At 55.9% G+C, this 57,671-nt stretch carries 50 protein-coding genes (1 of these 50 running past the window's edge); 19 read left to right on the top strand and 31 right to left on the bottom strand.

Features of this window, described 5'->3' with window-relative positions:
* Positions 1-412 (bottom strand): helix-turn-helix domain-containing protein (locus tag A936_RS11195; RefSeq protein ID WP_034808865.1); only part of this gene is annotated, 412 nt, incomplete at its 3' end.
* Between the two features lie 163 nt (positions 413-575).
* On the opposite strand from A936_RS11195, the gene nirC reads away from it, so the two are divergent.
* Positions 576-1,382, top strand: a complete 807-nt coding sequence (gene nirC / locus A936_RS11200) for a nitrite transporter NirC (protein ID WP_008457795.1) — start codon at positions 576-578, stop codon at positions 1,380-1,382.
* A gap of 13 nt (positions 1,383-1,395) precedes the next feature.
* A complete protein-coding gene (cysG, locus tag A936_RS11205) occupies positions 1,396-2,769 on the top strand; it encodes a siroheme synthase CysG (RefSeq protein ID WP_008457796.1) in 1,374 nt (457 codons plus the stop codon).
* A 27-nt stretch (positions 2,770-2,796) separates the two neighbouring features.
* Here cysG and A936_RS11210 read toward each other — a convergent pair whose 3' ends face one another.
* From A936_RS11210 to A936_RS11305, 20 genes are all read right to left on the bottom strand, one after another.
* Complete coding sequence (locus A936_RS11210) at positions 2,797-3,888, bottom strand: PLP-dependent transferase (protein ID WP_008457798.1); 1,092 nt, start codon at positions 3,886-3,888, stop codon at positions 2,797-2,799.
* A gap of 9 nt (positions 3,889-3,897) precedes the next feature.
* Positions 3,898-5,202, bottom strand: coding sequence for a YhfT family protein (locus A936_RS11215; protein WP_008457800.1), 1,305 nt, complete (start codon positions 5,200-5,202; stop codon positions 3,898-3,900).
* A 10-nt stretch (positions 5,203-5,212) separates the two neighbouring features.
* On the bottom strand, positions 5,213-5,566 hold the full coding sequence (locus A936_RS11220; RefSeq protein ID WP_008457802.1) for a DUF2620 domain-containing protein: 354 nt from the start codon (positions 5,564-5,566) through the stop codon (positions 5,213-5,215).
* Between the two features lie 9 nt (positions 5,567-5,575).
* Complete coding sequence (locus A936_RS11225; RefSeq protein WP_008457803.1) at positions 5,576-6,466, bottom strand: phosphotriesterase-related protein; 891 nt, start codon at positions 6,464-6,466, stop codon at positions 5,576-5,578.
* Positions 6,453-7,697 (bottom strand): phosphopentomutase, encoded by a 1,245-nt coding sequence (locus tag A936_RS11230; protein ID WP_008457806.1) that lies wholly within the window; start codon positions 7,695-7,697, stop codon positions 6,453-6,455. Before A936_RS11230 ends, A936_RS11225 begins: the two co-directional genes overlap by 14 nt.
* Positions 7,690-8,862, bottom strand: coding sequence for a YhfX family PLP-dependent enzyme (locus A936_RS11235; RefSeq protein ID WP_008457809.1), 1,173 nt, complete (start codon positions 8,860-8,862; stop codon positions 7,690-7,692). Before A936_RS11235 ends, A936_RS11230 begins: the two co-directional genes overlap by 8 nt.
* Positions 8,863-8,950: 88 nt before the next feature.
* The gene (locus A936_RS11240; protein ID WP_008457820.1) at positions 8,951-9,307 is read right to left on the bottom strand and encodes a hypothetical protein; all 357 of its coding nucleotides are present in this window, start codon (positions 9,305-9,307) and stop codon (positions 8,951-8,953) included.
* A 14-nt stretch (positions 9,308-9,321) separates the two neighbouring features.
* Complete coding sequence (gene yhfZ, locus A936_RS11245; RefSeq protein ID WP_008457822.1) at positions 9,322-10,227, bottom strand: GntR family transcriptional regulator YhfZ; 906 nt, start codon at positions 10,225-10,227, stop codon at positions 9,322-9,324.
* A 136-nt stretch (positions 10,228-10,363) separates the two neighbouring features.
* Positions 10,364-11,368, bottom strand: coding sequence for a tryptophan--tRNA ligase (gene trpS / locus A936_RS11250; RefSeq protein ID WP_008457824.1), 1,005 nt, complete (start codon positions 11,366-11,368; stop codon positions 10,364-10,366).
* Positions 11,361-12,074: a phosphoglycolate phosphatase gene (locus A936_RS11255; protein ID WP_008457827.1), complete on the bottom strand. Its 714-nt coding sequence runs from the start codon at positions 12,072-12,074 to the stop codon at positions 11,361-11,363. Before A936_RS11255 ends, trpS begins: the two co-directional genes overlap by 8 nt.
* Positions 12,067-12,744, bottom strand: coding sequence for a ribulose-phosphate 3-epimerase (gene rpe / locus A936_RS11260; RefSeq protein WP_008457829.1), 678 nt, complete (start codon positions 12,742-12,744; stop codon positions 12,067-12,069). Before rpe ends, A936_RS11255 begins: the two co-directional genes overlap by 8 nt.
* A 46-nt stretch (positions 12,745-12,790) precedes the next feature.
* Positions 12,791-13,615: an adenine-specific DNA-methyltransferase gene (gene dam / locus A936_RS11265; RefSeq protein WP_008457831.1), complete on the bottom strand. Its 825-nt coding sequence runs from the start codon at positions 13,613-13,615 to the stop codon at positions 12,791-12,793.
* A gap of 63 nt (positions 13,616-13,678) precedes the next feature.
* Complete coding sequence (gene damX, locus A936_RS11270) at positions 13,679-14,971, bottom strand: cell division protein DamX (protein ID WP_008457832.1); 1,293 nt, start codon at positions 14,969-14,971, stop codon at positions 13,679-13,681.
* 74 nt (positions 14,972-15,045) lie between these two features.
* Complete coding sequence (aroB, locus tag A936_RS11275; protein WP_008457835.1) at positions 15,046-16,134, bottom strand: 3-dehydroquinate synthase; 1,089 nt, start codon at positions 16,132-16,134, stop codon at positions 15,046-15,048.
* Between the two features lie 58 nt (positions 16,135-16,192).
* Positions 16,193-16,714 carry a shikimate kinase AroK gene (aroK, locus tag A936_RS11280; protein ID WP_008457837.1) on the bottom strand — a complete coding sequence of 174 codons (522 nt, stop codon included), beginning with the start codon at positions 16,712-16,714 and terminating at the stop codon, positions 16,193-16,195.
* A gap of 319 nt (positions 16,715-17,033) precedes the next feature.
* Positions 17,034-18,281 carry a type IV pilus secretin PilQ gene (pilQ, locus tag A936_RS11285; RefSeq protein ID WP_008457838.1) on the bottom strand — a complete coding sequence of 416 codons (1,248 nt, stop codon included), beginning with the start codon at positions 18,279-18,281 and terminating at the stop codon, positions 17,034-17,036.
* Positions 18,220-18,612 carry a HofP DNA utilization family protein gene (locus A936_RS11290; protein WP_008457840.1) on the bottom strand — a complete coding sequence of 131 codons (393 nt, stop codon included), beginning with the start codon at positions 18,610-18,612 and terminating at the stop codon, positions 18,220-18,222. Before A936_RS11290 ends, pilQ begins: the two co-directional genes overlap by 62 nt.
* Positions 18,599-19,069, bottom strand: a complete 471-nt coding sequence (locus tag A936_RS11295) for a HofO family protein (RefSeq protein WP_008457841.1) — start codon at positions 19,067-19,069, stop codon at positions 18,599-18,601. The genes A936_RS11290 and A936_RS11295 overlap by 14 nt, the downstream gene beginning before the upstream one ends.
* Positions 19,059-19,499, bottom strand: coding sequence for a PilN domain-containing protein (locus tag A936_RS11300; RefSeq protein WP_157141408.1), 441 nt, complete (start codon positions 19,497-19,499; stop codon positions 19,059-19,061). Before A936_RS11300 ends, A936_RS11295 begins: the two co-directional genes overlap by 11 nt.
* 107 nt (positions 19,500-19,606) lie before the next feature.
* On the bottom strand, positions 19,607-20,422 hold the full coding sequence (locus A936_RS11305; RefSeq protein ID WP_008457844.1) for a type IV pilus biogenesis protein PilM: 816 nt from the start codon (positions 20,420-20,422) through the stop codon (positions 19,607-19,609).
* A gap of 139 nt (positions 20,423-20,561) precedes the next feature.
* Between A936_RS11305 and mrcA the strand changes: the two genes are divergently transcribed.
* Positions 20,562-23,114, top strand: coding sequence for a peptidoglycan glycosyltransferase/peptidoglycan DD-transpeptidase MrcA (gene mrcA / locus A936_RS11310; RefSeq protein ID WP_008457847.1), 2,553 nt, complete (start codon positions 20,562-20,564; stop codon positions 23,112-23,114).
* Between the two features lie 54 nt (positions 23,115-23,168).
* Here the strand turns inward: mrcA and nudE are convergent, their stop codons facing one another.
* Complete coding sequence (gene nudE / locus A936_RS11315; RefSeq protein ID WP_008457849.1) at positions 23,169-23,735, bottom strand: ADP compounds hydrolase NudE; 567 nt, start codon at positions 23,733-23,735, stop codon at positions 23,169-23,171.
* A gap of 335 nt (positions 23,736-24,070) precedes the next feature.
* Between nudE and A936_RS11320 the strand changes: the two genes are divergently transcribed.
* The 4 genes from A936_RS11320 to hslO all read left to right on the top strand — a co-directional run bounded on the left by A936_RS11320 (position 24,071) and on the right by hslO (position 28,269).
* Positions 24,071-26,206, top strand: a complete 2,136-nt coding sequence (locus A936_RS11320) for an intracellular growth attenuator family protein (RefSeq protein ID WP_008457852.1) — start codon at positions 24,071-24,073, stop codon at positions 26,204-26,206.
* A 74-nt stretch (positions 26,207-26,280) separates the two neighbouring features.
* Positions 26,281-26,952 carry a GMP/IMP nucleotidase gene (gene yrfG / locus A936_RS11325; protein WP_008457854.1) on the top strand — a complete coding sequence of 224 codons (672 nt, stop codon included), beginning with the start codon at positions 26,281-26,283 and terminating at the stop codon, positions 26,950-26,952.
* 9 nt (positions 26,953-26,961) lie between these two features.
* Entirely contained in the window at positions 26,962-27,363 is a 402-nt protein-coding gene (hslR, locus tag A936_RS11330; RefSeq protein WP_008457857.1) for a ribosome-associated heat shock protein Hsp15, read from the top strand.
* Between the two features lie 27 nt (positions 27,364-27,390).
* The gene (gene hslO, locus A936_RS11335) at positions 27,391-28,269 is read left to right on the top strand and encodes an Hsp33 family molecular chaperone HslO (protein ID WP_008457859.1); all 879 of its coding nucleotides are present in this window, start codon (positions 27,391-27,393) and stop codon (positions 28,267-28,269) included.
* 35 nt (positions 28,270-28,304) lie between these two features.
* Here hslO and A936_RS11340 read toward each other — a convergent pair whose 3' ends face one another.
* A complete protein-coding gene (locus A936_RS11340) occupies positions 28,305-30,053 on the bottom strand; it encodes a DUF4153 domain-containing protein (RefSeq protein ID WP_008457861.1) in 1,749 nt (582 codons plus the stop codon).
* 325 nt (positions 30,054-30,378) lie between these two features.
* Between A936_RS11340 and pckA the strand changes: the two genes are divergently transcribed.
* Positions 30,379-31,998, top strand: coding sequence for a phosphoenolpyruvate carboxykinase (ATP) (gene pckA / locus A936_RS11345; protein ID WP_008457863.1), 1,620 nt, complete (start codon positions 30,379-30,381; stop codon positions 31,996-31,998).
* A 66-nt stretch (positions 31,999-32,064) separates the two neighbouring features.
* Here the strand turns inward: pckA and envZ are convergent, their stop codons facing one another.
* Both envZ and ompR read right to left on the bottom strand, forming a co-directional pair.
* The gene (gene envZ, locus A936_RS11350) at positions 32,065-33,414 is read right to left on the bottom strand and encodes a two-component system sensor histidine kinase EnvZ (RefSeq protein ID WP_008457865.1); all 1,350 of its coding nucleotides are present in this window, start codon (positions 33,412-33,414) and stop codon (positions 32,065-32,067) included.
* Positions 33,411-34,130 carry an osmolarity response regulator transcription factor OmpR gene (gene ompR, locus A936_RS11355; RefSeq protein WP_006177890.1) on the bottom strand — a complete coding sequence of 240 codons (720 nt, stop codon included), beginning with the start codon at positions 34,128-34,130 and terminating at the stop codon, positions 33,411-33,413. The genes envZ and ompR overlap by 4 nt, the downstream gene beginning before the upstream one ends.
* A gap of 238 nt (positions 34,131-34,368) precedes the next feature.
* On the opposite strand from ompR, the gene greB reads away from it, so the two are divergent.
* The 5 genes from greB (at position 34,369) to feoC (ending at position 40,590) form a co-directional block, all read left to right on the top strand.
* Entirely contained in the window at positions 34,369-34,848 is a 480-nt protein-coding gene (gene greB / locus A936_RS11360) for a transcription elongation factor GreB (RefSeq protein WP_008457871.1), read from the top strand.
* A 111-nt stretch (positions 34,849-34,959) separates the two neighbouring features.
* A complete protein-coding gene (locus tag A936_RS11365; protein ID WP_008457873.1) occupies positions 34,960-37,296 on the top strand; it encodes a Tex family protein in 2,337 nt (778 codons plus the stop codon).
* Positions 37,297-37,747: 451 nt separating this feature from the next.
* Positions 37,748-37,972: a ferrous iron transporter A gene (gene feoA / locus A936_RS11370; RefSeq protein WP_008457875.1), complete on the top strand. Its 225-nt coding sequence runs from the start codon at positions 37,748-37,750 to the stop codon at positions 37,970-37,972.
* 53 nt (positions 37,973-38,025) lie between these two features.
* Positions 38,026-40,344 carry a Fe(2+) transporter permease subunit FeoB gene (gene feoB / locus A936_RS11375; protein ID WP_008457876.1) on the top strand — a complete coding sequence of 773 codons (2,319 nt, stop codon included), beginning with the start codon at positions 38,026-38,028 and terminating at the stop codon, positions 40,342-40,344.
* Between the two features lie 9 nt (positions 40,345-40,353).
* Positions 40,354-40,590, top strand: a complete 237-nt coding sequence (feoC, locus tag A936_RS11380; protein WP_008457879.1) for a [Fe-S]-dependent transcriptional repressor FeoC — start codon at positions 40,354-40,356, stop codon at positions 40,588-40,590.
* A 44-nt stretch (positions 40,591-40,634) separates the two neighbouring features.
* On the opposite strand, the gene bioH is transcribed toward feoC, so the two are convergent.
* A complete protein-coding gene (gene bioH, locus A936_RS11385; protein ID WP_008457882.1) occupies positions 40,635-41,411 on the bottom strand; it encodes a pimeloyl-ACP methyl ester esterase BioH in 777 nt (258 codons plus the stop codon).
* Between the two features lie 38 nt (positions 41,412-41,449).
* Here bioH and gntX point away from each other — a divergent pair, with 38 nt between their 5' ends.
* Both gntX and nfuA read left to right on the top strand, forming a co-directional pair.
* Positions 41,450-42,133 carry a DNA utilization protein GntX gene (gene gntX, locus A936_RS22805; protein ID WP_071530493.1) on the top strand — a complete coding sequence of 228 codons (684 nt, stop codon included), beginning with the start codon at positions 41,450-41,452 and terminating at the stop codon, positions 42,131-42,133.
* A 58-nt stretch (positions 42,134-42,191) separates the two neighbouring features.
* Positions 42,192-42,767 carry a Fe-S biogenesis protein NfuA gene (gene nfuA, locus A936_RS11390; RefSeq protein WP_008457887.1) on the top strand — a complete coding sequence of 192 codons (576 nt, stop codon included), beginning with the start codon at positions 42,192-42,194 and terminating at the stop codon, positions 42,765-42,767.
* A 66-nt stretch (positions 42,768-42,833) separates the two neighbouring features.
* Here nfuA and malQ read toward each other — a convergent pair whose 3' ends face one another.
* Together malQ and malP are read right to left on the bottom strand one after the other, a co-directional pair.
* Positions 42,834-44,912: a 4-alpha-glucanotransferase gene (gene malQ, locus A936_RS11395; protein WP_008457888.1), complete on the bottom strand. Its 2,079-nt coding sequence runs from the start codon at positions 44,910-44,912 to the stop codon at positions 42,834-42,836.
* A gap of 9 nt (positions 44,913-44,921) precedes the next feature.
* Positions 44,922-47,324 (bottom strand): maltodextrin phosphorylase, encoded by a 2,403-nt coding sequence (gene malP, locus A936_RS11400; RefSeq protein WP_008457889.1) that lies wholly within the window; start codon positions 47,322-47,324, stop codon positions 44,922-44,924.
* 420 nt (positions 47,325-47,744) lie between these two features.
* Between malP and malT the strand changes: the two genes are divergently transcribed.
* The gene (gene malT, locus A936_RS11405; RefSeq protein WP_008457891.1) at positions 47,745-50,450 is read left to right on the top strand and encodes an HTH-type transcriptional regulator MalT; all 2,706 of its coding nucleotides are present in this window, start codon (positions 47,745-47,747) and stop codon (positions 50,448-50,450) included.
* A 128-nt stretch (positions 50,451-50,578) separates the two neighbouring features.
* On the opposite strand, the gene glpD is transcribed toward malT, so the two are convergent.
* A complete protein-coding gene (gene glpD / locus A936_RS11410) occupies positions 50,579-52,087 on the bottom strand; it encodes a glycerol-3-phosphate dehydrogenase (protein WP_008457892.1) in 1,509 nt (502 codons plus the stop codon).
* A gap of 195 nt (positions 52,088-52,282) precedes the next feature.
* Between glpD and glpE the strand changes: the two genes are divergently transcribed.
* The 3 genes from glpE (at position 52,283) to A936_RS11425 (ending at position 54,284) form a co-directional block, all read left to right on the top strand.
* Complete coding sequence (glpE, locus tag A936_RS11415) at positions 52,283-52,609, top strand: thiosulfate sulfurtransferase GlpE (RefSeq protein WP_008457894.1); 327 nt, start codon at positions 52,283-52,285, stop codon at positions 52,607-52,609.
* A gap of 77 nt (positions 52,610-52,686) precedes the next feature.
* Positions 52,687-53,508 carry a rhomboid family intramembrane serine protease GlpG gene (glpG, locus tag A936_RS11420; RefSeq protein ID WP_008457895.1) on the top strand — a complete coding sequence of 274 codons (822 nt, stop codon included), beginning with the start codon at positions 52,687-52,689 and terminating at the stop codon, positions 53,506-53,508.
* 17 nt (positions 53,509-53,525) lie between these two features.
* Positions 53,526-54,284, top strand: coding sequence for a DeoR/GlpR family transcriptional regulator (locus tag A936_RS11425; RefSeq protein WP_008457897.1), 759 nt, complete (start codon positions 53,526-53,528; stop codon positions 54,282-54,284).
* Positions 54,285-54,429: 145 nt separating this feature from the next.
* On the opposite strand, the gene glgP is transcribed toward A936_RS11425, so the two are convergent.
* Together glgP and glgA are read right to left on the bottom strand one after the other, a co-directional pair.
* Entirely contained in the window at positions 54,430-56,877 is a 2,448-nt protein-coding gene (gene glgP, locus A936_RS11430) for a glycogen phosphorylase (protein WP_008457899.1), read from the bottom strand.
* 26 nt (positions 56,878-56,903) lie between these two features.
* Positions 56,904-57,671: the 3' portion of a glycogen synthase GlgA gene (glgA, locus tag A936_RS11435; protein WP_008457900.1), read on the bottom strand. The gene runs 666 nt beyond the window's last position; 768 of the gene's 1,434 nt are visible here — the last part of the coding sequence; its start codon lies beyond the right edge, outside the window; the stop codon is at positions 56,904-56,906.

The raw sequence follows: 57,671 nt of genomic DNA on the forward strand, positions 1-57,671 counted from the left end.
TAGGCGCACTGTGTTCATAGCGGCCGGTAGCCGGGATGCCGGGAGGAACACCGGGCAGCAGACCGTGACGGGCCATCAGCTTATGAACGGTACTGAAGGCGGGCAACTGATGCCCGTGGTCTTCAAGCCAGCCCTTAATCTTGCGGGCACCCCAGCGTGGATGTGTGGCATGTGCCATCCGCAGCAGGTCGGTAATGCTGTCGTCGGTTCTTGCGGGGGAAAAGTGTGGTGCACGTGAACGGTCAGCAAGACCGGCAGTGCCGTCCTGTAACCAGCGATGAAGCCACTTGTAGCCAGTGGCAGGAGAAATGCCATAGCGACGGCACAGAAGACGAATGTTCGCCCCGTCCTGCGAGGCGAGCAGAACAAACTCAGAACGTAATGACATGGTATCTCTCGCATCCCACGGCATAAGCGGCTCCATAAACGGGTTCTTATGCCTTAGTTGTAAGTGTCTACCATGTCCCCGAACAAGTGTTCACGATGTCCCCGGACCGTACACAGGGAGAGGGTTAGGGTGAGGGGAAATCAGTTTTTTTTAATTTTTATTTTTTAACTTCATTGGGATAGCAAAAATGTTCACCGACACCATCAATAAGTGTGCAGCGAATGCCGCGCGCATTAACCGTCTCTCGCAGACAAATCCTCTGGGCTTCTGGGTCAGTTCCGCCATGGCTGGGGCCTACGTTGGCCTTGGTATCATCCTGATTTTCACCCTCGGTAATTTACTCGATCCGGCCATTCGTCCGCTGGTGATGGGGGCGACCTTCGGGATCGCCCTGACGCTGGTGATTATCGCCGGTTCCGAGCTGTTCACCGGGCACACCATGTTCCTGACCTTCGGCGTGAAAGCCGGCACCATCTCTCACGGCCAAATGTGGGCGATTCTGCCGCAAACCTGGCTGGGCAACCTGGTCGGCTCGGTATTTGTCGCGCTGTTGTATAGCTGGGGCGGCGGTAGTCTGCTGCCGGTAGATACCAGTATCGTGCACGCCGTCGCGCTGGCAAAAACCACTGCACCAGCGATGGTGCTGTTCTTTAAAGGGGCGCTGTGTAACTGGCTGGTTTGCCTGGCCATCTGGATGGCAATTCGCACCGAAGGGGCGGCGAAGTTCATCGCAATCTGGTGGTGCCTGCTGGCATTTATTGCCTCCGGCTACGAGCACTCCATCGCCAACATGACGCTGTTTGCCCTGTCCTGGTTTGGCCATCATAGCGAGGCTTACACGCTGTCCGGCATCGGCCATAACCTGCTGTGGGTCACGCTGGGGAACACCCTTTCCGGCGTGGTATTCATGGGTCTGGGTTATTGGTATGCTACGCCGAAAGCCGAACGCCCGCAGCCTGCCGCCGCAGGCGCAGCGGAAACCGCCCGTAATTAATTGAGGATTGACCGTGGATCACCTGCCGATATTTTGTCAGTTACGTGGCCGCGCCTGCCTGCTGGTAGGCGGTGGCGATGTCGCTGAACGCAAAGCGCGTTTATTGCTGGAGGCAGGTGCGCGCATCACCGTTAACGCCCTCGAATTCAGCCCACAGTTTAGGGTGTGGGCTGAGCAAAATATGCTGACGCTGGCCGAAGGGGCGTTCTCTGAAACGCTGCTGGACGAAAGCTGGCTGGCAATTGCCGCCACCGACAACGATGAGGTGAATCAGCAGGTTAGCGACGCCACTGAATCCCGCCGGATCTTCTGCAACGTGGTGGATGCGCCGAAACAGGCGAGCTTCATTATGCCGTCGATTATCGACCGCTCCCCGCTGATGGTCGCCGTCTCTTCCGGCGGCACGTCCCCTGTTCTGGCCCGACTGCTGCGCGAAAAGCTGGAAGCCAGCCTGCCGCTGCATCTGGGTAAAATCGCCGCTTTTGCAGGTACTCTGCGTGGCCGAGTGAAACAAACTTTTGCCACCATGGGCGAGCGTCGCCGCTTCTGGGAGAAGTTTTTCACTAACGATCGCCTGGCGCAGTATCTGGCCAACGAAGACCAGCTTGCCGTTGAAAAAGAGACGGAATCGCTGTTCTCCACCCCGCTCGATCACCGCGGTGAAGTGGTGCTGGTTGGCGCTGGCCCCGGGGATGCTGGCTTGCTGACGCTGAAAGGCCTGCAGCAAATTCAGCAGGCCGATGTTGTAGTTTATGACCGCCTGGTGTCGGACGACATCATGAATCTGGTCCGCCGCGATGCAGACCGCGTGTTTGTCGGCAAGCGGGCGGGCTACCACTGCGTGCCGCAGGAAGAGATTAACCAAATCCTGCTGCGGGAGGCGCAAAAAGGTAAACGCGTGGTTCGCCTGAAAGGCGGCGATCCGTTTATCTTCGGGCGCGGCGGTGAAGAGCTGGAAACGCTGTGCAACGGCGGAATTCCGTTCTCTGTCGTGCCGGGGATCACCGCAGCTTCCGGCTGTTCCGCCTACTCAGGCATTCCGCTTACTCACCGGGATTACGCGCAAAGCGTGCGCCTGGTCACCGGCCATTTGAAAACCGGGGGCGAACTCGACTGGGCTAACCTGGCGGCAGAGAAACAAACGCTGGTGTTTTACATGGGGCTTAATCAGGCCTCGGCTATTCAGCAGCAGCTGATCGCCCACGGGATGGAAGAGAGCATGCCGGTTGCGCTGGTAGAAAACGGCACGGCGGTGAATCAGCGCGTCGTGGACGGCACCCTAAACCAATTAGGCGAGCTGGCCACCCAGGTTGGCAGCCCGGCGCTGATTATTGTAGGCCGAGTGGTGGGCCTTCGTGACAGGCTAAACTGGTTCTCAAACCATTAAATACCAAGGGAGGCACCAGCCTCCCTTTTACTTTTCTGCCTCTGCACAGCTTCCCCGCAAAATTCTTAACACGGTTTCTGCGCCGCTGCGGTTCGGGTTGATGCGGATCATCCGCTTTTCCAGCTCCGGCTCAGACTGTCTAAAGGTCCCGGAAAGCCGATAAAAAAGCGGCGGAATTTCATACTTAGATTCTGCGCCTACCGGATAAGGTAATGCACCCAGCTTTTGTGCGGCCGCCAACACTTTTTCGGCAATAGGTCGATGAAACTCCACCAGCAGCACCTTCGACTGCGCATTGGCGATAAATGCACTTTTAACCTGAGGCACAGCGCCCTGAGACAATAACGCAACCAGCGCATCGTTCACCTGCGCCTGAACGGCATGCATCACCGGGGCGAAGACTAACCCGCGCAGCACCTCCATAGCCTGGAAGCCCTGCACCTGACTGCCGCCGGAGTACATGCTCTGACGCACAGCCTGAACGGCCGATTTATCACCGACCACAACGCCAATGCCCACCGGGCCGAATAGCTTAAAGCAGGAGAAGGTCGACAGCGTGGCTCCACACTCGCAGCCGATGTTGTCGACCTTCATCACCGCATAATTATCGTCGGCCAGCGACGGCAAAGCGTGGCGATTAAAACAGGCCACTACATCAGCCAATGAATAGGCGTCATCCAATGTCTGGCGGGAATGCTGAATCAAAGCTGCAGCCGGACGATGAGCCGCAATAGCGGCTTCCACATCATTTAACGTATTGAAATCTGACCGAATCAGCTCCAGCCCCATCTGTTCGGCGATAACCGCCGTGGTTGGGTACAGCGGAGCCTGATGAATCAGCAGCTTATCGCCAGCATTTAGCAATGCCGCCAGCCCGCTACGAATAGCCCCGGTGCCGGCTCCCTGCACCAGCGCGGCGGCTGGCGCAGAGAAGAAATCAGCCAGAACGGCCTCAACCCGCTGCGTAGTGCTGGGCTGATTCAGACCGGGCACCAGGCCGATATCCCCCAGGCTCAGAAAATCAGCCCCAGGAAAATGCCGGCAGATGATATCCACCAGGGCGAACTGCTTCTGCTGGGCCTGAGCCAGGCTCAGGCTTTGCAATGGCCAGCTTTCCACATACCCCCCTTAGGCCGGGATAAACAGGCCGCAGAAGAACAGAATATTCAACACAATGCCGGTTATCATCACCGCCACAACCGGCGCGGCCATTTTCTGCACCGGGCGACCCAGCGATTCGTTCAGGAAGTACAGCGCTGTCGCAAGGGTGAAGCCGGTATAACCCGCCATTTTGATGGCGGCAAAGATAGAGCCAATCAGCAGCGCCATCTCCATCAGCATGTTCATCGCGTTGCGGATGTTGTCCGAGGCGTTACGCACCGAAGGATAGCGGCCCAGCCATTTCCCGATAGAGCGCAGCAGCAGGACTTCAGCGGAAATCACCAGCGCCCCGACCACAAAAGCGAGTAGCGGATTAGCAATCAGGTAGCCGACGGCGAATACAAAGGTGAACCCGGCCACGGCATAAACGCCGGTCGCCAGCGCCGTCGTGGCAATCATCGGCACAAAGCCCAGGCCACGCATAAACTCAGCCAGTGCGGCCTGATCAATCAGGCTTTGAGACTGGGTCGGATCCAGCCCAACCTTGTAGGCTTTTTCCAGCGTAAAGATGGAGACCTCGCTGCCCGCAAACAGCTTCATGCTGGCAACGGTGGCGATCAGCCCACCAACGATGGCGATATACGGCAAATTCTTGATAATACGGGACGTCCGTTCTTCAAACACCGACTGCCCGTGAGCATCGTGTTCATGTTTATCCCGGGAGCGCAGATCCTGAAAAATCGCAATCGCCAGCAGCATAATCATACCCACGAAAATCTCGATCGACTCCGGGTTCAGCTGCGGGAAGAAACGCACCACCAGCACGCGAGTCAGCAGCACAACCACCGCCGCGAACAGGCTGTTCTTCCAGCCAAACTGGTAGAAAATCGCGACCAACGGGAATAGCGCAAAGGCAGATACTACCGGAGAACTCAGCTCACCCAACGAGCCGAGAACATCTACCGGCAGCGCGGTCAGCAGGTGGTTGACCGGCACCAGGCAGGTCAGGATCAGGATCCCCCAAACGGCACCCAGCCCAAACGCCAGCACGCTGTTGGCCGCCAGCACGCCGAGGATGTCGGTCGGCAGGAACAGCAGCCAGCTGTTAAGCAGCCCGGTTTTCAGGGTGAAGGAGATCCCGACGGAAGCCACAAAGCCGATGCTCAGGCCGAAAGCGATACTCCCCGCCTCGCGGCGGTTCATATTGCCTTCAATAAGCTGCGGCAGAATCGGTCGAATCCCGTCATGGAACACCGCCGCGGAGCGGTGCGCCAGTAAAGCCGTCATCCCGGTCAGCAAGGCAACAACAACAAGGTGAAGGTAGAATTCCATACGGATGCCTTTATTTTAAGTAATTAACGAGCAACGGGATGGCGTGCTCGATATGCTCAACGGAGAGACCAAACGCCACTTTGCCTTCTGAAACCAGGCGGGCAATTTGCTCTTCTTTCGCTTTAATGCCGGGCTTAGCGATGGTGCAGCTGCGGTTGTAGCCAATCACCGCGATGGCGATAGACAATGCCGCACCTGCCCCGGTATTACAGGCCCCAATGTAGTAATCAAGCTGGCCGGATTTCACCTTTAGCGCGGCGTCCATGTCGTTATAGATAAACACTTCGAAGCTGCCCGGCGCGGCGGTTTCGATGGTTTGTTTGATGAGTTCGCGCTGTAGGCCAGCGACACCGATCTTTTTCATGGGAAATCCTTACTTATAAAAGACAGAGGGGTTGTCACGTAACATCAAATCGACGTCTGGCTGGCTGAAACCGGCCTCCAGCAGCATCGGCACAAACGTGGTAAGCAAATAGTTAAAACCTGGCCCGCCGTTCGCTTTCAAATGGGAGCGACGAGTAATGTCCATCGACAGCATGACGTGGTCGAGCAGTCCGCGATCTTTAAGCGCGCTCAGCATCGCAATGCGTTTTTCGTCCGGGTAATAGCTGTTTTTGCCGATGGTATCGAACTGGACGTAGGCGCCCTGATCGATCATCCGCAGGATGTTGTCCAGATTGTCTTTCAGGTCGCAGTGCCCGACGGTGACGCGGGAAAGATCCACGCACCATGACTTCAGAAGCGCCAGTTGCTCAAGGCCCATGGTGCTGAATGACGTATGGGTTGAAATCGGCCTGCCGGTTTCATGATGCGCGATGGCTGCCGCCTGGAAAACTCGCTTCTCCACCGGGGTGATAACGTCCACGCTGGAGCCTATTTCGGCGATGATTCCCGCTTTTAACGCCGTGCCGTCGATGCCAATTTCTATTTCATCGATCATCTCCTGCGCCAGCACTTTAACCGGCGTGGTGGCCACGTGCGGCGGGAAGAAATCGTGCTGGTAGTAACCGGTGCAGGCCATCACGTTCATTCCGGTATCACGGATGATATCCAGCAGGAACTGGGGGTTGCGCCCCATGTAGCGGTTGGTCATTTCAATGATATTGCGCACACCCTGCGCGTAGAGTGACTTCATTTCACCGCAAATCAGCTCGTACTGATCCAGTCGGCAATCGATGTTGTCCTTGAAGCTGGAAAGATCGATATGAAGATGCTCGTGGGCATAGGTATAGCCCGATGGATCGATATGCTTATACCCCGTCATGATTCACTCCACCTGTTGAAGAGACATTCAGCAGCGGCAGGAACGACGTTCCGTTCTGCGGCGCGGCTGCCCTAAAAAAGTCACAAACCGTGGCGCCGACATCAGAAAGCGTAGCGCGTGCGCCCAGATAAGTGCCTGTTATACCGGGCTGCCAAACCAGCAACGGCACGTTTTCACGAGTGTGCTTGCTGTGGCCAATCGTCGGGTCGTTTCCGTGATCCGCCATGACGACCAGGCAATCCCCGACCTGCATATCGGCCATCAGCAGAGCCAGGTTTTTGTCTACCAGCTCAAGCCGCTCGGCGTAGCGCGCAACGTCTTCAGCGTGGCCCGCCAGATCGGTTTCCTGAATGTTGGTACAAATAAAGGCGCTGCCAGGTTTATTCAGCTCATCCCGGGTGATATCAAGAATGCGCTGCGAATCGACCAGATTCTGGTAGCTGATGCCGTGCGGGTTAATCGCAATATCAGCCACTTTACCCACCAGCACGGTTTTAACACCGACCTGATGCAGCTGCTGTGGAGCCTGAACGCTGGCATCCACGCCGTAGCCCATATGCACCACCTGGAACCCACTTTTGTATACCCCGGAACGCGGGGCGTTAATGCCGACATAAAGCCCCTGTTTCTCTTCCGCGGCGTTAATCAACTGCTCGCTGCTCTCAAGCAAGCCACCAAAGGCAATGACCCGACCCACTTTGACGCAGCGGCGCACGACTTCACCAATGGCGCGTACCTGCTCAAACGGTATGGTGCTGAGATTGCCGCTGATGTTAAACACCTGTCCAGGATCGGCCTCAAGGTTATCTCCCACGGCGACAGCCTGATTTACCCACAGAAACTGCAGCTCGCCACCTCTGCGTTCAACCTGCCAGCCAGCGTCAGCCAGTTCACGTTCTACGTCGTCGATCACTGCAGAAAACGGCATACGGAGTGGCGTTTGTGGCCTTGTGCCCAAAATTTCCTGGTGCCCCATAAAAGTGTCCCCGCCTTCATGCTGCAGTGCGGCTGTGCCATACGCGGCATCGGCGTTCGGCAGCATCACATTGGCCGTAAAGCCCAGCGCGTTAATCAGGCCCAGCTTCTCAAGCGTGGGTAAACGCAGGTCGGGAAAGTGCTGCAGGATATGTCCGCAGGTATTCGCGCCGATGTCCTGCGGCCTGACGTCCGGTACATCGTCCATTGCGCCCACGCCGAAGCTGTCTATGACCAGCACCAGAAACTTACTCATGTTGACCTCCCGGAATCGGATGCCCAAGGCTGTCGTACAGCGCCTCGAGCACCGGGTTCCCGCTCTGGATGCCGGACACCAGCGCCACATCGCTGCGGGTGACAAAAATCTGCGTGCGGAAGCACATCACCACCGGGCTGCCAACGGGATAGCCGCCCTCCAGCGCCAGGTGATAATCAATGCTGGTGTTGTCTGGCGGCAGCAATCGCGCCTGCTCGGGCTGCACATCGCGGCTGAACACCAGCGCATTCTGCGCATGCCCGCGACGATAATATCCCCCGCCGAAGCAATAGCTTTTGCCCTGAAACTGATGGGAAACTTCTGTCAGATAGAGCATGGCTATCGCCTCGGGCTGATCGCCATGCTGGTTCGCCGGAATGGTGCCGGTCAGCGCGTGGCCCGGTTCGGCATGAGTTACTCCGTGCTCGGCCAGAATGGAGAAAGTGCTGCAGCTTGAGGCCGACGGCGCGTTGATTTGCTCGATCTCAATCCCCTGTTCGTGCAGCAAGTCCCGCGCCTTCAGCAGCGTCATCAAATTGCGGGTTGGCTGCGTCTGTTGCTGCTCTTCGTTCCAGAGCAGACAGGGGAAATGCGTCAGCCCGGCAAGCCGAATGCCCGGCATTGCGCGAATGGCACGTACCACGCCGTCCAGCTCACCGAGCGGAAAACCAGCTTCCTGGCCCGGGTAAAGTCGGTCGTACTCGGCGAATACCTTCAGCATTACAGCCTGAACACGCCCGCTCGCCAGCGCGGCATCGGACACTTCGCGGGCTTTTTCCAGCGAGAAAAGTGTGATGATTTCCGTCTCGCCGTTCACATTCTCTTCGACCAGGGCCACCGGCACCTGCACCAGATGGCCCACATGTGAGACGGGCACATTGGCTTCACGCAGCGTGCGGGCTTCTTTAAAATCAACGGCCACGGCGCCTTTAAAGCCCAACTCAATCAGCTTGTTGGCAAGCCAGGGATTACGCCCGATTTGCTTGGTCATAAAGTAGAGCGTGATGCCGTGCTTCTGCGCGGCCGCGAGCAGTTTCCGGCCGTTCTCCAGAACCTGATCGACATCGATAATCCAGGTATCGGGAAGTACCGCGCCCTGCCGCCAAAGCGTTCTGGCCGCATCAATCAACGCCGGGTTCTGTGCCTTGAGTGCCTCAATAAACATGCCTTGCCTCGCGACCTGATAAATAAACCTCTTAAATAATCATTTTTTTGAATATTTAAGCTAAGAAAAAACGCTGCAAATAAATCCGTTAGCCCTTATGAATCAGCCACAGGCTGAACAGGTTAGCCAGCAGATACCCTTCTTCGTTCGGATGCAGCTGCACGTTGAACGGCGCCAGCAATGCGTGATGGGCCTGCTCAACATCACCAAAGACGCTGTCGGTTTTAATCTCCGCCAACAGCTCTTCATCCAGTGGGTTCACCTCTTCCCCACGGCGGCTGCGCATCAGCGCGTTAGCCATGTGGGTGATGGCCATTGCCCCCTGATCGTTCTGCAGCGGAATAGCCCAGTGGGTCTCCAGCTGCGTCACAACCACTTTCATGCCATCACAAATATCCCGGTCGATGACGCCTGCCTCGCAGAGCAGATTGAGCCGGTCTTCCATACTGATTACCTCTGTCAATAGCTTGGTTCCTGTTCACCGCTCAGCACGCTTTGCTGATGCGCCAGCAGGGCATTCTTATCCACCACCGTTCTCAGCAATTGCTGAATAGGGATATCTTCACTTCGCGTCAGCACCACCGCTTCCGATGCCGTCAGGAAGCATTTGTCCCCGCTTAACGGGAGGGCAGTCAGCCCCAGCGCCGTCAAATCGGCTTCGTTGCTGACGTTCCAAATCACCGCATCCACGCTGCCCTTCGCGATTCTGTGCAGACACTCGTGGTACGACACATCAAGCAATTCCACATCCTGCCCGGAGAAATACACATCCGTCATGATGCGCTGATCCGCCGAACGAGGATCAATCCCAATACGGCGGATGCTCTCCTGCTGCCCGGCGCGGCAAATCAGCTTGTGCTCGCCCACGTATGTGTGCGGCCCCAGCGCCAGCGCGATAAAAAGATCCGGGTTGCTGAGGTAGCTGTCCGCTGCCAGCCTGGACACGACGGCCAGGTCATAAACGCCATTCAGCAGACATTCCACGCGAACATCCGACCCACGCATATGGGCATAATAAAACGGGATCCCGTCAAACTGCGCCTTCAGACCGCTGGCAAGCCCTTCATAAAGCCGGGTGTACGGCAGCGGCATAGCACACACTACATTGCCGATGTCCGCGAACGCCAATAGGGCTTTGTTATCCATGCTCAGCAGGTAGCTGCCGTTGCGGCCACGGCGCTCAACGCTCACGGCCCCGGCCTTCTCCAGCGTCTTCAACGCGGCCTGCGTCAGGCCAACGGAAAAGCCGCATTCACTAGCTAATTCATCTATGGTTTTCAACCTGTTACCACATTTCTCACCCAGTAAATAACGGGCCAGGCTGGACTGGGCAACGCCCTCTTTTTTAATAAAGCTGCGGCTCATCTGTTATCTTCAATTTATTGAATGAATATATCTTCATAAAATTGAATATAGATGGCAAAGGGGAAAATGACAAAAGGAGAATGCAGTCACAAAAAAGAAATAACCCGCCAGGCGGCGGGTTATTCATAGGGAAAGATTATGGATGAGCGACGAAACCGATCGCTTCGTAGACCTTTTTCAGCGTCTCTCCGGCGCGGGCGCGGGCTTTTTCAGCGCCCTCTTTCATGACCTGCTGCAGGAAAGCTTCGTCGTTACGGTAACGGTGATAGCGCTCCTGAAGCTCGGTCAGCATACCGGACACGGCTTCCGCCACTTCGCCCTTCAGATGACCATACATCTTGCCTTCAAAGCTGGCTTCCAGCTCAGGAATCGCTTTGCCGGTGACGCCGGAAAGAATGTCCAGCAGGTTAGAAACGCCCGCCTTCTCTTTCACGTCGTAGCGCACCACAGGCGGCTCTTCGGAGTCGGTTACCGCGCGCTTGATCTTCTTCACCACGGATTTCGGATCTTCCAGCAGGCCGATGACGTTATTGCGGTTATCGTCAGACTTGGACATCTTTTTGGTCGGCTCCAGCAGGGACATCACGCGGGCACCGGACTTAGGAATAAATGGCTCAGGCACTTTGAAGATGTCGCCGTACAGCGCGTTGAAGCGGCTGGCCACGTCGCGGCTCAGCTCCAGATGCTGTTTCTGGTCTTCACCCACCGGGACCTGGTTGGTCTGATACAGCAGAATGTCTGCGGCCATCAGCACCGGGTAGTCAAACAGGCCGGCGTTGATGTTTTCTTCATAGCGGGCAGATTTGTCCTTGAACTGCGTCATGCGGCTCAGCTCGCCGAAATAGGTGTAGCAGTTCAGCACCCAGCCCAGCTGCGCGTGCTCCGGCACGTGGGACTGAACAAAGATGGTGCTTTTTTTCGGGTCAATGCCACAGGCCAGATACAGCGCCAGAGTGTCCAGCGTCGCTTTGCGCAGCGCGGTCGGGTCCTGACGAACGGTGATCGCATGCTGGTCAACGATGCAGTAAATGCAATGATAATCATCCTGCATGTTTACCCACTGACGCAGCGCACCCATGTAGTTACCGATAGTTAATTCGCCTGACGGCTGGGCGCCGCTAAATACGATGGGCTTACTCATGTTCTGCTTCCTGATTTGCTAAAGGTGGTAGCCCGAAAGCGGGCAATAAGTCTTCGAAACGATCGAACACAACGTCCGGGTTGCTCAGCCCAATCGCTTCGCCATAGTTATAGCCCCAGGTCAGGCCGACGCTTGGGCAGCCGGCCGCCTGTGCAGCCTGAATGTCATTACGGGAATCGCCGACAAAAAGCAGCTCATCCGCCGCCAGCCCCAGGGTTTCCATGACTTTGTACAGCGCTTCCGGGTGTGGCTTTTTCTCTTTCACATCGTCCCCGCCGATGATGGTCTGGAAATAATGGGCAATGCCCAGATCTTCCAGCAGCGGCGTGACAAAAGGCGTGGGTTTGTTGGTGACGACGGCGAGCGGCAGGCCTTTTTCTTTCAGTGCAGCAAGCGTTGCGGCTACGCCCGGGAACAAGAAGCTCCCCTCTTCCACCGTTTCCGCATAGAAGCGATCGAACAGTTTGCGCGCCATATTCAGCTGGGCGAGGTCGGGTTCTTTATCTTTCAGCGACCACTTAAGCGCCCGCTGCATCATGATATCTGCGCCGTTGCCGATCCAGGTGACAACGCGATCTTCGCCGGCCACAGGCAGTTCAAGCGCATAAAGCGCCAGATCAACGGCCTGACTCAGGCCAAGCGCCGTGTCGATGAGCGTGCCGTCGAGATCGAAGGCAACACCCCGAATTTTTTGAAACTTATCCATGACTTACCTTAGCCAGTTCAGAACGCATGCAGTCAACCACCGCTTTATAATCAGGCTGGCCGAAAATAGCGGAACCTGCAACGAACATATCCGCGCCCGCGGCGGCAATTTCCGCAATGTTGTCGGCTTTGACGCCGCCATCCACTTCAAGGCGAATATCATAGCCGGAGGCATCAATACGTTCGCGAACCTGGCGCAGTTTTTCCAGCGTGTGTGGAATAAACGACTGGCCGCCAAAACCAGGGTTGACGGACATCAGCAAAATGACATCCAGTTTGTCCATGACGTGATCCAGCCAGGAAAGCGAGGTCGCCGGGTTCAGCACCAGGCCCGCTTTACAGCCGTGTTCTTTGATCAGTTGCAGAGAGCGATCGACATGTTCAGAGGCTTCAGGATGGAAGGTAATAATGCTGGCACCGGCCGCGGCGAAATCAGGAATGATGCGGTCAACGGGTTTCACCATCAGGTGAACGTCGATAGGCGCAGTGATACCGTAATCGCGCAGCGCCTTAAGCACCATTGGCCCCATCGTCAGATTAGGGACGTAGTGGTTGTCCATAACGTCAAAATGGACGACGTCACCACCTGCGGCAAGTGCTTTAGCCGTATCCTCGCCCAGTCGGGCGAAGTCGGCAGAGAGGATTGAGGGGGCAATCAAATACTGTTTCATCCGCTTCTCCAGGAGTCATTCGTCTTTCGGCGGCGGGCGAAACGGCTCAGGCAACCTTCGCTTTATAAAGGGCCAGAAGTTCGTCCACCTTGTTACGTTTACCACCGTTTCGGCTGATGCTGCGGCGAACCTGCAGCTTATGGAAATCGGTGGCGTTCTGATACCACTGGCGAGTCAGCTCGGTGTCGTGATTCGAAATCAGCACCGGAATACTCTGCTCCCGCAGCCTTTCAGCCAGCTCGGCCAGGTGCTGCTGCTGCACCATACTGAAGCTGTCCGTGTGATAAGCGGTAAAGTTGGCGGTGGCGGAAAGCGGCGCATAGGGCGGATCGCAATACACTACGGAACCCGCAGCAACGTTTACCATGCTGACATCATAAGACTGGCAGACAAAAGTGGCATTTTTAGCCCGTTCGGCAAAGTTGTACAGTTCCTCTTCAGGGAAATAAGGTTTGCTGTAGCGGCCAAACGGCACGTTAAATTCACCGCGCAGATTATAACGGCACAGGCCGTTGTAACAATGGCGGTTGAGGTACAAAAACAACACCGCGCGCCGGAATTTGTCAGTGCATTGGTTAAACTCAGTGCGGCAAGCGTAATAAATCGCTTCCTCGTTTTGCACTTTGGTAAAGAGCAAACGAGACTCCCGCACGTACTCATCTGCGCGGTTTTTGACAATGTCGTAGAGGTTAATCAGATCGCTATTGATATCGGCGAGGACGTAGCGTGAGTAGTCGGTATTAAGAAATACCGACCCCGCGCCAACAAAGGGCTCAATCAGACAGTCGCCTTCCGGCAGATGCTTTTTTATGTCGTCCAGCAGGGGGAATTTCCCCCCTGCCCATTTCAGAAAAGCGCGATTTTTTTTCATGCTGTCTTACTATTTACACCTTATCCAGCTGTGGAAAGGCTCCGACAGCGACTGCGCTTATTTTCACTTGAGGTCAGACTGCACCTGATGAATAGGTTTTGCCCACGGATTCTTAGCCTGAACGTCTGCCGGCAGGCTTGTCACCGCGCGTTTTGCATCGTCTTTCGTGGCATAAACACCGCTCACCAGCACGAACCAAGGCTGACCGTTACGCTGAGTCTGGTAAACCATATAGTGCTGCAGATTCTCTTTTTTCGCCCACGCATTCAGGTTTGCGGAGTTTGAAGAAGAGCTCAGCTGCAGCGTGTAGTGGCTGCCTGGCGCACTCTTAATGGCGCTCGCATCCCCCGTTACCGTGCCGCCAGTGCTGGCCGTCGCTGCAGCTTGCGGTGCTGCTTTTGGCGCAGTAGATGCTGTTGCTTTCGGAGCCGGGGTTGAAGTAGCTGCGCTGGTTGATGGTGCAGTGACCGGAGCAGAAACCGCCGGGGCAGGTTCGCTACGTTTCACCGTTGCCACTGGTTTGCTTTCAGCTTTCACCTGTGGTTTAGGCTCGGCTTTACGCACAGGCTCAATCACCGTTTTCTTGCGCTCAGGACGAGATTCAACGGTGCGGGTTGGCTCCTGGGTGCCGGCCAGCTTACGCGGTTCGGTTTTGCTGCCAGCGATTGGCGCGACGGTAGCGGGTTCAGTTGGCAGCGTGGAATTGCTCACCACGTTGTCAATCTGGCCCTGTTGCTGAGGCTGAGTCAGGGCGTTATTCAGGTTTCCAGGAACCTCAACGCGCTGCTGCCCTTCCGGCTGCGGCTGCGTCTGGGCCTGGGTTGGTGTAGAAGAAATAGGTGGCAGGGAAACATCCTGCGGATTCTGCTGGCCAGCTACTGAGGTATTCCCTGCCTGTGGCTGAGCAGCATTTGCCTGGTCGGCAGGTGCCGCACCGTTCGAACCGGAGAGATCGATGCTCTTCTCCGCGCCTGGTTTTTGCTCGGCAGTATCTGGGGTAGATGAAGGAGCTTTCAGGGCTGAACCGATGCCGATGATAAGCAGCAGCAGGACCAGAATCCCGACGCCCATCATGATGTGCTGGCGAGAAGCAGGTGCTTTCTGTTTTGCTGCCTTTTTACGCCCACGCGCCGGACGAGGCTCTGCGGCCAGGCCGTCATCACCTTCGTACTCTTCCTCAACCTCTTCTTCACGCTCACGGCGTGAACGAGAAGGACGACGATCGTCCGCATCAAGATCGACGTCATCAACGTTGATCTGCGGTTCTTTATCGAACTCGTCAGGTTTGCGGGAACGCCCAGGACGACGATCGCTTGGATCGGGTTTCAGCTCGTCTTCTGGTTTAAACTCATCCATTTAACACCCCACTCAAAGGCGTATGCTCATCTCTGCATCACGCCCGAAGTTAAATACTATAAAAATTCTAGTTGTTAAGCCTGCTGGCAATCAGCAATGGCTGATAGAACGACATCGTGCGGTACTCCACCGCGCACTTCACTCTTCCCTATCGCCAGCGGCAGAATCAAACGCAGCTCGCCGGCTAATACTTTTTTGTCACGCATCATGTGGGGCATATACGCGTCAGGGGACATTTCCTGCGGCCCGTTAACCGGTAACCCGGCTCGCACCAGCAGCGCAATCACGCGCTGAACTTCTGCCTCACTGAATTGACCCAGGCGCTGAGCGGTACGCGCCGCCATCACCATTCCGGCCGCCACGGCTTCGCCATGCAGCCAGTTGCCATAGCCCATTTCAGCTTCAATGGCATGGCCAAACGTATGACCCAGATTCAGTAAAGCACGTAAGCCGCTTTCTCGCTCGTCTGCGGCAACAACTTCGGCTTTCAGCTCACAACAACGACGAATGCAGTACGCCATTGCCTTGCCGTCCAGCTTTAACAATGCGTCGATGTTTTCTTCCAGCCAGTCAAAGAACTCGCCGTCCAGAATGATGCCGTATTTAATGACTTCCGCCAGGCCCGAAGCCAGCTCCCGAGCAGGCAAAGTCGACAGGCAGTCGAGATCCACCACCACCGAAGCGGGCTGGTAAAACGCGCCAATCATGTTTTTGCCGAGGGGATGGTTAACGGCAGTTTTACCGCCAACGGAGGAGTCCACCTGCGAAAGCAGTGTGGTAGGGACCTGGATAAAACGCACCCCGCGCTGATAGCTCGCTGCGGCAAAACCGGTTAAATCGCCCACAACGCCACCGCCTAAAGCAATCAAGGTGGTGTCGCGGCCGTGAGGTTTTTCCAACAGCGCCGTAAAGACGGTATCAAGCACCGCGAGGCTTTTAAACTGCTCGCCATCCGGAAGAATGACGGTATCCACTTTAACGCCTGCCTGTTCCAGAAGACCACGAACCTTGTCCAGATAGAGCGGTGCAAGGGTTTCATTGGTAACCAGCATGGTCTGGTCGCCAGCCTTCAGCGGCCAAAAGGAAGCCGGGTCATTGAATAACCCGGCGGCAATGGTAATAGGGTAACTACGTTCCCCGAGAGTGACTGTCAGCCTCTCCATTACGCGGAGCCCACCTTATTGTTGCTTTGCCCGCAGGCGTTTCTTGATTAAGCCAGAATCAGTTGCTTTCCAGCATATGAATGATCTGGTTTGCGACCACTTTGGCGCTTTGATCATCGGTGCGAATTGTGACATCGGCAATCTCTTCATACAGCGGATTGCGTTCACCTGCCAGCGCTTCCAGAACTTCACGAGGTGGAGTCTCAACCTGCAGCAGCGGACGTTTTTTATCGCGCTGAGTACGTGCAAGCTGTTTCTCAATCGTGGTTTCAAGATAAACCACTACGCCACGGGCGGAAAGACGATTGCGGGTTTCACGAGATTTCACAGAACCGCCACCGGTAGCCAGCACGATGCCCTGTTTTTCAGTGAGTTCGTTGATGATTTTTTCTTCGCGATCGCGGAAGCCTTCTTCGCCTTCAACGTCGAATACCCAGCCCACATCAGCTCCGGTACGTTTCTCAATCTCTTGATCAGAATCGAAAAATTCCATATTGAGTTGCTGAGCTAACTGACGCCCAATAGTGCTTTTGCCGGCACCCATAGGCCCAACCAGAAAGATATTGCGTTTCTCTGCCATTTTTTCGGTACTACTAAGACAATTCGTTGATGATAAACCCGCCCGGTAACAACTTGCTGCGGCGGGACATGAACTGAAACCTCATAAGCGTGAGTTCGAGAATCAGACTAAAAATTATCTCAACACTCAAGGGGGTTTGGCAACCGAATAAATCACCTGGCGCCCAGCTTGGGATGAAAACCGTGCGCCAGCTTTACCGGCCGCAGGCTCTCAATACCCAGCCTCCCGAAACGGTACACCTTGTAAGCTAATTCCTCTCTGCCGTCAAACACCTGGGCGCTGTTTGGCAGAAAAACCCGCAGGCGGAAGAGGAAACACGCTAAGGTAATGCAATCAACCTGGGCGTAATGAACACGACCAATTCCCGACGTTGGTGCTTTTTCCCGTCGTGCCGGAACAATTGGCCGATAAAAGGAATATTTCCCAGTAAAGGAACGCTATCTCTGGTGTGGTTGTTCTGCTGCTGGAAGATTCCGCCTAACGCCAGCGTCTCACCGTCCTTCACCTCGACCTGCGTTTCAATCTCTTGCTTATCAATGGCGAGGGCTTCCCCATCTGCGTGCTGGATGCTGCGTCCTGGCATATTTTGACTGATGCGAAGCTGCAGGCGAATGGTTCCGTGGTGACTTATCGTCGGCATGACTTCCATACCTAACACCGCCTCCTTAAATTCCACCGACGTGGCTTCATTCTTGCCATTAGAGACTTGATACGGAATTTCAGTACCCTGCTTGATGCTGGCAGACTGTTGGTGTGCGACCAGTAAGCGTGGGCTGGCGATGATTTCCAGCTGTTGCTGCTGCTCCAGCGCACTGAGCTCAAGCTCAAGCATACGGCCGTTGATCCGGCCAATATTAAACCCTACCGTTGTGGTTGCCGCGTTTACGGCTAACTCACTTGAGACAGTAGTGGTTTGGTATAACCCGGATGCCGTCTCACCTACCGGGGCGCTCCACTTCACGCCAAGCTCTCGCAGCTTATCCTGGTTGATGGTGACAATATGCGCGGACAGCTCGACCTGCCCCATCGAAACATCCATATCTTTAATCCAGGCCGCAACACGCTTTTGCGCCTGCTGGCTGTCGCGCACCACCAGCCGGTTTGTGCGTTTATCCACGGTAATGCCGCCCCTGGGTCCAAGTAGTTTTTCTTCATTAGCTTTGATCCCCGCGGCAAGGTCGGCAACTTCAGCATATCGCGGCGTATAAACCGCTTGTACCAGCGGCTGCTCAAGCGCTTTTTGCTTACGAGCGGCCTCTTGCTGAGCGCGCCGTTGCGCCGGATCCTGTTTCTGCTGGATTTGAAGAATATTGCCCGTCTTCGACGAAGTCAGGTTTGCTAATCTGAGTACCTGCTGGAAAGCCTGCTCCCACGACACATCGGCCAAACGTAGCGAGAGATTCCCCGTCACCTCAGGCGCAATCATCACGTTAAAGCTTTGCTGCTCGGCCAGCGCCTGCAATACCTGTACGACAGGCGTTTCATCTAGCGTCAGAGTGACGCGATTATTCGTCCACGCCGTCAGGGGCATCAGCATCAGTACGCCTGCCACGATGTGCCTTATCATTGACTCTTCCCTCTATTTTCCAGTGGTAGTAGCGTCCTTCGCAGGCGCCGGTGAGCGAAGCTCTCAGCTGCCGCTCAAGAAGCGTGGTCACCTGCACACCAGGCTCCAGAAACAAACCTTCTTTTACCCTTTGCCAGCGTTTCCCCGAGGATTGCATTAAGGCAAGACTTTCTGCAGAGCCAGTCGGGTAAAACACGCCGCGTAACTGCCAGCCATCAAGCCGCTTAAGCAGCGCTTCACAGGGTGATACGGGTAAAAGAAAAGGATTACGCGGTGACGACTGCAGAGGCGAGCTGAGTGCGGCCAGTAACATCCAACTAGCGGCTTTCATCGATAAACTCCAGAGTGAGCAAAACCCGCACTTTTTCCCCGGCCTCACTCAAGATAAACGCCGGTATCTTCAGGCTTGAATAGCTGGTCAGTTCCTTAAAAAGGGGCGGAACGTTGGGCCAGGGAAGCAGCATTTCCAACACAGAATGTCGCGGTTCAGGCCGCCACATCACCAGTCTCCCGCCGGACCGTTTTGCCGCAGCCATGGCAGAAAACGTCTCCAGCGGCACCGCATCAGGCAGCGGCTCTGGTTTCGGCAAAACGGCAATTTTCCGCTGCTGCGAGAGCACATGCTGCCAGCGCTGCTGGTTGTGCTGTTCCTTCACCTGCAATTCCTGTCGCAGGGGCCAAACCAGCAGCCATAAGCAGGCTAAAGCGGTTAATAACAGACACACCAACAGGCTCAACACCCGATATGCAACATGCCCGTCAATGAGGCGCTCCAGGTTACTGAGCATGCTCGCCATCCGGGGTGTTTAAGATGAAGGTAAAGACCAGACCTTTGTGTTTTTCATCGCGCAACTCACCGGGCTTGACCTTAAACGCCCCGGGTAAATCAGCCAGAACTGCTTCAACCTGCACCAGTTCCCGTGCATCTCCCGCTACGCCAGAGATGGTTGCGCTTTCATTTTGCCAGCTAACACTCTGCAGCCAGCTGTTTTCGGGCAAGCGTGAGGCCAGCATATTCAGCACGTTTTCCCAACGTGAAATGTTGCCTTTCCGCATCCCCTCCGCCTGCAATATCGCCCACCGCTGCTGGTTATCTTTCAACTCTGTTAGCTGACGTGATAACAGCGTCTTCAGGGCGGATTCCTGCACCTCATATTGGGTTGACTGGGCCTGTTGCCAGCGCACTTTCATGGCGAGAAACTGAGTCCAGAGCAGCATCAGCCCCATCATTAAAAGCACGCCACATATGAGAAGGCTGCCCCAAAGTTTTAGCCGATGACGGCGTTTTAACGGCCGCCATGGCAGAAGGTTCATCAGCGGCATCATTAGCGTTCGGCTCCCAGAGCGAGCCCCAAAGCGAGCGTGTAAAGCCCGCCATGACGCGGCAACGGCGGCTGCTGGCGGACAAGGGGTTGCCAGGCATTTAGCCTTTCTGCTTCGGCAGGCCAGGAGCGCCCGGCATCGGCATGGCTAAAGGCAATTTCGTCGGCGCTGGCCTCCAACTGCTGACATAGAGCCGGGAAATCCACTGTCTGCCGTTTATCCAGCCAGCCGGAACGTTTGCGGTTATTGACTGATGCCCACAGCCAGTAGCCCGGCTCTTCATGAACCAGAAAACGACAATGCGCTGGATAACAATTCTGAGGCAAGGCGCTCAGAATTTTGTCTCCCGGCGTTATCGTCCGGGGAAAGAGATTCATGCTGGCAAAAATGGCCTGCAATGCAGCAATATCCGCCTGTTTCGCCGCCGTCACGGAAAATGACGAATCATCCTCCAGGTAGTCGTAGCAAAGTTGTTCCGAGGGCATTTGCAACTGGCGAGCCGTTGCACCCGAGATATACTTCTCTTGAGCCGATTCCTGTAACCGCTGGGGAGGCCTGGGAACCTGGCGTTGCAAAGCCCTCTGTGCAGGAAACCCAACCCGCAGATGATGGCGCACGGGGATTTCTTTACGCCATGCGGCAAGTACCTCGCGCAGTGTGTCCAGTTCGGGTAACATGCCGTCCGCAAGTGTTTGTTTCGGGAAAGGTAAATGCCACCAATGGCGCAACTGCCACCCTTGCCGGTGCCACTGTACGGCTGCGGCACGTATGCCCTCCGCCTGAATATCCAGGCCAATCCGCCAACCAGGAAACATCATGGTTTCGATCTCCTTATCCGGATGATAAACAGCCCTGACCCCGAAACAGTAACGGGTATATCAAAGCTCCTGGCTTGCCTTTATACTACCGCGCGGTTGTTTAGAAACTGCCCAATTGAAACCTGATGGGAAATTTAAGGTGAAGTTCGTAAAGTATTTATTAATCCTTGCAGTCTGTTGCGTTCTGCTGGGAGCTGGCTCGATTTACGGTTTATACAAATACATCGAGCCCCAGCTGCCCGACGTGGCGACATTGAGAGATGTGCGACTGCAGATTCCAATGCAGGTTTACAGCGCTGACGGCGAGCTTATTGCTCAGTACGGCGAAAAACGCCGTATTCCACTGACCCTGAACCAGATCCCTCCGGTGATGGTAAAAGCGTTTATCGCAACAGAAGACAGCCGCTTTTATGAGCACCACGGCGTTGACCCGGTGGGCATCTTCCGTGCTGCAAGCGTAGCGCTGTTCTCAGGCCATGCTTCTCAGGGCGCAAGTACCATTACGCAGCAGTTGGCGCGTAACTTCTTCCTGAGCCCCGAACGCACCCTGATGCGTAAAATTAAGGAAGCGTTTCTTGCGGTTCGCATTGAACAGATGCTGAACAAAGACGAGATCCTTGAACTCTACCTGAACAAAATCTACCTCGGTTACCGCGCCTATGGCGTCGGCGCTGCCGCTCAGGTTTACTTCGGCAAAACGGTCGATCAGCTGACCCTGAGCGAGATGGCGGTGATTGCCGGGCTGCCTAAAGCGCCGTCAACGTTTAACCCGCTGTACTCCATGGATCGTTCAACGGCACGCCGTAACGTGGTGCTGTCGCGCATGCTGAGCGAAGGTTACATCAGCCAAAGCCAGTACGATGAAGCACGTAGTCAGCCGATTGACGCCAGCTATCACACGCCTGAAATCGCCTTCTCCGCGCCATATCTTTCAGAGCTGGTGCGTCAGGACATGGTCGCCCGCTACGGCGATAAAGCCTACGAAGATGGCTACAAGGTTTACACCACGCTGAGCCGTAAAATTCAGCAGGGTGCCCAGGATGCCGTCCGCAACAACGTCATGGCCTACGACATGCGCCATGGCTACCGCGGCCCATCTAATGTGCTGTGGAAAGTGGGAGAAAGCGCCTGGGATAAGAAAAAAATCACCGATTCGCTGAAAAGCCTTCCGGTTTATGGCCCGCTCTTCCCGGCGGTTGTCACCCGCGCCGTACCTGATGAAGCCACGGCCATGCTGGCCGACGGCAGCTCTGTTTCACTGAGTATGGAAGGCATGCGCTGGGCGCGTCCGTATCGTTCCGACACCGCGCAAGGCGCTACGCCACGCAAAGTAACGGACGTGGTACAGGCCGGACAGCAGATTTGGGTACGCAAGGTGGACGATGCCTGGTGGCTTAGCCAGGTGCCCGACGTTAACTCGGCGCTGGTTTCACTCAATCCACACGATGGCGCCGTGCTGGCGCTGGTCGGCGGTTTTGACTTCAACCAAAGCAAGTTCAACCGTGCGACCCAGGCGCTGCGTCAGGTAGGGTCAAACATCAAACCTTTCCTGTATACCGCAGCCATGGACAAAGGCCTGACGCTGGCAAGCATTCTTAATGACGTGCCTATTTCACGCTGGGATGCCGGGGCAGGCTCCGACTGGCGGCCGAAGAACTCTCCGGCCCAATACGCCGGGCCGATTCGTCTGCGTCAGGGGCTGGGCCAGTCCAAGAACGTAGTGATGGTACGTGCGATGCGGGCGATGGGCGTCGATTATGCCGCAGAATATCTGCAGCGCTTTGGCTTCCCTGCAGCAAATATTGTGCATACCGAATCGCTGGCCCTGGGCTCCGCCTCATTTACGCCAATGCAGGTTGCTCGCGGTTACTCCGTCATGGCAAACGGCGGCTTCCTGGTTGACCCTTACTACATCACCAAAATCGTCGACGACGCGGGTAATACCGTGTTTGAGACCAGGCCTAAGGTTGCCTGTGCCAGCTGCGATATTCCGGTCATTTACGGCGATACGCCAAAATCAACGGTACTGGAAAACCAGGACGTAGAAGACGTTGCCGTTTCGCAAACGCCGCAAAACAGCAGCGTACCGATGCCTCAACTGGAGCAAGCTAACCGCGGTCTGGTGGCAAAAGCACAGGGCGAGGAGTATGCGCCACACGTGATCAACACGCCGCTGTCTTTCCTGATCAAAAGTGCGCTTAACAGCAACATTTATGGTGAGCCGGGCTGGCAGGGAACCGGCTGGCGAGCAGGCCGTGATTTGAAGCGTAAGGATATCGGCGGCAAAACCGGAACAACCAACAGTTCGAAAGATGCCTGGTTCTCCGGTTACGGCCCGGGCGTGGTCACGTCAGTCTGGATTGGCTTTGACGACCATCGCCGCGACCTTGGCCGCACCACGGCTTCAGGCGCGATTAAAGATCAGATCTCCGGCTACGAAGGCGGCGCGAAGAGCGCCCAGCCCGCCTGGGATGATTTCATGAAAATCGCGCTGGCGGGTGTGCCAGAAGAGCCGATGACGCCACCACCGGGTATCGTGACTGTCAATATTGATCGCAGTACCGGGCAGTTAGCCAACGGCGGCAACAGTCGTGAAGAGTATTTCATCGAAGGTACGCAGCCTACGCAACAGGCCGTGCATGAAGTAGGCACGACGCTTATCGATAACGGGGAAGAGCACGAGCTGTTCTAATCCAACCCAAAATAGTAAAGGGCCGCTTAGCGGCCCTTTTTCATTCTTTAGCGGTCAGTCTTTCAGCCTGCCCTGCTGCCTTAACCATTCCCGGACAAGGAACAAAGCGCTGACGTTACGCGCCTCGCTGAAATCATCTTCATTGAGCAAATCCATCATGTTCGCCAGCGGCCACCGTACTTGCGGCAGTTCTTCCGGCTCATCCCCTTCCAGGGATTCGGGATACAGATCTTCCGCAATCACAATGTTCATTTTGCTCGAGAAATAGGACGGGGCCATCGTCAGCTTTTTCAGAAACGTTAGCCGGTTCGCGCCAAAGCCCACTTCTTCTTTCAGCTCACGGTTAGCGGCCTCAAATACCGTTTCGCCCGGGTCGATCAGCCCTTTAGAGAACCCAAGTTCATAGGATTCTGTGCCAACCGCGTATTCACGGATTAAGATCAAGTGGCCATCAACAACAGGCACTATCATTACCGCCTCGCGGGAAGACGGTTTCATGCGTTCGTAGACGCGGCGAACGCCATTGCTAAATTCCAGATCCACCGTTTCGACATTAAACAGCCGCGAACGCGCCACGGTTTCGACATTTAAAATCGTTGGTTTTATTAGTGATTTGCTCATGTGGCCGGGTTCAACAGTGAAAGAGGTAAGTTATTGTGCGGTATGCCGCACATATCGTGCAACGAGCATTGGCTATTATTTACATTTTTGTAACGTTTGGCGCGCTAAAACACGTAATTTTACCCGCTGTCAAGGCAGGTACTATTGAATAGGAATTTACTTGTATTTCGGACGAAGTCGCTTTGCTAACATTGTGTTACTGTAAGTCGGTCGCCTTAAAAATAGCTCAAGTTTGCAGCTTTACCTGCCGATAATGACTTCTGACTCCTTAACCATTTGAAAGGCCGATCTTTTGCCGAGTTTGATGAAAAAGACGATTGTTTGATGGGGAAAGCATGAGCACCTTATTATTTCTGTTAGCTGCTATGCTGGCCTGCGCACTGATTGCCGGATGGCTGATTTGGCGAAGCCTGAAGCTACGTGCCCAGGTTTCGCACGATCGTTCCTTCTCCGGTGCCACCACGCGCAAACTAACCCCAGAAGAGCGCGTTGCCGTCGAAAATTACCTCGAGCGTTATTCCCGTTCCCAGGAGCTGATTGGCCCCTCCGGCGCGAGCAATCCACTGCCAAGACTAACGCTCACCGCGCAAAGCAGTACAGTTTTCTCCCTGACCCGGTCGATCACTCGCTACGGCCTCTCTGCCGATGACGCCAATAAATGGCGTTATTACCTTGATTCTGTTGAAGTTCACCTCCCGCCGCTCTGGGAGCAGTACATCACCAACGATAACGACGTAGAGCTGATTCGGACGAGCAGCATCCCGCTGGTGATTTCGCTCAATGGCAATACGCTGCAAAACGATACGCTGGATGTGCAGCAGTACGCCCTGGAAGGCTATTCAGGCACTCAGGCCTCCATTCGCGGCGAAGAAAGCGAGCAAATCGAGCTGCTAAACATTCGCCAGGAAACTCAGGAAGAGTATTCCCTGAGCCGCCCCGACGGCGTGCGCGAAGCCGCGCTTATTTGCATCGCTTTTATCATGCTGTTCCTGAGTCTCGTGACGCCGTCGGTGTTCCTGCCCTGGTTAATTGGCGGCGCCGTCCTGCTGATTGCCGCCGGTTTGTGGGGCCTGTTTGCTCCGCCGGCGAAAACGGCATTGCGCGAGATCCACTGCCTGCGCGGCACACCCAAACGCTGGGGGCTGTTCGGCGAGTCTGACCAGGAACAGATGAACAACATCTCCCTGGGCATTATCGATCTGGTGTATCCGCCCCACTGGCAGCCTTTTGTGGCTCAGGATCTGGGGCAGAAAACCGATATTGATATCTATCTTGACCGCCATGTGGTGCGTCAGGGACGTTTCCTTTCACTCCATGATGAAGTGCGTAACTTCCCGCTACAGCACTGGGTGCGTAACCTGCTGGTTGCCGCCGGCGCGCTGCTGGTCCTGCTGATGATGACTATTTGGGTGCCGCTGGAAATGCCTATCAAGCTTAGCGCCTCATGGTTGAAGGGCGCTCAGTCCATCGAAGCCACCAGCGTTGAGGAACTCGCCAAATACAAGCTGCAGGTAGGCGATACGCTGAGAGTGAATGGCACGGGGATGTGTAATATTCAAACGCCAGGCGGTTATCGCTCGCGGCAAAACTTCCCATTCACCCCCTTCGACTGCTCGCAGATCATCTGGAATACCGCCCGCCCTCTGCCCTTGCCGGAGTCCGACATCATGGACAAAGCGGTCGCTCTGACCAAAGCCGTCAGCGGGCAAATTCATCCTCAGGGTGGAGAAGGTGACAGCAAAGTTAACCCACAGCTCGCGGACGCCATTCAGAAATCAGGCATGGTCCTGCTGGATGATTTTGCCGGGATTGTGAAAAAAACCCAGGCGCTGTGTACCGCAGAAGAAGAGTGCGTCCGCCTGAAGAATGCGCTAGTAAACCTGGGCAACACTAAAGACTGGGATTCCCTGATCAAGCGCGCGGATTCAGGAAAACTGACCGGGGTGAACGTCCTTCTACGGCCAGTTAGCGCCGAGTCGCTGGATAACCTGGTGGCCACCTCAACCGCACCTTTCTTTATTCGTGAAACCGCCCGCGCCGCACAGGCATTAAATAGCCCTGCTCCTGGCGGGTACATCATCATCAACGACGAAGGTGGTGATTTCGTGGACCAGCCGCTGCCGCCAATGTCGTTGTATGACTTCCCGGCCCAGGAACAATGGACCGAATTCCAGCGACTGGCGGAAATGCTGCTGCACACGCCGTTCCACGCCGAAGGGATCATTACCGGCATCTACACGGATGCCAACGGCACACAGCACGTCACCCTGCATCGGATCTCAGACACTCATAGCCTCTGGAGCTACATCGGCATTTCTCTGATGCTGATTGCGATGTTGGCCTGCGCCGCGATAAACGGCGTTCTGGCGGTGACTCGCTATCGCCGTGCCAGTACGAGGCTGGCTGAAATTCAGCGCTATTATGATAGCTGCCTCAACCCCACACTGACTCCGCCTACGCCGCTGAAGTAGCCGCTACGGGTAAACTTTGCGTACCGGGTTGTGCTACCCTGGTACGCTATTTTCCCTCAATCGAGACTAAAGCTATGTCTGGTGCTATTGCCTGGCAGGACGTGGACACCCTGCTGCTGGATATGGACGGGACCCTGTTGGACCTGGCCTTTGATAACCATTTCTGGAAAAAGCTGGTGCCGGAAACCCTTAGCCTTCAGCGCGGCATTCCGTTGCAGGACGCGTATGAATTAATTTCCCGCGAATACCACGCCGTGCAGCATACGCTAAACTGGTACTGTCTCGACTACTGGAGCGAACGCCTCGGGCTGGATATCTGTGGCATGACCACCGAACAGGGGCCAAAGGCCGCGCTGCGTGAAGATACCGTGCCGTTTCTTGAAGCGGCGAAAGCCAGCGGCAAGCGCCGCATTCTGCTCACCAACGCGCACCCGCATAACCTGGCGGTGAAGCTTGAGCACACGGGTTTGAACCAGCACCTTGATTTATTACTTTCCACCCACACATTTGGTTATCCGAAAGAAGATCAGCGTTTATGGCAGGCGGTGGCCGGGCATACCGGATTCGATGCGGCCCGAACTGTCTTTATCGACGACAGCGAAGCGATTCTTGATGCAGCCGCAACGTTTGGGATTCGCTACTGCTTTGGCGTCCTCAACCCGGACTCAGGTGAAGCGGAAAAAACGTTTGAGCGCCACCCAGGCCTGAGCGATTACCGTAGCCTGATCCCGTCGCTTTCCGCTTAAGGAGGCGCAATGAAAGAAAAAACTGCCGAGGGCGTACGCCTGGATAAATGGCTGTGGGCCGCACGCTTTTACAAAACCCGTGCGGTGGCGCGGGAAATGGTTGAAGGCGGGAAAGTGCACTACAACGGCCAACGCAGCAAGCCGAGTAAACTGGTTGAGCTTCATGCGGTACTCACGCTGCGCCAGGGAAACGACGAGCGCACCGTAACCGTCCTGGGTATTACCGAACAGCGCAGGCCAGCCGCAGAAGCCTCTCAGCTTTATGAAGAGACGGCGGAAAGCATCGCCAAACGGGAAAAAGTGGCGCTGGCGCGCAAAATGAACGCGCTGACCATGCCGCATCCCGATCGCCGCCCGGATAAAAAAGAGCGGCGAGATTTGATGAAATTTAAACACGGTGGCGAAGCGTAAATTCGCCGACCAGTAAGAGAGATGACGATGACTCAACACGACCAACTACACCGCTATCTGTTTGAAAACCACGCCGTGCGCGGCGAGCTGGTGACGGTTTCCGAAACCTGGCAGCAGATCATGGAAAACCATGATTACCCGCAGCCGGTCAAAAAAATTCTGGGCGAACTGCTGGTCGCCACCAGCCTGCTGACCGCCACGCTGAAGTTTGACGGAGATATCACCGTTCAGCTTCAGGGCGATGGCCCGATGACGCTGGCCGTGATTAACGGCAACAACAAACAGCAAATGCGCGGCGTAGCGCGTGTACAGGGTGATATCCCGGCGGATGCTGCATTAAAAGATCTGGTGGGTAACGGTTATCTGGTGATCACCATCTCCCCAAGCGAAGGCGAGCGCTATCAGGGCGTGGTCGGTCTGGAAGGGGATACGCTGGCCGCCTGCCTGGAAGATTATTTCATGCGTTCCGAGCAGCTGCCAACTCGTCTGTTTATTCGTACCGGTGAAGTAGACGGTAAAGCGGCGGCGGGCGGTATGTTGCTGCAGGTTCTGCCGGCGCAAAACGCGGAAACCGACGACTTCAACCACCTCGCGACGCTGACCGAAACCATCAAGGCCGAAGAGCTGCTGACGCTACCAGCGAACGATGTGCTATGGCGCCTGTATCACGAAGAAGAAGTCACGCTGTACGATCCTCAGGACGTAGAGTTCAAATGCACCTGCTCACGCGAGCGCTGTGCTGACGCGCTGCGCACGCTGCCGGATGAAGAGGTCGACAGTATTCTGGCCGAAGATGGCGAAATCGACATGAACTGTGATTACTGTGGCAGCCGCTATGTGTTTGACTCCATGGACATCACGGCGATCCGCAACAATGCCTCTCCGGCGGATCCGCAGGTTCACTAAGTTTGCATAACGCCTCCAATCGGAGGCGTTTTTTTTCAGCGGTAATAGTCGATTTTAACCCGCTGCCCCTGCACCATCACGTCCTGCCAGACCTTCGGCGCAGCCGTCAGTTTTCCTTCAGAGGCGGCCTGCTTCAGCGCTGACATCATCTGGTTTTTATCCAGATCCCGGGCCTGGCCGATATCCTTCCAGCTCCCGTCTATCTTGCCGTACACTTTGCAGTAGCTCATTTCCGGCTGGCACAGCAGCCATTCATCCTGCCCGTCGCCGTTCAAATCCATCCCAACCAGCAGACACTTATCCTCGTCATCCAGACACTCGCGAGCCTGGTAACTTTCATCTTTTACCATGGCCTGCCACCACGCGTTTTCCGGCACGCGATTTTTATCCGCCAGCACGATACGCTGACGCAGAGATTCAACCGTCAGCTTCGCCACCGCCACACCGCCCGTTTTGCCATTGCTCAACAGCATCGCCAATTGCCTTCTGCGATCGGGACTGGCGACAAACACCGGGTCTTTTTGCAGCTCGCTGAGCGCATCGTAGCCCCGCCGCCCGGCGTATTGCAGCATGGTCATACTCACCTTCTCGGGCTTCAGGACGCCGCTGTGGTAACGCGCCATTTGGTTATTAACGCTGATCCGGTAAGGGTCCAGAAGCGGGGAATTCACCGCGACCAGCAAGGCCAGCGCCAGCAAAAGCACCGCGCGGTTAATCCCTCCCGGCTGTAGAACAGTCTCCCGACGCTGGCGAACGAGCGTGACGACATAGCCAAAGGCCCACACCAATACGGTGAAGGTTATCAGCGCCGCATATACCCTTGTTGGCGTCCAGCCGTATGACGAAACGCGCAACCACAGCGCATAGCTTGCCAGCAAGGCATAAACCGGCGACAGCAATAACGTCAGCTTTATCGCACCATCAAGCAGGGCAGGATAAGGCCGGGTTTCTCTTTCCGGATGATAAGCCACTGCGGCAGTGCCCATCACCATCAGCGTCAGCGTGTTGAGCAGCGCATTACAGGAGAAGTGCAGTGAAATAGACCCCAGGCCAACCACCGGCAGCGTCGCCAAAAACATCAGGGAAATCAGCGACAGTAGCGGTAAAAGCCCCGTGGCAAAAACGCTGAAGAAATGTTTTACCGCGTTAATAGCCCGAACCTGGTCACGGCAAAGCGTGACCGCCAGCGCCGCTGCCGTACAGGTAGCAATCCAGGCAAACGCCGATGAACTGAAAAACAGGCGATCAAAGAAGGCGATATCCACCAGCTTAAATAACCCGGCCCAAAGCGCCAGCACGCCCCAGAAAAAGAGCACCAGCAGCCCGGTCAGCAGCAGAGTAATACCGTTCCGCCAGAGCTGGCCGTAGAATACCTGCCAGTCTCCCCAACCGCGATTCGAGTGCAGCCGCCCCTGCAGCCAGGGCAAGGTCAGAAACAGCATCACCGCCAGCGAACAGAGATACCCCAGCACAATATCGTGCCGGCTCCAGCTTTCCAGCCCCTGGGTCGTCCAGTTCACCCAGCCGCTCATCAACGCCACAATCGGCAAGGGGAGCAACGCCAGGCCCCAAAATCGCAGGCCATTGAAACGCACGGTGATAAGCGCCAGCGTCGCCGCCAGCACTACGGACAGGGAGCGCAGATACAGGGCTTGATTATCCCCTCGCAGCCAGATGCTACTCACCCTGTCTCCTTCGGTGAGGTACAGCACCACGCCTAAAAGAAACCCCACCAGCAAAATCCCCCAGCGGGTCGCCTTAGGCAACGGTTCAGACATGAACATAGTTGTCATCCCTTATTAGCTCATTTTTGACTTAGTGTAACGACCTGCTGCGACTTGCAAATGACGCTCTTGTTTCATTGCGTTGCGCATGAGAGCGCGTTCATTCACAAAGTTCTTCGTTATTATCCTAATTATTAACATATCTGCCATATTTTCCCCGAAAGCCAGCGAATTCCTGCCATACTCTGCCCCCGTTGCGGCATCCCCTGTGCATTTCCCCTGTTAAATTTAAGCAGGCGCGTAAATTTATGATAGTGGTCGCGGTTAACACCCCCTAAACAACCCTACAATATTCGGCAGTATAAATTGGCTAAGGAGCAGTGAAATGCGAGTTAAAGGCATAACCCCGCAAGATCTCAAGGCTTATGGCATTCATGACGTCAGCGAAGTCGTCTATAACCCCGATTACGACACCCTTTACCGCGAAGAACTCGACCCTAACCTGCAGGGTTTTGAGCGCGGTGTGGTCACTAACTTAGGCGCCGTCTCCGTAGATACCGGGATCTTTACCGGTCGCTCTCCAAAAGATAAATACATCGTCCGCGATGACACCACCCGCGACACCTTATGGTGGGCCGACAACGGTAAAGGCAAAAACGATAACAAACCGCTTTCCGAAGAAACCTGGCACCAGCTCAAAGGGCTCGTCACTCATCAACTGTCGGGCAAGCGCCTGTTTATTATTGACGCTTTCTGCGGGGCCAACGCCGATACCCGCCTGTCAGTGCGTTTTATCACCGAGGTTGCCTGGCAGGCACACTTCGTGAAAAACATGTTTATTCGCCCAACGGACGAAGAGCTGGCAACGTTTGAACCTGATTTTGTGGTGATGAATGGGGCTAAATGTACCAATCCAAACTGGAAAGAACAGGGCCTGAACTCCGAAAACTTTGTGGCATTTAACCTGACTGAACGCATGCAGCTTATCGGCGGCACCTGGTACGGTGGCGAGATGAAGAAAGGGATGTTCTCTATCATGAACTACCTGCTGCCGCTGAAGGGCATCGCCTCCATGCACTGCTCGGCAAACGTCGGTGAAAAAGGGGATGTGGCGGTGTTCTTCGGCCTGTCCGGCACCGGTAAAACGACGCTGTCTACCGACCCGAAACGCCGCCTGATTGGCGACGATGAGCACGGCTGGGACGACGACGGTGTGTTTAACTTTGAAGGCGGCTGCTACGCGAAAACTATTCGCCTGTCAGAAGAAGCTGAGCCGGATATCTATCACGCGATTCGCCGCGATGCGCTGCTGGAAAACGTGACCGTCCGTGCCGACGGCACAATCGACTTCGACGATGCGTCCAAAACGGAAAACACCCGCGTTTCTTACCCGATTTATCACATCGACAACATCGTTAAGCCGGTGTCGAAAGCGGGTCACGCTACTAAAGTCATCTTCCTGACTGCGGATGCCTTCGGCGTACTGCCACCGGTTTCCCGCCTCACCGCGAACCAGACTCAGTACCACTTCCTGTCCGGTTTTACCGCCAAACTGGCGGGTACCGAACGCGGCGTGACGGAGCCAACGCCAACCTTCTCCGCCTGCTTCGGCGCGGCGTTCCTGTCGCTGCACCCAACGCAGTATGCTGAAGTGCTGGTGAAACGCATGCAGGCATCCGGTGCCCAGGCGTACCTGGTGAATACCGGCTGGAACGGTACCGGCAAACGCATTTCGATCAAAGACACCCGCGCGATCATCGACGCTATTCTCGACGGCTCGCTGGACGACGCAGAAACCTTTACGCTGCCGATGTTTAACCTCGCCATTCCAACCTCGCTCGCGGGCGTTGATACCCAAATTCTGGACCCGCGTAATACCTACGCGTCCCCGGAGCAGTGGCAGGAAAAAGCAGAGCAACTGGCGAAGCTGTTTGTCGAAAACTTCGAGAAATACACCGATACTCCTGCCGGTGCGGCCCTGGTCGAAGCCGGTCCGAAGCTGTAAATCTGAAGCATTAGACGAAAAAAAACGAACCCTTCGGGGTTCGTTTTTTATTGGGCCACAGGTCAGCTAGCTTTCCCGATGAGTCACCACCCGGGTTATCGGCAGCGGGAGATAAGCCCTGATTCGCAGCCCTCCCCGCTCGCTCTTCCCGAGATCCAACATCCCGTTATGGTTGTCGATGATGCGCTGCACGATGGCTAAACCCAGCCCGGTGCCGCTGGTACTGCGGGCGCTATCGCCGCGAACAAACGGCTGGAACAGATGCTGAAGCTGGTCTGGCTCAATGCCTGGGCCATCATCTTCCACCTGGAACCAGGCGCGGTTTAATTCGCTGCCGCTGCTGACTTTGATCCAGCCATTGCCGTAGCGCGCCGCGTTCACCACCATATTCGCCACCGCGCGCTTGATAGACAGCGGATGGATATTCAGGCGAATTTCGCCGGCCTGCAGATCGGTATCGATTTCACGCTCGTAACCGCTTTCTGCCGCAATAACTTCCCCGAGCACGCCGTTGAGATCCGCCATCTCCAGCGGCATCTCCTGCCCGGTGCGCAGGTAGTCGATAAACTGTTCGATAATCGCATTACACTCTTCGATATCTTTGTTAATCGACTCGGCCAGATAGCCATCCTCCTGCCCCATCATTTCAGTCGCCAGGCGGATACGCGTCAGCGGCGTGCGCAGATCATGGCTAACGCCCGCCATCAGCAGCGTGCGGTCATCGGCCAACTGTTTAACGCCCGCGGCCATATGGTTAAACGCCCGCGTTACCGACCGCACTTCCGAAGCGCCATATTCGCGCAAAGGAGGAGGAATAATCCCTTTACCGACCTGCAGCGCAGCGTGCTCCAGGTCGACCAGCGGTCGGTTTTGTATTCGAATAAACAGCCATGCGCCGCCTATCGCCAACAGCATGATCGCTAGCGTGTAGCGGAACAGCGGGGAGAAATCGCCCTGATGGATTTCGGTCAGCGGAACGCGGACCCAGATATTCGGCGACAGCCAGGTCTTCAGCCAGACAACCGGGGAGCTTTTGTTCACCTCAACGCGCACTTCGGTCGGGCCGCCAAGCTGCTGCGCCATTTGCTGGCTCAGAAACTCATAGTGCTGCGCCCAGCGCAGGCCAGCGTCTTCCGCCGCCTCGTTGGAGTAAAGTGAAATGCCCAGCTCGCGGTAAATCTCACGACGAAACGCAGGCGGCACCACAAGTTGGGTGCCGTCTTCAAGCTGCAGTTTGTCGGTCATTAGCATTCTGACTTCGTACGCCAGCACCTTATTAAACTGCTGCAGGCTCGGCAAAATCGCGAAGTTCAGAACGACAAGATAAGTCGTCACCAGGCTGACAAACAGCAAGGTGACGATCAGCAACAGCGTACGGGCAAACGAGCTTCTGGGGGAGAAGCGAACTCGCCTCATGCCTTAGCGCCGTCCGGGACAAAGACGTAGCCAAGACCCCAAACGGTCTGGATATAACGCGGATGCGCCGGGTCCTCTTCCACCATTCGGCGCAGGCGGGAGATTTGCACGTCAATGGAACGCTCCATCGCGGAGTATTCACGGCCACGGGCCAGGTTCATCAGTTTGTCGCGGGACAGCGGCTCGCGCGGGTGGCTGACCAGCGCTTTCAGTACCGCAAACTCACCGCTGGTCAGCGGCATTGGCTCGTCTTCGCGGAACATTTCACGAGTGCCTAGATTCAGCTTGAACTTACCGAAAGCGATAACTGCTTCTTCCTGAGAAGGCGCACCCGGCAGTTCGTTCGCCTGACGGCGCAGGACCGCACGAATACGGGCCAGCAGTTCACGCGGGTTAAACGGCTTAGGAATATAGTCATCAGCGCCGATTTCCAGGCCGACGATACGGTCAACTTCTTCGCCTTTCGCGGTCACCATGATGATCGGCATTGGGTTGCTCTGGCTGCGCAGACGGCGGCAGATAGAAAGACCATCCTCGCCCGGCAGCATGAGATCCAGCACCATCAGGTGGAAGGATTCACGGGTCAGCAGGCGATCCATTTGTTCGGCGTTAGCGACGCTGCGAACCTGGAAGCCCTGCTCGGTGAGATAACGCTCTAACAGCGCGCGCAGACGCATGTCGTCATCGACCACCAGAATTTTATAGTTCTCTTGCATCGTTTGTACTCCCAAAGGCTCGAACAGTTGAGTGTGTATTCTTAAAAAACTGCGCTAATACAACCAGTCAATTCTGGTATACATTCTAGTCGAAATTGTTACAAAGCATATTAAACAGTCGGTTATCAACGTTTTAAATCAAAATTTGGTGACTTGCTTCCCAAAATGCGCCGGTTGCATTCCTTATTGAGCATCGGTTTAAATCACACTCTGATTTTACAGGCTGTAGGGCAGAAAGATGAAAACGCCGTTAATCACCCGTGAAGGCTACGAAAAGCTCAAAAAAGAGCTGGATTATCTGTGGCGTGAAGAGCGCCCCGAAGTGACCAAAAAAGTGACCTGGGCCGCCAGCCTCGGCGATCGCAGCGAAAACGCCGACTATCAGTACAACAAAAAACGCCTGCGTGAAATTGACCGCCGGGTTCGCTACATCACCAAATCTCTGGAGCGCCTGAAAATCGTCGATTACTCACCGCAGCAGGAAGGCAAAGTCTTCTTCGGCGCGTGGGTCGAAATTGAAAACGACGACGGCGACATGCTGCGTTTTCGCATCGTTGGTTACGACGAGATTTTTGGCCGCAAGGACTACATTTCTATTGATTCGCCGATGGCACGCGCGCTGCTCAAAAAAGAAGTGGGCGATTTAGCCGTGGTGCAAACGCCGGCGGGAGAAGCGCAGTGGTACGTCAATGAAATTGAGTACCCTAAACCCGAGTAATGTGCACAGAACTGTCTGAAACCCAATATCCGTGGGTCGTCGGCTGGCATTTTCGCGCCCCGATCCGTATAACTGTTTGCTGAATTTTCCGTACTACACAGATGAAAAGCCATGATGAATGATTCGCTTTGCCGCATTATTGCGGGTGAGCTTCAGGCCAGAAACGAACAGGTGGAAGCCGCCGTTCGCCTGCTGGATGAAGGGAATACCGTGCCGTTTATTGCACGTTATCGTAAGGAAGTCACCGGCGGTCTGGATGACACGCAACTGCGTCAACTGGAGACTCGTCTTAGCTACCTGCGCGAGCTGGAAGAGCGCCGTCAGTCCATCCTCAAGTCTATTGCCGAGCAGGGTAAACTGAGTGACGAACTTGCCGGTGCCATCAACGGCACGCTGAGCAAAACCGAACTCGAAGACCTTTACCTGCCGTATAAACCCAAGCGCCGTACCCGCGGGCAAATCGCCATCGAAGCCGGCCTTGAGCCGCTGGCGGATTTGCTGTGGAACGAACCTTCACACGACCCGGAGCAGGAAGCCGCTCGCTTTGTGGATGCCGACAAAGGCGTCACCGACACCAAAGCCGCGCTGGACGGCGCACGCTACATCCTGATGGAACGCTTCGCCGAAGATGCCGCTCTGCTGGCAAAAGTGCGCGACTATTTGTGGAAAAATGCGCATCTGGTTTCCGCCGTGGTAAGCGGTAAAGAGGAAGAAGGCGCGAAATTCCGCGACTACTTCGCCCACCACGAAGCCATTGCCACCGTTCCCTCTCACCGTGCACTGGCGATGTTCCGCGGGCGTAACGAAGGTATTTTACAGCTGTCGCTGAATGCCGACCCGCAGTTTGATGAGCCGCCGCGCGAGAGCTACTGCGAGCAGTTGATCATCTCTCATCTGAATCTGCGCCTGAACAATGCCCCGGCCGACAGCTGGCGTAAGGCCGTGGTGAGCTGGACCTGGCGCATCAAGGTGTTAATGCACCTTGAAACCGAGCTGATGGGCACCGTGCGCGAACGCGCCGAAGATGAAGCCATCAACGTTTTCGCCCGCAACCTTCACGATCTGCTGATGGCGGCCCCGGCTGGCCTGCGTGCCACCATGGGCCTCGATCCGGGCCTGCGTACTGGCGTAAAAGTCGCGGTGGTTGACGCCACCGGCAAGCTGGTAGCGACCGATACTATTTATCCGCATACCGGTCAGGCTGCGAAAGCCGCCGTGGCCGTGGCTGCCCTTTGTGAAAAACATAACGTCGAGCTGGTCGCTATCGGCAACGGTACCGCATCCCGTGAAACCGAGCGCTTCTTCCTGGATGTGCAAAAACAGTTCCCGAAAGTCACCGCCCAGAAGGTAATAGTCAGCGAGGCGGGCGCTTCCGTTTACTCAGCTTCCGAGCTGGCGGCGCTGGAATTCCCGGATCTGGACGTGTCTATTCGCGGCGCGGTCTCGATTGCCCGCCGTCTGCAGGATCCGCTGGCCGAGCTGGTGAAAATCGACCCGAAATCTATCGGTGTGGGCCAGTACCAGCACGATGTCAGCCAGACTCAGCTGGCGAAAAAACTGGATGCGGTCGTCGAAGACTGCGTGAACGCCGTTGGCGTGGATCTCAACACCGCTTCCGTGCCGCTGCTGACCCGCGTGGCTGGCCTGACCCGCATGATGGCGCAGAACATCGTCAACTGGCGCGACGAAAATGGCCGCTTCCAGAACCGCCAGCAGTTGCTGAAAGTCAGCCGCCTGGGGCCCAAAGCCTTTGAGCAGTGTGCGGGCTTCCTGCGCATCAACCACGGCGATAACCCGCTGGATGCCTCTACCGTACACCCGGAAGCCTATCCGGTGGTCGAACGTATTCTGGCCGCCACTCAGCAGGCGCTGCAGGACCTGATGGGCAACAGCAGCGAATTACGCGATCTGAAGGCCAGCCAGTTTACCGATGAGCGTTTCGGTGTCCCTACCGTGACGGACATTATTAAAGAGCTGGAAAAACCGGGCCGTGACCCGCGCCCTGAGTTTAAGACCGCACAGTTTGCCGAAGGCGTGGAAACCATGAACGACCTGACGCCGGGCATGGTGCTGGAAGGCGCGGTGACGAACGTCACCAACTTCGGCGCATTTGTCGACATCGGCGTGCATCAGGACGGCCTGGTGCATATCTCCTCCCTGTCGGACAAATTCATCGACGATCCGCACAAAGTGGTGAAAGCGGGCGATATCGTTAAAGTCAAAGTCCTGGAAGTGGACCTGCAGCGGAAACGCATCGCCCTGACCATGCGCCTTGATGAACAGCCTGGCGAAGGTGGCAGCCGTCGCGGTAATGGGGGTAGCAACGCACCTCGCGAGCAAAAAGGCAGGCCAACAGCACAACAAAAACCGCGCGGGCGCGAAAACGCCGCCGGTGGGAATAGCGCGATGATGGATGCGCTGGCCGCTGCGATGGGCAAGAAGCGTTAATTGTCTGACCTCTCCCTTCGGGGAGAGGTCTTATTTTTTCCATCGCCGACAAAAATCAGAAAAATAACCTACTCTTGATCTAAATCAATTTTCAATATCTACCCCGCCATGAAACCAGCAATTATCATCCCTGTAACATCGGCAATAACGAAATAACATTCATCGTTCACCAAAGAGAAGCCATTACTCTATTTTTCATGCAATTAAGAAACCACTTTCTTCTGCTCGTTAAAAGCAACCCCACTAAATCAGCCAGAAAAATTCCTATTTTGGTTAAATTCACTCAGAAAAATAAATATTGTCGACAGTAACCATTCTCATTATCATTGCATTGAACGATATTTCTTCTCTTTCTTCCGATAGCTTAATTCGTTTTTATTACACGCATCGCTCGTGAATAAAACGATCATTCAGTCAGCGTCAATGCAGAGCCCAGCTCTAAGTAGGTCTTATGCAATTCATACCGAATAGCGCGTGGAAAATTACCGGCTTCGCCAGTGAAATCAGTCCGGCTTATCGCCAAAAATTATTGTCCCTTGGCATGTTGCCGGGTTCCTCATTCAACGTCGTCCGCGTGGCACCTCTCGGCGACCCTATTCATATCGAAACGCGCCGCGTAAGCCTGGTGCTGCGCAAAAAAGATCTCGCGCTGGTCAATATCGAAGCCGTGGCGTAACGGCGGGGAAACGTTCGCGTTATTTTGCACATTCAACGAAGTTTACGAATAAAATGAAAAACTTAACCATAGGTTTAATCGGTAATCCTAACTCGGGTAAAACCACGTTATTTAATCAGTTGACGGGTGCCCGCCAGCGCGTGGGGAACTGGGCGGGTGTCACCGTAGAACGCAAAGAAGGTCAGTTTTCCACCCTTGAGCACCAGGTCACGCTGGTTGATTTACCCGGCACCTACTCACTCACCACCATTTCGTCACAAACTTCGCTTGATGAGCAAATCGCCTGCCACTACATCCTGAGCGGCGATGCCGATCTGTTAATCAACGTAGTGGATGCTTCTAACCTTGAGCGTAACCTCTACCTAACGCTCCAGTTACTCGAGCTGGGTATCCCGTGCGTGGTGGCGCTCAATATGTTGGATATTGCCGAGAAACAGGCGATTCGCATCGACATCGACGCGCTGGCCGCCCGCCTCGGCTGCCCCGTCGTGCCGCTGGTGTCTACTCGCGGGCGCGGTATTGAAAGCCTGAAACTCGCCATTGACCGCAAGCAGCCCAACGAGAAAAACGAGCTGGTGCACTATCCGCAGATTTTGCTGCAAGAGGCAAAAAAGCTGGCCGAGGATATGCCGCAGGAAATGCCGGTGACGCAGCGCCGTTGGCTGGCGCTGCAGATGCTGGAAGGGGATATCTACAGCCTCGCGTATGCTGGCAATGCCACAGACAAACTTGACTCGGCGCGCGCGCGCCTGGCTGAGACCATTGACGATCCCGCGCTGCTGATCGCAGACGCTCGTTACCAAAGCATCGCTTCCATTTGCGACGCGGTTAGCAATAGCCTGACAGCCGAACCCAACCGGCTGACGGTGGCGATGGATAAAATCATCCTCAATCGTTACCTCGGCCTGCCAATCTTCATGCTGGTGATGTATCTGATGTTCCTGCTGGCGATTAACATCGGCGGCGCGCTGCAGCCTATTTTTGATGGCGGCTCGGTGGCGATATTCATTCACGGCATCCAGTGGCTCGGTTATACGCTGCACTTCCCGGAATGGCTGACGATTTTCCTGGCCCAGGGGATCGGCGGCGGGATCAATACCGTGCTGCCGCTGGTGCCGCAAATCGGCATGATGTACCTGTTCCTTTCCTTCCTCGAAGATTCCGGCTATATGGCGCGCGCAGCCTTCGTGATGGATCGCCTGATGCAGTCGCTGGGTTTACCGGGTAAATCCTTTGTGCCGCTGATTGTCGGCTTCGGCTGTAACGTGCCTTCGGTCATGGGCGCCCGTACCCTTGATGCACCGCGCGAAAGGCTGATGACCATCATGATGGCGCCGTTTATGTCCTGCGGTGCACGCCTGGCGATTTTCGCGGTGTTTGCCGCCGCATTCTTCGGCCAGCAGGGCGCGCTGGTGGTGTTCTCGCTTTATATTCTCGGCATTGTCATGGCTATTCTCACCGGCCTGATGCTGAAGCACACCATCATGCGCGGCGAAGCTTCGCCGTTTGTCATGGAGCTGCCGGTTTACCACGTCCCTCACCTCAAGAGCCTGATTTTACAAACCTGGCAGCGCCTGAAAGGCTTCGTGCTTCGCGCCGGGAAGGTCATCGTGATCGTCAGTATTTTCATCGGCGCCCTGAACAGCTTCTCCTTTAGCGGCAAGCCAGTAGATAGCATCAATGATTCCGCCCTTGCCTCCGTCAGCCGCGTATTGACGCCGCTGCTGAAGCCGATCGGTGTCCATGATGACAACTGGCAGGCTACCGTTGGGCTGTTTACCGGTGCGATGGCCAAAGAAGTTGTGGTCGGCACGTTAAATACCCTCTATACCGCCGAAGATATTCATAATGAAGAGTTTGATGCCGCAAGCTTTAACCTGCTTGATGAACTGGGCGCTGCCGCCGATGAAACCTGGCAGGGGCTGAAAAACACCTTCAGCCTGAGCGTGCTGGCGAACCCGATTGAGGCAAGCAAGGGCGACGGTGAAATGTCCTCCGGGCCGATGGGCGTGATGAGCACGAAATTCGGCAGCGAAGCCGCCGCCTACAGCTATCTGATTTTCGTTCTGCTCTATATTCCGTGCATCTCGGTGATGGGAGCCATCGCCCGTGAATCGAGCCGGGGCTGGATGACGTTTTCTGTGCTGTGGGGGCTGAACATTGCCTATTCGCTCTCCACGCTTTACTACCAGAGCGTCACCTTCAGCGAGCACCCGCAGTTCAGCCTGATTTGTATCCTCGCGGTGGTATTGTTCAACGTCCTGCTGCTTGGCGGGCTGCGCCGGGCAAGAAGTCGCGTAGATGTATCCCTGCTCGCCACCAGAAAAACGCCGTCGTCCTGCTGCCAAAGCAGCACCGGCGACTGTCACTAAGGAGCGATAATGGCAAGCCTGATTGATATCCGTAACGCCCTGGCGCTTCAGGGCCGCCTGGAAGCGAAGCAGATAAGCCAGCAGCTTGCCACGCCTCTGCCGTTGGTAGCCGCCATGCTCGATCGACTGGAAGCGATGGGCAAAGCCAGACGCATCAGCGAAGATCCGAGCAGTTGCCTGACGGGAAGCTGCAAAAGCTGTCCAGAAGGGAAAAAGTGCGTACGGGAACTTTGGGCACTGCGTTAAGTTAATCTGATGAAAGGCGGGCTCCCCCGCCTTTTTACTGCCCGTCAGCTAAGCCGTTGTTGCCCCCAGGCCAGCAGAGCCTGGCAGAATTCAGCCGGATGAGAGATAAACGGCGCGTGGGCGGCCTTGTCGAAGATAACCGAGCTGGACTGCGGCCACAGGGCGTCCAGCAGGGGAACCACTTTCCGTGGCACAAGCCCGTCCAGTCGGCCATACAGACGTAAATGCGGTATTGCAGAATGCGAAAGCTCCTGGCGCAGATCGGCGGTTCTCAGGATCTCAAGCCCGCCATTAAGCACGGCCACGTCCGGCATCGGCTGTTCCAGAACAACGGTTTTCAGCAGGCGAGCATCCTGGCGCGCGGTTTCTGTGCCCAGGGTTTGCAACGCCAGAAAACGCTCCACGGTACGCTGAAAATCTTCGCTTAGCTGCTGCTGGAACCCGGCCAGCACGTCCGGTTTAATGCCCGGCCAGTCTTCTGCCGCGGTAAAACAGGGTGAGGAAGCCACCGTCACCAGCGCATTCACACGTTCAGGCCTGGCGAGCGCCGCCTGGCTTGCTACCAGCCCACCCAGGCTCCAGCCAAGCCATGTGGCACATTCAGGCGCTTTAGCCAGCACAATGTCGGCCATTTCCTCCAGCGTTAGCGCACCAACCCCCCTGCTCCGGCCATACCCCGGTAAGTCGACCAGATGCAGCCGAAATTGCGAGCCGAGTTCGGATTCTATGTTGTGCCAAACCTCCGCATTCAGTCCCCATCCGTGCAGCAGCACAAGATCGCTTTTTCCTTTACCTTTTGTTTGCCACCACAGCTCACTCATCAGTTACCGTTCTCATTTTCATCAGCAAGGAGAACGCTATGCTAGCAATCCCTGGCCGCTGTTGGCTATGCCGGTTACCACTTGCCCGTCCGACATGGGGCATTTGCTCCTGCTGCACCGCCTCGCTGCTTCAGCCCCTGGCCTGCTGTTTACAGTGTGGTTTACCGGCACTGAGCGGGCATTTGCCCTGCGGACGTTGCCTGCAAAGAGCGCCTGAGTGGGACGCAATAGCCTATGTGACAGACTACCTGCCGCCGTTAAGCACGCTGATTCATCACCTGAAATTTACCGGAACGCCCTCGCTTGCACCGGCCTTAGCCCGCCTTTTGCTACTGCGTATTCTGGCAGCCAGTCGAGAGGGCAGGCTTCATTTGCCTGATGCTATTTTGAGTGTACCGCTGCACCATACCCGAGCGTGGCGGCGCGGCTATAACCAAAGCGCACTTATTGCTACTCCGCTGTCTCGCTGGCTAGGGCTGGAGCATTATCCCTCTGCAATCAAACGCATACGCGCCTCGCCAGCCCAACATACGTTGACAGCAAAGGAAAGAAAGAGGAATTTGAAAGGCATCTTTAGGGTTGAAATTCCCGTTGCGGGTCGCCATATGGCGATTGTGGATGATGTCGTGACGACGGGTAGTACTGTTGCGGAGATAGCGCGATTGCTGAAAAGGCAGGGCGCGGCGACTGTCCAGGTATGGTGCCTGTGTCGAACCTTGTAGACCCTCGATGATGGGCGTATTATAACCGACTAAAATAGTCAACTATTGAGCAATCGTTATGATCCGTATTTCCGATGCTGCACAATCCCACTTTGCCAAGTTGCTGGCAAATCAGGAAGAAGGGACGCAAATCCGCGTATTCGTTATCAATCCTGGCACCCCGAATGCGGAGTGTGGTGTGTCTTATTGTCCGCCGGATGCGGTTGAAGCGACCGACACGGCGCTGCCGTTCGAGCAGTTAACCGCTTATGTCGATGAGCTGAGCGCGCCTTATCTGGAAGATGCCGAAATCGACTTCGTCACCGACCAGCTCGGTTCCCAGCTGACGCTGAAAGCGCCTAACGCAAAAATGCGTAAGGTGTCTGACGACGCGCCGCTGATGGAGCGCGTTGAGTATATGCTGCAGGCGACCGTTAACCCACAGCTGGCGGGCCACGGTGGTCGCGTCACGCTGATGGAAATTACCGACGAAGGCTATGCCATTCTGCAGTTTGGCGGCGGCTGTAACGGCTGTTCTATGGTGGATGTGACGCTGAAAGAAGGGATAGAGAAACAGCTTCTGGCTGAGTTCCCTGAGCTGAAAGGCGTACGTGACCTGACCGAACACCAGCGCGGTGAGCACTCTTACTATTAGTTTGACCCTCACCCTAACCCTCTCCCTAAAAGGGAGAGGGAATAGACCGAGAAACGTGAGACGAAACTACGTCTTCTTACGCCGCTTATCCAAATCTTTCAGCAAGTTATTCACCCGTTCATCGGCAAACATCGCTTCCAGAGAGACGGTCAGCTTGCGCCGCCAGTTCTTATACTCATCGCTGGTGCCAGGAATATTCACCGGCTCGGCCATATCCAGCCAGTCCTCCGGCTGCAGCCCCAGCAGCGCGCTATGGCTGTCGGCAATATAACGCTGCATTCCACGGTTGAGCGTGTCGGTCATCGTCATTAACGCGGCCTTATGTCCCGCCCGCTTCGGCAAGCAGCCGTATTTATGCAGCCCGTCCAGCAGGCCTTGTTTAGCCCTTTCGCGGTCTTCATACAGCCCCGCCAGCACCTCTTCATCAGGGTAAAGTCCCAGCGTTTTGCCCAGCGTTAAATCACCGCTATTCCAGTAGCCACGCAGCGTGGGCAAGTCGTGCGTTGTGGCAACCGCCATCGACTGCTTAGGCCATGTGGCCGGAGGCCGGAATTGCTTCTCTCCGTCGTGTTCGAAGTACAGCACTTTGTAAGAATAAACGCCGCTGTCGCGAAGCTTGCCGACGATTTCAACCGGCACGGTACCGAGGTCCTCGCCAATCACCATGCAGCGGTGACGCTGGCTTTCCAGGGCCAGAATCGAAAGCAGATCGTCCACCGGGTACTGCACATAGGCGCCTTTATCCGCCGTCTCGCCGTACGGGATCCACCACAGCCGCAGCATCGACATAACGTGGTCAATGCGCAGGGCGCCGCAGTGGGTCATATTGGCGCGCAGCAGTTCGATAAACGGCTGATAGCCGCGAGCGGCCATGACGTGGGGATCCATCGGTGGCAGCCCCCAGTTTTGGCCTAACGGGCCGAGGATATCCGGCGGCGCGCCAACGGAGGCTTTCAGGCAGTAAAGCTCACGGTCACACCAGGTTTCAGAGCCGCCTTCCGCTACGCCCACCGCCAGGTCGCGATAAAGGCCAATCGGCATCCCGTCATGCTGGCTGGCATCCCAGCAGGCCTTAAACTGACGCCAGGCGAGATACTGCAGCCAAAGCCAGAAGTTGACCTCATCGCAATGTTGCTCACAGAACTGCTTCACTCCCGGGCTATGGGCGTCGCGATAGCCTTCCGGCCACACCGGCCAGCCCCAGCGCAGAGGATCTTCGTTAACCTGGCTGGCATGAAGCGCATCGTAGGCAGCCTGGTAGAACAGACCTTCTCCTCCTTCCGCAACGAACCTGCCAAACGCGACGACTTGTTCATCGCTGGCTGTACGCAACGAGAACTGCTGCCACGCTAAACGCAGTCCCGCAACTTTGAGGGCCGTAACGGCAGAATAATCCACCCACTCGGCATCTCTCGCGGCCTGAAGCTGTTTCTGCACTGTGGATGTTTTCCACCACGTCTGCGCCGCTTTGCTGTTCTGGAAATCTTCTACCGCATTGACGTCGATATAGATGACATTCAGCCAGCGGCGTGACGAAGGGCTGTATGGGCTGGCGCTCTCCGGGTTAGCCGGGTAAAGCGAATGAATCGGGTTGAGGCCGATAAACGCCCCGCCCCGCTTCGCCACATCCCCCAGCATCTGCTTCAAATCGCCAAAGTCGCCGATGCCCCAGTTAGCCGCCGAGCGCAGCGTGTAAAGCTGCACACATGCCCCCCACAGCTTTTTGCCCTGCAGTAACGCGTCCGGCTCATAGCAGCGCGGCGGGGCGACGATAATTCGGCTCGTCCAGCTCTGCTTTTGCCGACTGACCACCAGTGAATGGTAGCCCTCGGGTAGCTTTGTCGGCAGCGATAACATCTTCCCACCGGAAACTTGCCCGCGGTGGGTATGACCTTCTTCAGTGGTCAGCGTCCAGCTAAATTCACCCTCGCGTTCCAGCGTCAGCTGCATTCGCTGCCCGGCAGTGAAAACCTGAACCGCTGGCACAGGATCGGTCGACTTTTTTGCAACAGCGGTGCGGTTCATGGCCTCGAGCAGACGCAGTTTTGTCTCCGCAGGAATAGCCTGCGGTTTGCCGTGGGCGTTGATGTAGTTCGGGCTGATACCCGCCGCCAGAGCGGCGCTATCAAGACGTTTGCTCTCCATGGCGCTCCCTTAGCGTTTTGCCTGCCAGATACGTTGTTGGTAATCGCGGATCGAGCGATCGGAGCTGAACATGCCGCAACGGGCGCTGTTCAAAATGGCGGCGCGCGTCCAGGCTTCCTGGTCCAGATAAAGTTTGTCGGCAAGCTTTTGCGCCTCGGCATAAGCAGTGAAGTCCGCCATCAACAGGTAAGGATCGCCGCCCTCTTTGCCGATGCTGTGCAGCATCTGATCAAAGGCGTGTTTATCTCCTTCACTGTATTTGCCCTGCTCCAGTTCTTTAAGCACGGCATCCAGCACTTTATCTTTTTTGCGCCATTTCACCGGATCATAGCCTTTGGCTTTCAGGGCTTTAACCTGCTCGACGGTGTGGCCGAAAATAAAGATATTCTCTTCACCCACCTTCTCTGCAATTTCAACGTTGGCACCGTCCAGCGTCCCCACCGTCAGCGCGCCGTTCAGCGCCAGCTTCATGTTGCCGGTGCCGGATGCCTCTTTACCGGCAGTCGAAATCTGTTCGGAGATATCAGCCGCCGGGATCATGATTTCCGCCGCAGATACGCAATAGTCCGGCAGGAAAACAACCTTCAGTTTGTCGCCCACCAGCGGATCGTTGTTGATCGCCTCAGCCACTTTGTTGATAGCAAAGATAATATTTTTGGCCAGGTAATAACCCGGAGCCGCCTTCGCGCCAAACAGGTAAACGCGCGGCACACGGTCTGCTTTCGGGTTCTCGCGGATCTCTTTGTACTGCGCCAGGATATGCAGCAGGTTCAAGTGCTGACGTTTGTATTCGTGCAGACGTTTGATTTGCACGTCGAACAACGCATCCGGGCTAATCACGATGCCGGTACGAGCCTTCACAAATGCAGCCAGTTTTACTTTGTTCTGATGCTTGATTTCGCGCCAGGTCTGGCGGAATTTGGCGTCATCGGCGTGCTTTTCCAGTCCTTCCAGCACGTCGAGGTTATTCGCCCACTCTTTCTTCAGCGTCTTGTCGAACAGCGTGGCAAGCGCCGGGTTGCATTGCTTGATCCAGCGGCGCGGCGTAATGCCGTTCGTCACGTTATGGAATTTGTTCGGCCACAGCTGGTGGTATTCCGGGAACAGATCTTTCACCACCAGCTCAGAATGAAGCGCCGCAACGCCGTTCACCGCAAAGCCTCCGACCACGCACAGGTTAGCCATACGTACCTGCTTGCTATGCACCACGGCAAGCTTCGCCCAGACGGCTTCATCCCCCGGCCAGGTTTTGTCGACCAGCAGCTTAAAGCGTTTGTTAATCTCATTGATGATTTGCATATGGCGAGGCAGCAGCGCTTTCACCAGCTTCTCGTCCCAGCACTCCAGAGCTTCAGGCATCAGGGTGTGGTTAGTGTAGGCGAACGTTTTACTGGTAATCGCCCAAGCGTCATCCCAGCTAAGCTGATGTTCGTCAATCAGCACGCGAAGCAGCTCAGGGATAGCGATGGTTGGGTGGGTATCGTTCAGTTGAATCACTTCGTAGGCCGGCAGCTCGGCGAGCTTGCGGCCTGCCAGATGATGGCGGCGCAGAATGTCAGCCACCGAACAGGCACACTGGAAATACTGCTGCATCAGGCGCAGCTTTTTACCGTTCAGGTGATTGTCATTCGGATAGAGCACCTTGGTGAGCTTTTCAGCGTCAATGCCCTGCTGCTCGGCTTTAAGAAACTCACCGTCATTAAATTTAGTCAAATCAAATGGATGAGCATGTTTTGCCTGCCACAGGCGCAGCGGCTGCGCCACGCCATTTCGGTAGCCCAGCACCGGTAAATCCCACGCCTCGCCCTGGAAAATAAAGGCTGGCTCCCAGCGGGAACGCTTACCGTCCTTCACGAGTTTCCCACCAATGCCCACCTGCACATCCAGCGCGCTGTTGTGGCGGAACCAAGGGTAGCTCCCGCGCTGCCAGTCATCCGGGGCTTCCATCTGTTTGCCGTCCTTAAAGGACTGGCGGAACAATCCGTACTGATAGTTGAGGCCATAGCCGATGGCCGATTGCCCGACCGTAGCCATTGAGTCCAGGAAGCAGGCCGCAAGCCGTCCCAACCCGCCGTTGCCTAAAGCCGGGTCCGTTTCTTCTTCCAGTAAATCGGTGAGGTTTATCTGGTAATCCTTCAGCACATCGCTCACCTCAGTGAACCAGCCAAGATTAAGCAGGTTATTCCCCGTCAGGCGGCCTATCAGAAACTCCATCGAGATGTAGTTTACGTGGCGCTGTTTGGCTTCAGGTTTTGCTGCTGGCTGAGCCGCTAAGTGCTCTGCAAGCGCACCACTAACCGCCTGCCACCACTGATGCTGAGTCATTTCACTGGCATCATGGAGGCCATAACGCTGCCACTGGCGCGTCAGAGCGGACTGGAACTGTTCTTTACTGAAGATCGGCTGTGACATAGAAAATCGGTCCTGTAATGTTCGAAAATCATTACCCGTTAGTGTGCCGGGCAGCCCGTGGGAGTTCCTCCTCCCGGCGTGGATTAGGCGGGGAGGAGTAGCGAGGATGAGCGAAAAATGTGATCTCTGCCACTCGATGCGGCGGTGTAACAGGTTTCAGCCGCGCTGTCACAAGCAGTGAGCAATCGCATTCATGAAAAAATGGAACTGTGACAGGGTGCAACTTACCGAGCTCGGAAAGTTCAACAACCTTGCAATAAAAAGCATTCTGGCAGACCTTATCCGTAAGCATTAATTACGAAGCGTAAAAAAAATCGCATCCTTGAACTTTTCCCTCCATTATTTTCTCTGCAGTCCGGCAGCCCCGCCCTGCAGCGCGAAAAATGCCGGGGAAATTTATACACAGTGAAGTGATCAACTATGTTAATCCCATCCAAATTAAGCCGCCCCGTTCGGCTGGAAAACACTGTGGTTCGCGATCGCCTGTTGGTGAAGCTTTCAACTGCCGCCAACTATCGCTTAGCGCTGATCGCCAGCCCGGCCGGTTATGGTAAAACGACCCTCGTGTCGCAGTGGGCGGCGGGGCGAAAAGAGCTGGGTTGGTATTCCCTCGATGAGGGAGATAACCAGCAGGAGCGCTTTGCCAGCTACCTGATTGCCGCCGTGCAGCACGCCACCGGCGGCCACTGCGCCAGTAGCGAAATCATGGCGCAAAAGCGGCAATACGCCAGCCTGTCTTCGCTCTTTTCTCAGCTGTTCATTGAGCTGGCGGGATGGGACAAACCGCTGTACCTGGTGATTGATGATTATCATCTGATTGCCAACCCGGTTATTCATGAAGCCATGCGCTTTTTCATTCGCCACCAGCCAGAAAACCTGACACTGGTGATCCTGTCGCGCAATCTCCCGCAGCTTGGCATTGCCAACCTTCGCGTGCGCGATCAGCTCCTGGAAATTGGTAGCCAGCAGCTCGCCTTTACGCATCAGGAAGCCAAACAGTTCTTCGACAACCGTCTGGCAACGCCGATTGAACAAGCGGACAGCAGCCGCCTGTGTGATGACGTTGCTGGCTGGGTAACGGCGCTCCAGTTAATCGCCTTGTCCGCGCGCCAGAGCAATACACCAGCTCAACATTCCGCACGCCGTCTGTCGGGCATTAACGCCAGCCATCTTTCAGATTATCTGGTGGATGAAGTCCTGAACAACGTTGATGCCGATACCCGCAACTTCCTGCTGAGAAGCTCCATCCTGCGCTCAATGAATGACGCATTGATCATCCAGGTAACGGGTGAAGAAAATGGCCAGATGCGGCTGGAGGAGATTGAGCGCCAGGGCTTGTTCCTGCAGCGTATGGACGATTCCGGCGAATGGTTCTGCTTCCACCCGCTGTTTGGCAGTTTCCTTCGCCAGCGCTGCCAGTGGGAGCTGGCCGCAGAGCTGCCGGATATTCACCGGGCGGCCGCCGAAAGTTGGATGGCGCAAGGCTTCCCAAGCGAGGCCATTCACCACGCGCTGGCGGCAGGTGACGCCAATATGCTGCGCGATATTCTGCTGGGCCACGCGTGGGCGCTGTTTAACCACAGCGAACTGACGCTGCTCGAGGAGTCACTGAAGGCGCTGCCGTGGGAAAGTCTGCTGGAAAACCCAAAACTTGTGCTGCTGCAGGCCTGGCTGATGCAAAGCCAGCACCGCTACGGCGAAGTGAATACCCTGCTGGCAAGAGCCGAGCAGGAAATGGACCTGGTCATCGACGACACGCTGCACGGTGAATTTAACGCCCTGAGAGCCCAGGTTGCCATCAACGCGGGCGATCCGGCGGAAGCCGAGCGCCTGGCCATGGTCGCACTGGAAATGCTGCCGCTGGCCAATTTTTACAGCCGTATCGTAGCCACCTCGGTTCACGGCGAAGTGCTGCACTGCAAAGGCGATCTGACAAAGTCGCTTTCCGTTATGCAGCAGACCGAGCAAATGGCCCGCCGCCACGATGTGTGGCACTACGCGCTGTGGAGCCTGATTCAGCAAAGCGAAATCCTGCTGGCTCAGGGGTTCTTACAGGCCGCCTGGGAAACCCAGGAAAAAGCCTTTGTGCTGATCCGCGAGCAGCACCTCGAACAATTGCCACTGCACGAGTTTCTACAGCGTATCCGCGCCCAGCTGCTTTGGGCCTGGGCCCGGCTGGATGAAGCCGAAGCGGCAGCCCGTAGCGGGATGGAGGTGCTTTCCAGCTTCCAGCCGCAGCAACAGCTCCAGTGCCTGGCGCTGCTGGTGCAATGCTCACTGGCGCGCGGTGACCTGGATAATGCTCGCAATCACCTTAATCGCCTTGAAAATTTGCTTGGGAACGGTCCCTGGCACAGCGACTGGGTCTCCAACGCCGACAAGGTGCGGGTGATTTACTGGCAAATGATTGGCGATAAAAAGTCGGCAGCCAACTGGCTGCGCCAGACGCCGAAGCCTGAATTTGCCAATAACCACTTCCTGCAAAGCCAGTGGCGGAATATCGCCCGCGTACAAATCCTGCTGGGTGAGTACGATCCGGCGGAAATGGTGCTGGAAGAACTTAACGAAAACGCCCGCAGCCTGCGTCTGATGAGCGACCTTAACCGCAACCTGCTGCTGCTCAACCAGCTTTACTGGCAGGCGGGCAGAAAAAGTGACGCTCAGCGCGTGCTGCTGGAAGCTCTGGCGCTGGCAAACCGCACCGGGTTTATCAGTCACTTCGTTATCGAAGGGGAAGCGATGGCGCAGCAGCTGCGCCAGCTTATTCAGCTCAACACGCTGCCGGAGCTGGATCAGCACCGCGCTCAACGCATCCTGCGTGAGATAAACCAGCACCACCGCCATAAGTTTGCGCACTTTGATGAAAGCTTTGTGAACCGCCTGCTGAATCACCCGGAAGTGCCGGAGCTTATCCGTACCAGCCCGCTGACGCAGCGAGAATGGCAGGTATTGGGGCTGATTTATTCCGGTTATAGCAACGAGCAGATCGCCGGAGAGTTGGATGTTGCGGCCACCACCATCAAAACGCATATCCGAAATCTTTACCAGAAGCTGGGCGTGGCGCACCGTCAGGACGCGGTACAGCATGCACAGAAATTACTGAAGATGATGGGGTATGGGGTTTAGCTGGAGATATTCTGAAGGCTAGTTTCAGCCCCTCACCCCGGCCCTCTCCCCATAGGGGAGAGGGGGGATAAAAATCTGAAGATGAGCGGAACCTGCCAACACTCGGACTGAAAAGGGTTCAACTCTCTTTAAGACGCCAGCGACAGTCCCGCTTTAGCCGCCTGCTTGACCAGCCACTGCGCCACCCGCGCCTGCTGCTCTTCGTTCAGCCACATGCCCAGTTTGGTGCGGCGCCACAGTGCATCTTCCGCACATCTGACCCATTCATGCTCAACCAGGTAGCGAAGCTCGGCTTCATAAAACTCATGGCCAAAATCTTCGCCCAGATCGCCCAGGGTTTTGGCCTCGCCCAGCACCAGGTCGCTGTTGCTGCCATAGGTGCGCGCCAGGTGACGGGCAAGGCTTTCGGTCAGGAAACCGTAACGACGGCGCAGTTTGGCCGCATAATCATCGCGATCGCCACCGATGTCACCGCCAGGCAGGCGGCACTCTTTGGTCCAGGCCGGGCCGATATTCGGGTAGTAACGCTCCAGCTTATCCAGCGCATGTTCAGCCAGCTTACGGTAGGTCGTCAGCTTACCGCCAAAGACCGACAGCAGCGGAGCCTGACCATTTTCGTCATGAATATCCAGCGTGTAATCACGGGTTACCGCCTGCGGAGAATCAGACTCGTCATCACACAGCGGGCGCACGCCAGAATAGGTCCAGACGATATCATCTTTGGTCAGCGTCTTTTTGAAATGCGCGTTGTAAACGTTCAGCAGATAGCTCACTTCTTTGTCATCAATCTGCACCGCTTTCGGGTCACCGTGGTATTCCACGTCGGTGGTGCCGATAATGGAGAATTCGTCCATCCACGGGATCACAAACACAATACGTTTATCTTCGTTTTGCAGGATGTAAGCCTGCTTCTGGGTATGCACGCGAGGCACCACGATGTGGCTGCCTTTGATCAGGCGGATACCGTAAGGCGAAGGCAGATGTAGCCCTTCGTCAAAGAAGGTTTTCACCCACGGACCGGTGGCGTTCACCAGGCCTTTCGCGCGCCAGGTAAAGGTTTCGCCGGTATCAATATCCTGCGCTTCAACGACCCACAGCCCATTTTCGCGGGTTGCTTTGGTGGCGCGAGTACGGGTTTTCACCTCTCCGCCCTTGCGGGTCACCATTTGGGCGTTAGCCAGCACCAGGCGAGCATCATCCACCCAGCAATCGGAATATTCGAAACCGCGCACGATCTCAGGCTTGAGCACTGAATCTGCGCCAAAACGCAAGCCGGTCGAGGCCGGCAAACTGGTGCGTTTCCCCAGATGATCGTACATGAACAGGCCAGTCCGAATCATCCAGGCCGGACGAAGATGCGGCCGGTGCGGCAAACGAAAGCGCATAGGGAAGGCAATGTGCGGCGCCATTTTCAACAGCACTTCACGCTCCGCCAGCGCCTCACTCACCAGGCGAAACTCATAATGCTCCAGGTAACGCAGGCCGCCGTGAATCAGCTTCGAGCTGGCGGAAGAGGTCGCGCAGGCCAGATCCTGTCCCTCCAGCATCAACACGGATAACCCGCGGCCAGCGGCGTCCGCCGCAATACCGGCGCCGTTGATTCCACCGCCAATAACAATCAGATCTTTGGTTTCCATGTTGCCCTCACGCACTTTCGTTAAAGCTCAAAAATGTTCGATATCGCTCATGATAGCAAGTGTTCGCCCGCTTTGGTAACGAAATAAAAACATTTCTACGTGATATGGATAACATATTGGCGTTAATATCAGCGCCAGCGGGGCGCGATGCCTTAACATGCCCCTTGTTTCCTTTCTTTCTCGACGAGTAAAACCATGGATCAATTTGAATGTATTGGTGTGGAAGAAGCACACCAGAAACTCCAGCAGCAGCAGGCGGTATTGGTGGATATCCGCGATCCGCAGAGCTTTGCCATGGGACACACGCCGGGGGCTTACCACCTTACCAACGACACGCTGGTGAATTTTATGCAGCAAACCGACTTCGACACGCCGGTCATGGTGATGTGCTACCACGGCAACAGCAGCAAAGGCGCCGCCCAATATCTGCTGCAGCAAGGCTATGACCAGGTCTACAGCATCGACGGTGGCTTTGATGCCTGGCACCGCCATTTCCCGGCTGAAGTCGCTCACGGCGCGTAAAGTTCAGCCCTTGTCGCTCCCTGCAGGTATACTGCTTGCCTTTGTACGGCTTTATAGACGAAGTTGGTTAAACTTTCATGATCATGATTACCTCTTTCGCCAACCCGCGCGTGGCGCAGGCTTTTGTCGATTACATGGCAACTCAGGGCGTTATTCTTACGATTCAGCAACATACGCAAAGCGATGTCTGGCTGGCGGATGAGAACCAGGTACAGTATGTCCGCGCCGAGCTGGAAAAGTTCGTCGCGAACCCTGGCGACCCGCGCTACCAGGCCGCCAGCTGGAGTACCGGCCACAGCGGCGTGGGTTTCAGCTATAAACGCTATCCTTTTTTCGCCACTATAAAAGAGCGCGCCGGCCCGCTGACGCTTATCGTCATCGGCGTGTGTATCGCGCTGTTTGTCCTGCTCAATATCGTGGGCTTCGGTCCGGTGATCTCCGTGCTTGGTTGGCCGCTCGTGCCCGAGCAGCGCTTTGAGTTTTGGCGCTATTTCACGCACGGATTACTGCATTTCTCCTTGCTGCATATCCTCTTTAACCTACTATGGTGGTGGTATTTAGGCGGCGCGCTCGAAAAACGCCTCGGCACCGGCAAACTGCTGACGCTGACGCTTATCTCCACCCTTCTGAGCGGTTTTATGCAGGCAAAATTTACCGGCCCACTGTTTGGCGGCCTGTCAGGCACGGTGTTTGCGCTGATGGGTTATGTCTGGCTGCGCGGAGAGCGAGATCCCGACAGCGGCATTCAGATGCAGCGCGGGCTGCTGGCGTTTGCGGTAATTTGGTTGGTTATTGAGGTCTTCACTCAGTCCGCTGTCATTCCAGCGCACCTGACCGGCATGCTGGTTGGCCTGGCGATGGCGCTGGTAGATACCCTGAATGCGCGAAAACGAACATAACAATGCTGGAGTAGCTTGTGAAGCAGACACAACGTCATGACGCGATTATTGAGCTGGTTAAGCAGCAGGGATACGTCAGTACCGAAGAGTTGGTGGAACAGTTTGCCGTCAGCCCGCAAACCATCCGCCGGGATTTAAACGACCTGGCCGATCAGAATATGATCCTGCGCCACCACGGCGGGGCGGCCCTGCCCTCCAGCTCGGTTAACACCCCGTGGCATGACCGAAAAGCAACGCAAACCGCAGAAAAAGAGCGTATTGCGCAGAAGGTTGCCAGCCAAATTCCTAACGGCGCCACGCTGTTTATCGACATCGGCACGACGCCGGAAGCCGTGGCGCATGCGCTGCTTAATCACAGCAATCTGCGCATTGTGACCAACAACCTCAACGTGGCGAACACGCTGATGGCTAAAGAAGATTTCCGTATCATTCTGGCCGGCGGAGAGCTGCGCAGCCGCGATGGCGGCATTATCGGCGAGGCCACGCTGGACTTCATTTCCCAGTTCCGTCTCGACTTCGGTATTCTCGGCATCAGTGGGATCGACAGCGACGGCTCGCTGCTTGAGTTCGACTACCACGAGGTTCGCACCAAGCGCGCGATTATCGAAAACTCTCGCAGCGTGTTGCTGGTCGTGGACCATTCGAAGTTTGGCCGTAATGCGATGGTGAATCTGGGCAGTATTAGCCTGGTGGATACCGTGTATACCGACGTGGTGCCGCCCGCAGGAGTGATGCAGGTGATTAAAGAGAATAACGTGCAGCTGGAGCTGTGCTGAGTTTTATCCTCGCCCCGGCCCTCTCCTGAAAGGGAGAGGGGGAAAAGAATTTGGTCCTTTTCTCCCATCTAAGTAGGGGATGAAGAAGCATCCTTGATCTGATCCCCTCTCCCTCGTGGGGAGAGGGTTAGGGTGAGGGGAAAAGTTACAATCTCACCGGCTTAATATGCCAAATCTCGTCGGCATACTCCTGAATCGTCCTGTCTGACGAGAAATAGCCCATATTGGCAATATTGTGCATCGTGCGGATAGTCCACTCCTCCGGCTGCTGGTAAACCTCATCCACCTTGTCCTGACAGTCCACATAGCTGCGGTAATCCGCCAGCACCTGGTAGTGATCGCCAAAGTTAATCAGCGAGTCGACTAAGTCCCGATAGCGCCCCGGCTCCCCGGGGCTGAATGCCCCCGTCGCGATTTGCGTCAGCACCTGGCGCAGTTCTTCATCCTTCTCGTAATACTCCCGAGGGTTGTAGCCTTTACTGCGGAGTGTCTCCACCTCTTCTGCGGTGTTGCCGAAGATAAAGATGTTGTCCTTGCCGACGTGGTCGAGCATCTCCACGTTGGCGCCGTCCAGCGTCCCGATGGTCAACGCCCCGTTAAGCGCAAACTTCATGTTACTGGTCCCCGAAGCTTCGGTTCCCGCCAGCGAAATTTGCTCGGAGAGATCTGCCGCCGGAATAATCAACTGGGCGAGGCTGACGCTGTAGTTGGGGATAAACACCACCTTCAGCTTATCTTTAACCTGCAGGTCGTTGTTGATGACCTCCGCAACGTCGTTGATAAGATGAATAATATGCTTCGCCATGTAATAGGCCGATGCCGCTTTACCCGCGAAAATATTCACGCGTGGCACCCATTCCGCCTCAGGATCGGCCTTGATGCGGTTATAGCGGGCGATCACATGCAGGACGTTCATTAGCTGGCGCTTATATTCATGAATGCGCTTAATCTGCACGTCGAATAAGGCGTCCGGGCTCACCACGACATTCAGTTGCTGCCCAATGTACGTCGCCAGCCGTTTTTTATTCGCCAGCTTGGCCTTACGCACCGCCTGATGCACCGTCGGGTAGTCAATGTGCTGCTTCAGGTCGTTCAGTTGGCTTAAGTCCGTCCGCCAGGTCTGCCCGATATTCTCATCCAGCACTTCAGACAGCGCCGGGTTGGCAAGCGCCAGCCAGCGGCGCGGCGTGACGCCGTTCGTTTTGTTGCTAAAGCGCATCGGGAAGATACTGGCGAAGTCGGCAAACAGGGACTGCACCATCAGATTGGAGTGCAGCTCAGACACGCCGTTCACCTTATGGCTGACCACCACCGCGAGCCAGGCCATCCGCACTCGCCTGCCGTTGGATTCGTCGATGATCGATGCCCTGCCCAGCAGCCCCGTGTCGTTCGGGTACTGTTCCTGCAGGGTTTTCAGGAAGTAGTCGTTAATCTCAAAGATGATCTGCAGATGGCGTGGCAGGATCTTGCCGAGCATGTCCACCGGCCAGGTTTCCAGGGCCTCGCTCATCAGCGTGTGGTTGGTGTACGAGAAGACCTGGCAGGTCACTTCGAACGCTTCCTCCCATTCAAACTTATGCTCGTCAATCAGCAGCCGCATCAACTCCGGAATCGACAGCACCGGGTGAGTGTCATTCAGGTGAATCGCAATTTTATCCGCAAGGTTGGCGTAGGTTTTATGCAGCTGATAATGGCGGCTCAGAATGTCCTGCATGGTCGCCGAAACCAGGAAATACTCCTGGCGCAGGCGAAGCTCACGCCCGGAATAGGTCGAGTCATCGGGATAAAGCACGCGGGACACGTTTTCGGAGTGGTTTTTGTCTTCCACCGCCGCGAAATAATCACCCTGGTTAAACTTACCGAGGTTGATCTCGCTGCTCGCCTGAGCGTTCCACAGCCGCAGCGTGTTGGTCGCGTCGGTGTCGTAGCCCGGAATAATCTGGTCATAGGCAACCGCGAGGATCTCTTCGGTTTCGACCCAACGAGACTTTTTCCCTTCCTGCTGAATACGCCCGCCGAAACGCACCTTGTAGCGCGTATTGTGGCGTTTAAACTCCCAAGGGTTGCCGTACTCAAGCCAGTAGTCCGGCGACTCTTTCTGGCGGCCATCAACGATGTTCTGCTTGAACATCCCGTAGTCGTAACGAATGCCGTAGCCACGCCCAGGCAGCCCCAGGGTCGCCAGCGAATCGAGGAAACAGGCGGCGAGACGCCCCAAACCGCCGTTGCCCAGGCCGGGGTCGTTCTCCTCGTCAATCAACTCTTCGAGGTCGAGGCCCATCTCTTCGAGGGCATTTTTCACATCTTCATAGATGCCGAGGGAAAGCAGCGCGTTCGACAGCGTGCGTCCGATCAGAAACTCCATCGACAGGTAGTAAACCTGGCGGACTTCCTGGGAAAGCTGGGCGCGGTTGGAACGCAGCCAGCGCTCCACCAGCCTGTCGCGCACGGCAAACAGCGTCGCGTTAAGCCACTCGTGTTTATTGGCGATGGCAGGGTCTTTCCCCACCGTAAACATCAGCTTATAGGCAATCGAGTGTTTAAGCGCCTCGACGCTCAGCGTGGGTGATGCATAGGAAAAGGGTGCGTTCATATCAGTGATTCCTGGTGTATGGGTAATTACATCAAGCGTTGATAAAGGTCGCGGTATGACTGCGCCGCTACCTGCCAGCTAAAATCCATATTCATTGCCTGCCGCTGCACAAAACGCCACAGCGACGGGCGGGACCACAGCACGAAAGCACGCCGGATCGCGCGAAGCAGCGACCAGGCATTACTGTCTTCAAACACAAAACCGGTCGCCACACCGTCAGCCAGATTCTCGAGAGAAGTATCAGACACGGTGTCAGCCAGGCCACCGGTTCGCCGCACCAGCGGCAAGGTGCCATATTTCAGACCATAGAGCTGCGTTAAGCCGCAGGGCTCAAAGCGGCTCGGGACTAAAATCACGTCGGCACCGCCCATGATGCGGTGGGAAAATGCCTCGTGATAGCCAATCTGGACGCCGACCTGGCCGGGATGCTCGGCCGCCGCCGCCAGGAACCCTTCCTGCAGCACGGAATCCCCGGCGCCCAGCAGCGCCAGCTGCCCGCCCTGCTCCAGCAACCCCGGCAATGCCTCAAGCACCAGATCCAGCCCTTTTTGGTTGGTTAACCGACTGACCACCGCGAACAGCGGGACTTTGTCGTTCACCTTCAGCCCCATCGCTACCTGCAGCTGGCGTTTGTTTTCGGCTTTCTCCTCCAGCGAATCGCGGTTATACCGCGAGGCCAGCAGCAGGTCGCTTTCCGGGTTCCAGATCTTGTCGTCCACGCCGTTTAAAATGCCCGACAGGCGCCCTTCACGCTGGCGCTGGCGCAGCAGCCCTTCCATGCCATAGGCAAAATG

Source organism: Enterobacter sp. Ag1, assembly GCA_000277545.1.
In the GTDB taxonomy this organism is placed as follows: Bacteria; Pseudomonadota; Gammaproteobacteria; order Enterobacterales; family Enterobacteriaceae; genus Cedecea.

Excerpts from the sequence above, each read along its gene's own strand:
- aroB (WP_008457835.1), bottom strand. The coding sequence starts at position 16,134 with ATGGAGAGGCTGACAGTCACTCTCGGGGAACGTAGTTACCCTATTACC.
- glpD (WP_008457892.1), bottom strand. The coding sequence starts at position 52,087 with ATGGAAACCAAAGATCTGATTGTTATTGGCGGTGGAATCAACGGCGCC.
- nfuA (WP_008457887.1), top strand. The coding sequence starts at position 42,192 with ATGATCCGTATTTCCGATGCTGCACAATCCCACTTTGCCAAGTTGCTG.
- malT (WP_008457891.1), top strand. The coding sequence starts at position 47,745 with ATGTTAATCCCATCCAAATTAAGCCGCCCCGTTCGGCTGGAAAACACT.
- A936_RS11295 (WP_008457841.1), bottom strand. The coding sequence starts at position 19,069 with ATGCTCAGTAACCTGGAGCGCCTCATTGACGGGCATGTTGCATATCGG.
- glpG (WP_008457895.1), top strand. The coding sequence starts at position 52,687 with ATGATCATGATTACCTCTTTCGCCAACCCGCGCGTGGCGCAGGCTTTT.
- hslO (WP_008457859.1), top strand. The coding sequence starts at position 27,391 with ATGACTCAACACGACCAACTACACCGCTATCTGTTTGAAAACCACGCC.
- A936_RS11240 (WP_008457820.1), bottom strand. The coding sequence starts at position 9,307 with ATGGAAGACCGGCTCAATCTGCTCTGCGAGGCAGGCGTCATCGACCGG.
- A936_RS11340 (WP_008457861.1), bottom strand. The coding sequence starts at position 30,053 with ATGTTCATGTCTGAACCGTTGCCTAAGGCGACCCGCTGGGGGATTTTG.
- pckA (WP_008457863.1), top strand. The coding sequence starts at position 30,379 with ATGCGAGTTAAAGGCATAACCCCGCAAGATCTCAAGGCTTATGGCATT.
- A936_RS11215 (WP_008457800.1), bottom strand. The coding sequence starts at position 5,202 with ATGGAATTCTACCTTCACCTTGTTGTTGTTGCCTTGCTGACCGGGATG.
- hslR (WP_008457857.1), top strand. The coding sequence starts at position 26,962 with ATGAAAGAAAAAACTGCCGAGGGCGTACGCCTGGATAAATGGCTGTGG.
- A936_RS11225 (WP_008457803.1), bottom strand. The coding sequence starts at position 6,466 with ATGACGGGGTATAAGCATATCGATCCATCGGGCTATACCTATGCCCAC.
- trpS (WP_008457824.1), bottom strand. The coding sequence starts at position 11,368 with ATGAGTAAGCCCATCGTATTTAGCGGCGCCCAGCCGTCAGGCGAATTA.
- gntX (WP_071530493.1), top strand. The coding sequence starts at position 41,450 with ATGCTAGCAATCCCTGGCCGCTGTTGGCTATGCCGGTTACCACTTGCC.
- aroK (WP_008457837.1), bottom strand. The coding sequence starts at position 16,714 with ATGGCAGAGAAACGCAATATCTTTCTGGTTGGGCCTATGGGTGCCGGC.
- damX (WP_008457832.1), bottom strand. The coding sequence starts at position 14,971 with ATGGATGAGTTTAAACCAGAAGACGAGCTGAAACCCGATCCAAGCGAT.
- A936_RS11365 (WP_008457873.1), top strand. The coding sequence starts at position 34,960 with ATGATGAATGATTCGCTTTGCCGCATTATTGCGGGTGAGCTTCAGGCC.
- A936_RS11320 (WP_008457852.1), top strand. The coding sequence starts at position 24,071 with ATGAGCACCTTATTATTTCTGTTAGCTGCTATGCTGGCCTGCGCACTG.
- glgP (WP_008457899.1), bottom strand. The coding sequence starts at position 56,877 with ATGAACGCACCCTTTTCCTATGCATCACCCACGCTGAGCGTCGAGGCG.
- greB (WP_008457871.1), top strand. The coding sequence starts at position 34,369 with ATGAAAACGCCGTTAATCACCCGTGAAGGCTACGAAAAGCTCAAAAAA.
- A936_RS11300 (WP_157141408.1), bottom strand. The coding sequence starts at position 19,499 with ATGCTGCTCTGGACTCAGTTTCTCGCCATGAAAGTGCGCTGGCAACAG.
- yrfG (WP_008457854.1), top strand. The coding sequence starts at position 26,281 with ATGTCTGGTGCTATTGCCTGGCAGGACGTGGACACCCTGCTGCTGGAT.
- malQ (WP_008457888.1), bottom strand. The coding sequence starts at position 44,912 with ATGGAGAGCAAACGTCTTGATAGCGCCGCTCTGGCGGCGGGTATCAGC.
- A936_RS11235 (WP_008457809.1), bottom strand. The coding sequence starts at position 8,862 with ATGTTTATTGAGGCACTCAAGGCACAGAACCCGGCGTTGATTGATGCG.
- rpe (WP_008457829.1), bottom strand. The coding sequence starts at position 12,744 with ATGAAACAGTATTTGATTGCCCCCTCAATCCTCTCTGCCGACTTCGCC.
- nirC (WP_008457795.1), top strand. The coding sequence starts at position 576 with ATGTTCACCGACACCATCAATAAGTGTGCAGCGAATGCCGCGCGCATT.
- feoC (WP_008457879.1), top strand. The coding sequence starts at position 40,354 with ATGGCAAGCCTGATTGATATCCGTAACGCCCTGGCGCTTCAGGGCCGC.
- A936_RS11305 (WP_008457844.1), bottom strand. The coding sequence starts at position 20,422 with ATGATGTTTCCTGGTTGGCGGATTGGCCTGGATATTCAGGCGGAGGGC.
- dam (WP_008457831.1), bottom strand. The coding sequence starts at position 13,615 with ATGAAAAAAAATCGCGCTTTTCTGAAATGGGCAGGGGGGAAATTCCCC.
- feoA (WP_008457875.1), top strand. The coding sequence starts at position 37,748 with ATGCAATTCATACCGAATAGCGCGTGGAAAATTACCGGCTTCGCCAGT.
- A936_RS11255 (WP_008457827.1), bottom strand. The coding sequence starts at position 12,074 with ATGGATAAGTTTCAAAAAATTCGGGGTGTTGCCTTCGATCTCGACGGC.
- A936_RS11220 (WP_008457802.1), bottom strand. The coding sequence starts at position 5,566 with ATGAAAAAGATCGGTGTCGCTGGCCTACAGCGCGAACTCATCAAACAA.
- nudE (WP_008457849.1), bottom strand. The coding sequence starts at position 23,735 with ATGAGCAAATCACTAATAAAACCAACGATTTTAAATGTCGAAACCGTG.
- ompR (WP_006177890.1), bottom strand. The coding sequence starts at position 34,130 with ATGCAAGAGAACTATAAAATTCTGGTGGTCGATGACGACATGCGTCTG.
- malP (WP_008457889.1), bottom strand. The coding sequence starts at position 47,324 with ATGTCACAGCCGATCTTCAGTAAAGAACAGTTCCAGTCCGCTCTGACG.
- pilQ (WP_008457838.1), bottom strand. The coding sequence starts at position 18,281 with ATGATAAGGCACATCGTGGCAGGCGTACTGATGCTGATGCCCCTGACG.
- envZ (WP_008457865.1), bottom strand. The coding sequence starts at position 33,414 with ATGAGGCGAGTTCGCTTCTCCCCCAGAAGCTCGTTTGCCCGTACGCTG.
- yhfZ (WP_008457822.1), bottom strand. The coding sequence starts at position 10,227 with ATGAGCCGCAGCTTTATTAAAAAAGAGGGCGTTGCCCAGTCCAGCCTG.
- feoB (WP_008457876.1), top strand. The coding sequence starts at position 38,026 with ATGAAAAACTTAACCATAGGTTTAATCGGTAATCCTAACTCGGGTAAA.
- bioH (WP_008457882.1), bottom strand. The coding sequence starts at position 41,411 with ATGAGTGAGCTGTGGTGGCAAACAAAAGGTAAAGGAAAAAGCGATCTT.
- A936_RS11230 (WP_008457806.1), bottom strand. The coding sequence starts at position 7,697 with ATGAGTAAGTTTCTGGTGCTGGTCATAGACAGCTTCGGCGTGGGCGCA.
- glpE (WP_008457894.1), top strand. The coding sequence starts at position 52,283 with ATGGATCAATTTGAATGTATTGGTGTGGAAGAAGCACACCAGAAACTC.
- A936_RS11290 (WP_008457840.1), bottom strand. The coding sequence starts at position 18,612 with ATGAAAGCCGCTAGTTGGATGTTACTGGCCGCACTCAGCTCGCCTCTG.